Below are 57,671 nucleotides of genomic sequence, written 5' to 3' on the forward strand. Positions count from 1 at the left end.
TCGGCGCCTGTGCATTGGCTGATGATATCCATGAGCTGGCGAAGCCGATGGCCCGAGCTTCGTTACGCCGGAGGCAGTGTTCTGCGGAGTATGGCGAACAAGGTTCGGCGGATAAGAGGCTGAGCGGGGAGGGGAAAAAATCAAAATACTGCCTGAAACATGGAGCGGGTAGAGGGAATCGAACCCTCAACTAAAGCTTGGGAAGCTTTCGTTTTACCACTAAACTATACCCGCATGACGCGTTGTTTCCGTGCCGCTGGCAGTTCATTGCGAACTCGATTGCCAGCTTGGCGACCTCGGTGCACTGCGTCTTTCGACACCTGCTCCGGGCGGCTGACTTTGTACCAGAAGCGCCTGGCAATTTGAAGCGCTAATTTTCGTTTCTCTGCTCGACTCCCCTCAAACCAGACCGATCTCCTCTGCGCTCAAGCTGCGGTACTGGCCGGGTTGCAGGCTGTCATCGAGTACCAGCGCGCCCATGCGCTCTCGGTGCAGCGTGAGCACCTTGTTCTGGAAGTAGCCGAACATCCGCTTCACCTGGTGGTAACGCCCTTCGACGATGCTCAGGCGCGCCAGGCGCGGGCCGAGGATGTCGAGGTGGGCGGGCAGGGTGGTGAGGTCTTCGAAAGCGAAGTAGATGCCCTTGGCGAACGTCTCGACGTAATGGGGTTCGATGACCTGCTCGGTCTCGACCAGGTACACCTTGGGCAGCTTGGTTGCCGGTTGGGTCAGGCGGCGTGACCATTGCCCATCGTTGGTCAGGATCATCAGCCCGGTGGTGTTGAAATCCAGTCGCCCGGCGATGTGCAACTGGTGCTTGTCGGGCACCTCGAGCAGGTCAAGAACGGTCCGATGCTGCGGATCCTGCGTGGCGCTGACGCAACCAGGTGGTTTGTGCAGCATCAGGTAGCGAGCAGGATAGCCGGCCTGCAACAACGTCTGGTCAAGCCGTACTTCGCTGAACTCAGAGACAGCATGCAGCGGGTCGCGGACCACGCTGCCATCCACCTGGACCCGTCCTGCGATCAAGGCCAGGCGCACCTGCTGCCGGTTGAAGCGTTCGAAATTGGAAAGAAATCTGTCCAGACGCATTGCTGCGCTATGCCTCCGACTCAGGCAGTTGCTCATTCACTCGCGCGCAGCGCGGACACAAGCAGGCGGCGTTGCGCAAATGCTCGGGCAAAGCTCGCAGCACAGCGGGGTCGATGCTGACCGTGTAGCACCAGCACGGCTGTGCAGCCGTCTTGGCATCGGCCAATGTGCAGTCGTTGCGGCCGCCGCAGGCTGGGCAAAGGCGGCTGTCGGTCAGCGCGAGCGTGGTCATGAGCGATCCGTGAAGGTATGAACGTGGCATTCTACTTCAGCGCCCTGCAGGTCGGCGAAAAGCGTCAATGCAGAACGCTTTGTATCAATTTATTGCCGTGTGAAATGCAGTATCTTTTCCGCTGTCTGAGTTATGCCCAGAACCATCGTTCCGGGTAACGACCAGTCGTGCTGGTTCGATCCCTCTCGCGGTCCAGGAGGCCGCTTATGTCCCCTAGAGCTCTTTTGATCGTGGTATTGGGCTTGTTGACAAGTGCCTGTGTGCCCTATGGAGGGGGAGGTTACTACCGCACCGAAGTCTATTCCGTGGACAGTTCGCCCAGAGGCGGCTACTACCCCTACAGCCAGCCCTACGGCAGTGGTTACTACGTGACGCCGGCACCGCGCTACTACGAGGGGCCGCGCTACTTTTCTTCGCCTCGGTATTACGCGGTGCCGCCGCCGCGCTACTACGGTCCGCCTGCTCCGCACTACCGGCCGGGGTTCAGGCCAGGGCGCGGCCCCGATCCACGCTGGCGCGACGGGCCGGCGCGGCATTACGGCCAGGATTGGAACCGGGGCCGAGGCTCCGACCGTGGCCCGGGCCGCGGCGGTCGACACTAGCCAGCAACGGCGCCCTCAGGGGCGCCGTTTTCGTTTTTCACCTGCCATTCAGTAATCACAAAGATCCGCCAGCGGATGACGGCCTTCCCAGGCCTTGCCGAAATGCGCCTCGACCACTGCCTGCGGTACATGGTCGACATCGGGCCAGTGCCAGTGCGGCTGGTTGTCCTTGTCGATCAGGCGCGCACGCACGCCTTCGCTGAATTCGGGATGACGGCAGCAGTTCAGGCTCAAGCTGTATTCCATCTGGAACACCTGGGCCAGCGACAAGTGGCGGGCACGGGCCAATTGCGCCCAGATCAAATGCGCGGTCAGCGGGCAGCCCTTGGCGAGGTTGCTGGCGGCCTTGGCCAGCAAGGGGTCCTCGTGTCGTTGCCATTGCACCAGTGCATGCCAGGCGCCCGGCGCATCGCTGACGTCCAGCTGGGCGTCGATGGCGGCCCGGCGCGGCAGCCACTGCGCCGCTGGGGCACTGTCGCGCGCATCGTGTTCGAGGGCCTTGAGCAGGCTGTTCAGCTGCATGGCTGTCTGCTCCTGCCAGTTCAGCTGCAGCAGGCCGTCGAGCAGATCTTCGTATTGATCGTCGCGCAGGCAACGGTCGGCCAGGCCCAGGTCAAGGGCGTCACGGGCGTTGATCTGCGCGCCGGTCAGGCCCAGGAACAGACCGAGCTTGCCGGGCATGCGCGAGAGGAATCCGCTGGCGCCGACATCCGGGTACAGGCCGATGGTGATCTCGGGCATGGCCAGGCGGCTGCTCGGCGTGACGATGCGAATGCTCGACGCCTGCAGCAAGCCCATGCCACCGCCCAGTACGTAGCCGTGGCCCCAGCAGATCACCGGCTTGGGGTAGGTGTGCAGGCGGTAGTCGAAGCGGTATTCGGCAGCGAAGAAACGCGCTGCCAGCGGCGGCACTTCGCCGGGGTGGGCGCGGCAGGCCTGAACCAGGCTGCGCACATCGCCCCCGGCGCAGAAGGCTTTTTCGCCTTCGCCGCGCAAGACGACGCAGACCACACGTTCATCCTGCGCCCACTCATCGAATTTTCCGGCGAGCGCTTCGAGCATCGGCAAGGTCAAAGCGTTTAGACTTTTCTCTGCAGCAAGCGAGACGATACCGATACGTGCGCCATTGCCGGCACTGAGTTCTTCGAAATTCAAATCCATCGTGACCTCGCATCAAAGGGGCGGTAGCCGCGGAACAGCCATAGCGAATGGCCGGCGTAGGGTGGCAGCGATCCTGTCTGCATTTGACTTTCCGTGTCCGCTTTCCTACCGTCCGCCCACTGATTTCCGGTGCCTTCTGTTTTTTGGTGCCTGCTTCTTTTTGGTGAACATATGAGCACAGACGACCGCATCAAACTCGAGCCTAGCTGGAAAGCTGCACTGCGTGAGGAATTCGACCAGCCCTACATGGCCCAGTTGCGCGAATTCCTGCGCCAGGAGCATGCGTTGGGGAAAGAAATCTATCCGCCCGGGCCGATGATCTTCAACGCGCTCAATACCACGCCGCTGGAACAGGTAAAAGTCGTGATTCTTGGCCAGGATCCCTACCACGGTCCGGGCCAGGCGCATGGTCTGTGTTTTTCGGTGCAGCCAGGCATCCCCACGCCGCCCTCGCTGGTGAACATCTACAAGGAGCTCAAGCGCGATCTGAACATCGACATTCCCAAGCATGGCTATCTGCAAAGCTGGGCGGAGCAGGGGGTGTTGCTGCTGAATACCACCATGACGGTGGAAAGGGCGAATGCCGCCGCCCACGCCAAGAAAGGCTGGCAGCCGTTCACCGACCGCATCATCGAAGTGGTCAGCGAGCAGCAGTCCAGCGTGGTGTTCATGCTCTGGGGCGCCCATGCGCAGAGCAAGCAGAAGCTGATCGACAACAGCAAGCACCTGGTGCTGACCTCTGTGCACCCCTCGCCGTTGTCGGCGCACAAGGGCTTCATCGGCAACGGCCACTTCAGCCGCGCCAACAAGTTCCTCGAACAGAACGGGCTGACCGCCATCGACTGGCGCCTGCCCTAAGGCACCGGTCGGCGCTTCTGCCACTGGCGAAACAGCGGCTCGGCCAGAAACAGCACGAACAGCAGGCGCATCACCTGCATCGCGGTCACCAGCGGTACCGACAGCTGCAGCACCTCGGCGGTCAGGCTCATCTCGGCAATGCCCCCGGGCATCATGCCCAGGGTCAGCGAGCGCAGGTCGAGGTTGGTCAGGGCGCTCAGGGCCAGCGCGCAGCCGCCGGCAATGGCCATGGTCAGGGCGGTGCTGACCAGCGTGCGAGCGAGAAACGACGGTGCGCGGCGAAAGAACGCGCGATTGAAGTGACAGCCCAGGCCGCTGCCGATCAGCCACTGGCCGATCTGGCTGCCACCGTCCGGCAGGCCGATGTGCAGATCGAAGCTTACGCTCATGGCAGCGCTGACCAGCAAGGGGCCGAACAGCCAGGGGTTGGGCTGGTCCAGTCGCTGCCAGATCCAGGCCGCCACCCCGGCGAGGGGGAAGATCAACGCCAGCCAGGCCCAGTCGACGCCGCCTTCATGGCTGATGGGTGTGCCGTCGCCCATCAGGAATTTGAACAGCGCCGGCACACACAGCACCACCGCCAGCACCCGCAGGCTCTGCCCTGCGGCGACGCGGCTGAGGTCGGCGCCGTTGCGCGCGCCCAGGTTGACCATTTCGCCGGAACCGCCCGGCATGCTGGAAAAAAAAGCCGTGGCCCGGTCTTCACCGGTGCGCAGCATCAGCCACACGCCCACGGCACTGGAAACGCTGGTGATCAGCGCTCCGAAAAAAATCAGACCGAAATGGCCGCCCACCTGCTCCATCACCAAGGGGGTGAAGTGCAGGCCGATGCCTATGCCGACGATCCACTGGCCCAGCTTGCGGCCATTGGGTATTTCCGCCAATTGCCAAGGTGTCAGGCAGCGCACCAGGATGATCGCCAGCAACGAGCCGATCATCCAGGGCAGCGGCCAGCCGATCAGGCTGGCGACATAGCCGCCAGCCAGACCTACGAACGGTGTACCCCACCAGTTGTGCAGGAACCGATCAAACATCGGCAGCGGCACGACGCATGGCAGCGCGCTTGCGCCAGATACGAACCACCGGCAGCAGCAGCATCAGAATGGTCAGGATCCAGACACCTGCGGTGATCGGGCTGCCCCAGAGGATCTGCAGTTCGCCGTTGGAAATCGACAGCGCGCGACGCAGGTTCTGCTCCATCAGGCCGCCCAGGATGAAACCGAGCAGGACAGGCGACAGCGGGAAATCCAGCTTCCGCAGGATGTAGCCGAAGATGCCGATACCGATCATCAGGAAAAGGTCGAAGGTGGTCGCGTGGACCGCGTAGACGCCGATGCCGGTGATGATGGCGATGACCGGTACCAGTGCCCAGTTCGGCACGGCGAGGATCTTGGTGAAGATGCGGATCATCGGGATGTTCAGGATCACCAGCATGATGTTGGCGATGAACAGCGAGGCGATCAGGCCCCAGACGATGTCCGGTTGCTGTTGGAACAGCAGCGGGCCTGGAGTGATGTTGTACAGCGACAGGGCGCCGATCATCACTGCGGTGGTGCCCGAACCCGGTACGCCCAGGGTCAGCATCGGCACCAGGGCGCCGCAGGCAGTGGCGCCGATGGCGGTTTCCGGTGCGGCCAGGCCACGCTTGTCACCTTGGCCGAACTTGCCACTGGCACCTGCCAGGCGCTTCTCGGTGGTGTAGGCCACCGCGCTGGCCAGGGTGGCGCCGGCGCCGGGCAGTACGCCCATGATGAAGCCCAGCACGCCGCAGCGAATGTTCACCCAGAACACCGAAGCGGCTTCCTTGAGGTTGAACATCATGCGCCCGGTGGCCGTGACGGCCACGCTGCCGTGGTGAGTCTTTTCCAGCAGCAAGAGGATTTCACTGATCGAGAACAGGCCCAGCACCAGCACGACGAACTGGATGCCGTCGGCCAGGTGGATGTTGTCGCCAGTGAAACGGTACACGCCGCTGTTGGCGTCGATGCCGACACTGGACAGGAACAGACCGATCAGCGCCGCGATGAACGTCTTCAACGGCCTGTCGCCGGCCATGCCGCCCAGGCAGACGATGGCGAACACCATCAACACGAAGTATTCCGCAGGGCCGAAGGCAATCGCCCATTTGGCCAGGATCGGGGCAAACATGACCATGCCGCAGGTGGCGATGAATGCACCGATGAACGAGCTCCACGCGGACAACGACAGCGCAACGCCGGCCAGACCCTGGCGGGCCATCGGATAGCCGTCCAGAGTGGTCATCACGGTCGATGCTTCGCCAGGGATGTTGAGCAGGATCGAGCTGATCCGACCGCCGTATTCGCAGCCCAGGTACACCGCCGCCAGCAGGATCAGTGCCGACTCCGGCGGCAGGCCCAGAGCGAAGGCGATCGGGATGAGCAGTGCCACGCCATTGATCGGCCCCAGGCCCGGCAGCAGGCCGACCACGGTGCCGATCAGGGTGCCCGACAGGGCGGTGATCAGGTTGTAAGGGGTCAGTGCAACGCCGAAGCCCTGACCCAGGTAGCCAAGAGTATCCATGTCAGTTCTCCAGAACGCTGAGCAGGCCCAAGGGCAGCGGCACGTCCATGACTTTATCGAAGAGCACGTACAGGCCGATGCTCATCAAGGTGATGATGATCACGCTGGGCACTGCGCGGCCGCCGTACAGCAGGGCCATCGGAATGCCGATCAGGATGCTGCTGAGAATGAAGCCCAGGGGTTCGAACAGCCCGGCGAACACCAGCAGCAAACCGATGCATATGGCGATCTTCTTCAGGGTCGGACGGTCCAGCGGCGGCTCTTCCTCGCTGTGCACGATCGGAGTGGGACGAAACACCAGGTACAGCAGGGCCAGGCTCATCAGGCCCAGCATCAGCAACGGGTAGGCGCGCGGGCCTACCGGCTCATAGGAAAAGGGTGCCTGGTAAGGCCAGGCCATCAGTGCCAGACCGGCACAGACAAGCAGCAACAGCAGGGCGAAAAGCCGTTGAACGATCATGATCATGGTCATGTTCCTTCGTGAAGGAGGACGATGGTGGTGTCGGCAGGGAAGCCTTCGGGGGCAGAGATCCGCTCTCACAGTGGACGTGTATATCCAACCCTGTGGGAGCGGGTCTCTGCCCGCGAATGGCTCCCCGCGGACCCAGGCCGATTACTGAACCAGGCCGAATTCCTTGGCCAGGGTCTTGTACTCGGCGACCTGTTTCTTCACGTAGGTGTCCAGCTCCTGCCCGGTCATGGCGAACGGGAACAGCTCGCGCTGGTCACGCAGCTTGGCGAATTCTTCGGATGCCAGCAGCTTGTCGAACGCCGCTTTCCACCAGTCGTATTCGGCGTCGGTCACCTTCGGCCCCAGGTAGAAGCCGCGCACCACAGGCCAGACGATGTCGTAGCCCTGCTCCTTGGCAGTGGGGATGTCCTTCATTTCCGGCTCGTCCAGACGCTTGTCGGAGAACACCGCGAGCAGACGCATGTCACCGCTGAGGATGTGCGGCATGGAGTCGGAGATGTCGGTGCTGCCGACCTGGATGTGGCCGCCGAGCAGGGCCGTGGCGATTTCACCGCCACCTTCCAGGGCAACGTAGCGCAAGTCGCGCGGGTTGATCCCGGCAGCCTTGGCGATCAGTGCGGTCTGCATCCAGTCCTGGCTGCCGACGGTGCCGCCGGAGCCGATCACGACTTTGCTCGGGTCGGCCTTGAGCGCCTTGACCAGGTCATCCAGTGTCTTGTAGGGCGAATCGCTCTTGACCGCGATGGCGCCATAGCTGGTGCCTACCGCAGCCAACCAGCGTACGGCGTTCTCGTCGAAACGGCCGAACTTGCCTTGCGCCAGGTTGAGCAGCGAGCCGCTGGACCAAGCCACCAACGTGCCTGCGTCGGCCGGGCGCTGGGCGACCACCGCGTTGTAGGCCACCGCGCCGACGCCGCCGGGCATGTAGGTGACGCGCATGGGTTTGGACAGCAGTTTCTCGTTGACCAGTGCGCTTTGGGCAAGTTTGCAGGTCAGGTCGAAGCCGCCGCCAGGCGAGGCTGGGGCAATGCATTCAGGACGTTTGGGTTCTTCCTGGGCAAGCAGCGGGGCACTGATGAACAGGCAGCTGACAGCCAGGGCAAGCGGACGCATGGCGCGAATCATGGGTATTTCTCCATTGTTGTTCTTGTTATCGAAAACGTATCGTGACGTTTGCGTGGCAGGTCTCTACGGACTCGCCTTGCTGAAACCTTATGTTGCGAACCTTTCACCAAGCTTTCAGTGGCGGTCAATCTGCCAAGACTGCTTCACAGTCCGGCACGGGCCTGTAAACTCGGGCACATAAAGCGGTTGATGAGCCTTCGCGGCTGGCTCTGGCAGCAGCGAATACCGTACTACGGCAACATCATTCCGATATAGAAAAGATTGGCCGTGAGGAATACCGATGCGTGTCCTGCTTGTAGAAGATCACCTGCAGTTGGCCGAAAGTGTCGCCCAGGCGCTGAAGGCCACCGGCTTGACCGTCGATGTGCTCCACGACGGCGTCGCGGCAGACCTGGCCCTGGCCAGCGAGGAGTACGCCGCCGCGATACTCGACGTCGGCCTGCCCAGGCTCGACGGTTTTGAAGTGCTGGCGCGCCTGCGGGCGCGGGGCAAGAATTTGCCGGTGCTGATGCTCACGGCGCGCAGCGACGTCAAGGACCGCGTCCATGGCCTGAACCTGGGCGCCGACGACTACCTGGCCAAGCCGTTCGAGCTCACCGAGCTGGAAGCCCGGGTCAAGGCCCTGCTGCGGCGCACCGTGCTTGGTGGTGAGCGCCAGCAGCGCTGCGGTCCGCTGGCCTATGACCTGGATACGCGGCGCTTCACCCTGGGCAAGGAGCTGCTGACCCTGACCTCCCGTGAGCAGGCCGTGCTCGAGGCGCTGATCGCCCGGCCAGGACGGGTGATGAGCAAGGAGCAATTGGCGGCCCAGGTGTTCGGGCTGGACGAAGAGGCCAGCGCCGACGCCATCGAGATCTATGTGCACCGCCTGCGCAAGAAGCTCGACAAGCAACCGATCGCCATCGTCACCTTCCGCGGTCTGGGCTACCTGCTGGAAAGCCGCGATGCGTGAAGTCAGCAGCCTGCGTTGGCGGCTGCTGTGGAACCTCGCCATGCTGCTGGTCTTCCTGATGCTGGCCAGCGGTCTGAGTGCCTACTGGAATGGCCGCGAAGCGGCCGACACGGCTTATGACCGGACCCTGCTGGCCTCGGCGCGCACCATTGCCGCCGGGCTGTCCCAGCGCGACGGCACGCTCAGTGCCGACGTGCCCTACGTGGCCCTGGATACTTTCGCCTACGACAGCGCCGGGCGCATCTACTACCAGGTCAACGACATCGACCACAAGCTGATCTCCGGCTACGAAAACCTGCCGGCGCCGCCGCGCGGCACTCCGCGCACGGACGACTACCCGGCCCTGGCCACGTTCTACAGCGGCCGTTATCTGGGGCAGGACGTACGTGTGGTGAGCCTGCTGAAGGCCGTCAGCGAACCGAACATGATCGGCATGGCAGAAATTCGCGTGGCCGAGACCGAAGAAGCGCGCGTGTCGATGGCCCGTAGCCTGATGGCCGACACCCTGCTGCGCCTGGGCATGCTCGGCGGCGGCGCCTTGTTGTTGGTGTGGGTCACGGTCAGCGCCGCCCTGCGCCCACTGGAGCGTTTGCGCGACGAAGTCGAAGACCGTCAGCCGGATGACCTGCGCCCCCTGCCGCTGGTCGAGGTCCAGCGGGAACTGTGGCCGCTGGTGCAGGCCCTCAACCATTTCACCGAACGCCTGCGCGTCCAGTTCGAGCGTCAGGCGCAGTTCATTGCCGATGCTGCCCACGAGTTGCGCACGCCGCTGGCTGCGCTCAAGGCGAGGGTGGAGCTGGGCCTGCGCGCCGAACATCCGGAAGTCTGGCGCACCACCCTGCAGCAGGCAGTGGAAGGCACCGACAAACTTACCCACCTGGCCAATCAGCTACTGTCGCTGGCCAGGGTCGAGAACGGCGCACGGGCCATTGCCGAAGGCGGCGCCCAGCGCCTGGACCTGAGCCAATTGGCCCGCGAACTGGGCATGGCCATGGCGCCCCTGGCCCACGGCCGAGGCGTGGCGCTGGCGCTGGAGGCCGACGAGCCCATCTGGCTGCGCGGCGAGCCGACGTTGCTCAACGAGCTGCTCAGCAACCTGGTGGACAACGCCCTGGCGCATACCCCGGCCGGCGGTAACGTCATTCTGCGCGTGCTGACCCCCGGCATCCTCGAAGTCGAGGACGACGGGCCAGGCATTCCGGCGGACGAACGCGATCGCGTGTTCGAGCGCTTCTACCGGCGCAACGCGCAGAGCAGCGGAACCGGACTGGGCCTGGCCATCGTCGGGGAAATCTGCCGCGCACACATGGCGCGCATCAGCCTGCACGATGGCGCCAGGGGCGGTTTGAAGGTGCGTGTCGACTTCGCGCTCTAGTTCAGCAGCGACTGTGCCTGCAGCAGATCGCTGGCCAGCAGCACCGGGCTTTGCTTGATCTCCAGGCGCTGGTAAGCCGGATGCTCGACCAGGATCGGCAGGCCCGTGTTGTGCGGCAAGCGCAACAGCGTGGCGATCATCACCAGATCGCCATAATCGGTTTCGGTGTTGTGCCGGTTCAGGTCCAGGAACTGGCCTGGCACCTGCGCGAGCATGGCCGGAAAGTCCCACTTGTGCAGGATGTGGTCGCCTATCCGCGGATGGATATGCTCGATCACATGGGTGAGGCTCACCGGGTCGGCCAGCAGTTCGTTGTGCTCCTGGGCGTAGGTCAGGATCGGCAATACGCCGATCTGGTGCACCAGGCCGGCAAGAGCGGCGCGGTCGGGCTTGAGCGTGGTGAATCGCCGCGCCAGCTCGGTGCACATGCCGGCCACCTCCAGGCTGGTCCGCCAGGCCTCGCGCATGCGGCTCTGCACAGCAGGCGCGCGGGCGTGGAAGATCTGTTCGATGACCAGGCCGATGGCCAGGTTGCTGCTGTAATTGACGCCCAGCCGATTGATCGCCGTACGCACGTCGGTGACCTCGAAACTGGCGCGCAGCAGTGGGCTGTTGACCACCTTGAGCAGACGCGCCGACAGCGCTGCGTCCTGAGCGATGACCTGACTCAGACGATTGACGCTGACGTTGTCGTCCTCGGCCGCTTCACGAATTTTCAGGGCGACTTCCGGCATGGTCGGCAAGACCAGTTCGTCACGGTCGATGGCGGCCAGCAAATCCCTTTGTACTGTATCGGCCAGCTGGTTCATTCGACGCCTCGGCATAGCGGGAGAGAGGTGCGCAGGCCCTGCTACGGGCCGTGTCAGCGCTGTATTTCACGGTCTCGATCAAGTGTATAGGGCAAGGTGAGAAGCGCCAGCGCAGGACCTTCGAGACTGCCCAGATGAATGCGACCATCCTCGACCGCGTTGTCCTGCAGTACGGCCAGGGCCTCGAAACCCTGCGCGGTCGGTGCGGCCAGGGCAATCTCGCCAATGGCGCTGCCATGCACCGGCGAGAACAGCGCAGCACCCGGTTCCGGACGCGTCGGGCCGGTCAACTGGACGTGGTAGAGGCGTCGCTTGACTTTGCCCAGGTACTGCATGCGCGCCACGATTTCCTGGCCGGTGTAGCAACCTTTCTTGAAACTCACGCCGCCCACTGCCTGCAGGTTCAGCATCTGCGGGATGAACAGTTCGCGAGTCGGCTCCAGCACCTGGCCGATACCGGCGCGGATCTGCCCCAGCATCCAGTCGTCGAGCGAGCCCTGGGCCAGCTGTTCGGCCAGCCGGGCGGCCAGGTTCTCGGCCTGCTCGGCAGGCGCCCACAGCTCGGCCCGCGCCGGCGAGACGCGCACTGCGATCAGCGCGCCGTGACGTACCACAGCATCGGTGTCCAGGGGCAGGTCCAGGCCCAGCGCGTTCAGCGCGCCATCGCCATGCTGCACGCCGAAGCGCACCCAGGCGTCGCTCTCGTCGGTGAGCTTGGACTTGGAGAACACCGCGTACTTCTTCAGGTCCGCCAATTGTGCTTCGAGCAGGCCGCGGGCCATGGCCAGAACACAGCCATCGCCCTGCAAAAGAATGCGAAAGCTGGACTGCATGCGGCCTTTCTGCGTGCAGCGCGCGCCGAGACTGGCCGTGTGCTCGTCCAGGTAGTTGAGGTTGCAGGTGAGCTGGCCCTGCAGGAACTTGCCGGCGTCCGAGCCGCGAACGGCGAGGACGCCCTCGTGGGTCAGGGTGCAGAACATAGCGCTATCGGACATGGGTCATCGCTGAGTTGAAAAGACTGGACGTCATCATAGAGCCCCGCGCCGGGGGAATGCTATCCCCGCCGCCCTGACACCCCACCGACGCCTCTGTATACTGCGCGCCTATTCAAGGAGCCCCCCATGGTCGAAAACGTTGAACTCAACCGGCTTTACTGGCACAGCCGCCGCGGCATGCTGGAGCTGGACGTGTTGCTGGTGCCTTTCGTCAAGGAAGTCTATCCCCACTTGAATCAGGTGGATCGCGATGTCTACGTACGCCTGCTCGAATGTGAAGATCAGGACATGTTCGGCTGGTTCATGGAGCGTAACGAGTCCGATGACCCCGAGTTGCAGCGCATGGTTCGGATGATCCTGGATCGTGTCCAGCCCAAGTAACCGCTTCGAGTGCCACTGGCAGCCCTCGCGGCGGCTGCTGGCCTTCTACGTGCTGGCGCAAGCCTCGGCGTGGCTGGCAAACGTGCTGATGGATGCGCCCGTGCTCGTGCACCTGGCCGCAGCGGCGCTATGCATCGCGCACGCACTGTACGTATTGCCGCGGCAAGTGTTGCTCGGCAGCCCCCACGCCGTGACCGGCCTGCGCCGTGATCGGAGCGGCTGGTCCGTGTGGACCGAGGCTGGTAGCTGGCAAGCGGTGCAGCTGCGCCCCGACAGCATGGCGCTGCCCCATGTGGTTGTGCTGCGCTTCCGCCTGGCCGGTCAGCGACAGGTGCGCAGCGCTTGTGTCCTGCCTGACTGCCTGGATGCAGACACTCATCGACGCCTGCGCCTGCGGCTCAAGTTCAGTCGGCAAAGGTGGGCGGTTCCAGGATAGTGTCGTGCGCCTTGTGCCCCTGACGGATGGAGCTTATGGGTTCAGTCTTCAGGCTTTCCTTGAGTTCGCCCAATCGACCAATTCTCGTATGTTCGATCTCAGTTCTGGACGATTCTCTGAGGTTCTCAACAGGGGGCTGAGGAGCGTACTGGGCGTGAAGGCTGACCGGAAGCAGACGTTCCACTCGCTGAGACACTCAATGGCGGGTGCATTAAAGGCCGCTGCTGTGGATGTTGGTATTGCTGAGGAAATCATGGGACATTCGTCGGGGTCCATCAGCTATGACCTTTATGGGGCCGGAAGCGCCGTAGAGGTGCGTCGGCTGGCTGAGGCTTTGAGGAAGGCGCTTGTGCTGTCCTGATGCAGGCGGCACGTTCAGGGGGCCAGTCCGTGCGCTACATTACTGATGTCCTTGATACAGGCCGCAGGAACCTTGCAGGCAACCATTTCGTAGCGTTGCCTGCTGCCGCTTTGTTTCAGACGATTGAATCAATATCAAGCGTATGTGGTGCGCCAATTGGACGACCTAATATTGACGCGAATACTTCACGGTCACTTGTTACTGCGGTTGGCGCCATGGCCAGTTGTTCCGCTACCCTGTTTTCTGGGTGCGCCTGCCAGCGAAGCAAGCTGTCTGCCAGTGCTTCAGCGTGTTGTGAAAGCAAACCGTAGACCTTCGCTTCGTCAACCTTCTCGATACGCAAAGTTGCCAAGCGTGCACGGGTTTCTTTCACTTTATCGACCTCTCTACTGAACGCATCAATGGCTGGTTCGTGAGTTTCGCGATATTTGTCGGGACGGGCCTGCAAGGCACGGCGTTTGTTGCGCAATTGGTCGGTAATGCGTACCAGAGCACTGTCTATGAAATCGAACTCACGCTTGGTGACCAGCGAACTCTTGAGCTTCAGCGATTCCTGAGAGCGCTTAAATGCGGCCCAGCAGTTGGGGATGTAGCCGCCCACCATTGAATGGTTACCACCGTGCTTAATACCTTGAGCAATCAATCCGGGACGGTTGGGCAGGCCATCGATTTGCTGGATGGCTAACGTGCAGGCAGCGTGCTGGGTAAGGGTGTCGCAACCGGGCTCCCAGAGGATCGAAGACATCTCCTTTCCTCCAAGCTCCACCGGAAAGAAGTGACGTAACTTGCCGTGGTGCTCATAATGTTCACCGGTCAGGTTGGTGATGCCCGTAGCAAACACCGAGAGGCCAAAAGGGACGTTTACGAAGGTTAAGGCTGCCCCTGTCGCATAAACGGATGCCTTGGTATTCATCCACGTTCCGGGCACGCTGGGCACCGGGTCGTTGTGGTTGACCATTCGGTAATGCACTAAGTCAGCAGCCCCTTTTACAAAGGTAGCGTCAGCAGCTCTTGGGGAGCCGTAGGTGTACAGCACGATGTTGTAATCATAGCCAGCCCGACGACGCAGCATCTCCGAGAGCAGCAAGGTGATTGCCCCGCCCAAGCTGTGACCGCAAATGATCAGCTTCTGTCCGGTGTAGAACTTTTCAAGATAGTTGATCGTGAGGTCGTAGACCTTCAGTGCGGCGTCATAGAATCCTCGGTGAACCTTGGCCTTATCATTTCCCACACCTTGTGTGAATGGAACCTGAAGCGCATCGGCATCCCGAAGTCCGTCAGCTAACTTTTCATTGGTGCCACGTACTGAAATCAGGATCAGCTCATCGTTGTGCGTGATAAACGCTTGGGTGTCGGTGTCGTCGCTTTGGCCTCGGTCATCAAGAAAATGAATTTTGGCCGGGGTTTCTTGATCTTCTTCTAAGTCCGGACTGTTTGAAGGGTACAGATCAGGATCAAACGGGACGATTTCCAGACGCTTGGAGTAGGGTACATCTTCGTATAACGGGTAGTACGCCTTGGCTTGTCCTGGGTCCACTTTCCAGATTTCATTGAACTTGGCCAGAGCATCACCAAACCAATTACCCATACTCGGTTTCTGGGGGAAACTGACTTCCTTCTCGCTGATCGGCGTCTTATCAGGCTCCTGGCCAAACGGGTTGTAGCTCAAGGTGGCCATGATGGCGAGTTGATATAGGTTCAGCGCGCAGAACTGCGAATCGGTGGACAGCATTGGACGCAGGGCGCGTAAAGGGCGAACTTCCAGCACGTTGTGCTTGTTTGAAAGCAGACAGACACCGCGCTCACCATACTCGCACATCAGCTTGGCCCATCCCAGACGGCGTGGGTAGCGACACTCGACCTCAGGTGGTAAATGCGCGAAATGCTCGACCAAATGACGAACTTCGACTTGGCAGAAGAAATCCGCACAGGCTTGCGCTGGGTTGCTTTGGGTCCGTGAGCCGTCTTTATGACAATGGCGAGTTTGCTCGGCGCGGACTTGAAGCTCGGTTATCGGGAGCGGGTAGTGTAGTCGCTTTTGTAAGTCTTCATAGGGGCGGGCTGTGCCACTGTATTCTTGGTCAAGAACTAATGCTATCGGCCCCGCAAAATGGTTCTCAACTTTGCCTTTCCCCGCTGCGTCAAGCTTACCTTTGTATATATGACCTTCTGAATCGATAACGTTATAAGGCAGCCCAGCGAAAGGTTGCCCTTCACCAAGTTCATCCACTAACTGAAAGCTGGTCCATTTGTCTTGAACAGGGCAGGTAAATATTCGGTTGTTTAGCGGGTGCTTCAGCGTTTCATCCAAAGTGGTCATTGAGTGATTTCCTTATTCGGTACAGCCGGGATAAATTGTACAGTCGCGGCCATCTGGCATTTTGAAGCTGCTGAAGTCTGTATAGTTGCCACGGCAATAAGCACGCTGATCCTCAAAACCTTCTCCCATACAGCGCTTCCAGCCACCGGGGACCTTGACCCAAGTGTCTCCCCAGCCGGGTCTTTCCTCCTCAGCCAGCTTGATCTTCAGCTTCACGGTTTTACCCGGCAGTTGATCCAAGGTGTAAGCCCCAACAGGACGCCCCTTCGTGACCACGCCTTGAGCGTCAACTTTTTTACAAACGAGCCCCTTCGAAAGACGACGCTTTGGCCCTTGGGTGCGAAACAACCATTGGCACTGACCATTTATGGCGTTTTCTCCAGCAGCATCAAAAGTTCGTTTGTATTGTTCTTCCAGTTGCTCCCTAAAGACCACGGCCGTTGTATCGCCGCCAAAGTCACCACGATCTTTTCCGTAAGTAGCGTTAATTTCAAAATCGACTTTATAGATAGCCAATCGGCAGCCTTTGACGGTGCGGTAAATTGGAATTTCAGACTCTGGCTTGTATTCGGTACGCCACTCTCTGTTAAAGCCAAGATAAGGATTGTCATCAAGGGTGACCGTGCAAGTTTCTCCCTTGGCGGGCGCATACTTGGCTACGGCGTAATAAGCGAAGTTGGGAGGCAGGTCGGCCGTAAAGGTAAAACTCTCCGGCTTCCCACTCCCGGTAGCACATCCTGCTGTCAGGACCATGCAGGCGCCCAAGAGCAGGCCGTTAAGTGTTTGTGTCATAGCGGGGCGTCTCCTTGCCAAAATTGCGTTGCCTGATAAACCCGCTGGAAATGAGCTGTCGGAGTTTCATCAGGGTGCGCCTGCCAGCGCTCTGCAAGTGTACCGTCTGTTTCCTTTAAACTCTGGATCAACAAAAACTCCAGTTGCTCCGGTGATTGCCAGCCCCAAGCGTCAGCCAAGGCCAACTGAGTGCTGAGCCATAGGTCGGGATCTTGTCGCTCGGCAATTTGGGCATAGGCGTCAAGATGTTCGGCCAGCAGGTAGCGACGGGCATTGACCTCACCAATGTGTGCGGACTGATCGCCCTCAACGGGAACCTCGCACCACGCAGGGCTTTCAGGAACTGGATGGTTACCCGGTGTGGGATTGCTGAGAATGTTCCAGTGCTGACCTTGCCAGTAGCAGACGCTGACAATGGGCCCCAAGTACCCCGCAATTGCCCCGGTGGTTAAGTGCTTCAGTGCGCGGGTCAACACTCGGTTGTCATGGAAGCGATAAAGGGCCTGATACGGTCGCGTCCCGACAATCAGACGCTCACGCCAATGTCTGACCAGCTCGTGTAACCCTGCCTCAGGTGGAAGACTGGCAAGCCAGCCCCAGTTCCTTTCAGGGGCCTTAAGCAGCTCGTTCAAGCGTCCATCTTCAGCGTTGTCGATAAGGAACAGGAAAGGCCCCGCATCCGCCAGATCGGCAACCGATGTCTCGCTGTACACGCTGCAATACTGGTCAGCACCTTGAGAGTCCTGCAGAGTCTGACGGGTGTGGCGTTCGTCTTCAGAGTCCAGAATCAGGCACAAGGAATGCCCGAGGCGGCGCTGTTCGATCATCCATTGCTGAGGTGTCATGCTGGTCATGCTGAGGCTCCTTCAGTCAGGCAAACACCATTTTTGCAGGCCCCGCAGATCGGGCAGAAATCAGGGTTTTTAACTTTAGAGATGGCCATCAGCGCGTTCTGGGACGGGGCAATCATCGGCGGGAGCGCTGGAGGGGTCATTAGCGCAGTCAATGCCCCCGGCAATATTGGATTGGCCACTGTTCCTCCTACAGGGGCACCGCCGAGCTGAATATCGGAACTGCTGAAGATTCCACCGGGGCCAATCACGATGTGCTGACCACCAGCTTTCAAGGTCTGGTCGTCACCAAATACCAGTGTGTGGCCTTGCTGCGAGTGTTGAAAGTGGTAGTGGATACGTTCTTCCCAGCACAGTCGCTGTACATAGTGCAGGTCGGATACGTTGTACTGGACGCAGTAATCCCGTGCTGGATAGATCGAACCCAACTGAAACCGGTAAGCGTTACTTTGAATGCCGTGCTCTTCAAGAATCTGCGCGATGATCTGTGGAACGGTTTGTTGTTGGAAAATTCGTTGGTTGATACGGTGCGCCAGATAGGCCAACTGCGGGACCAGCGTAAGACTGTAGCGGGTCAGGCGTTTACCGGAGTCACCTTGTGCAATGCGGTCAATCTGCCCATGAATTCCAGCTCCACTGTCGTTGAATGCCAGAAAGGCTTGGTTGTGCAATAGACTTTCGATGTCCAAATCAGGATGTTCGCTGACCAGTTCCAGATCAAAAGAAAAGGGAGCGCTAATCGATTCTTGGCCGGTGAGCGAGAGGACCTGAAGGTCGTGCTTGAAGTCGCTGATGGTCAGGCTGAAATGCGTTTGAGGACTTGCATTGAACATCCAATGTTCCTTTCCAGTCATGTAGCGTGGACCCACATACACGAAGCTGTCGAACGAGATGCCTGTGAATTTGCGGGAAGATAAAACGAATCAAGCTAACAAGCATGAAAAAGGAAATATGTAGGAAAAGTCCCAAATTCGGCCTGAAATGTCAGACATGCAGAGTGGCGCTTGTGACGGCGTCGCTATGTGAATTCGGTTACGTCTGCAAGGGCTTGGCCTTGGAGATGTCAAGCAGAAACGCCACTAAGCAGCGGCGGATTTAAAAACCCTCACTAATAGGGAAGAAAGGGCATTCCGTCCGACTTACTTACTAATGAGGAGCAACACCATGCTGACACCTGCCAAACTGAACCACCAGTGCATTACCCACGCCAAGCTGACCACGATCTTATCGCGGGAGCCTTGGACCCTGCCTGACCCAAACTGCAAGCCTCCAGCGCCACGAGCAACCGAGCTGTCCAAAACCATGAGCCAACGCGCTGCCGCTGCTGAGTTAGGAGTTTCTTGCCGCCAACTTGCCAAGATGCTCGAAGCTGAAGCTCAAGCCGTTGAGGATGACAACCCGTTCATCGTCGAGGCGTTCTTACCGTTGCCCCGCGTGTCCGCCATTGACCTTATCGCTGAGAAAGCTTGTCGCCCTCACGGAGCCAAATGGAACGATTACTGCGGAATCCTTGCGGGCCTCTATGGCTTCACTGAGGATGGGGGAACGGTCTTGCGAGCATGATTCCCTTAATAACAAAAGGGCGGCTCTCAGCCCCGACTACCTGCACTGGGTCTTCGTACAAGCAATCTACTCGCCCTACTCGCTCCGTTCAGTTTGGACATCGTGGCGCATCTCAGAGATGAGACCGGTGCGAGTCCCTTGCCTCAGGGCGAAAGCTTGGTGGTTACTCGACGGAGGCAAACAGCACATCAAGCAGGGGCCTCACGGCATGACTGGGAGTCTTCGTGACCGAGCAAGGGTATCTGGCCACATTTGATATTCATTTAAAAACACCCACTATAAGCAGAGGGGGGCTTAAAGTTACCCAGATAGCTCTGTCTCTCTAAGGCATCTCACCGGCTTTCCTCTCAGGTGATGAGTATCAATGACCAATACTGTTGTTGCTGGGCAATGGGCAGACTTGTTTGTCACCTGTCCGTGCGCTGGCTTGAGCATGAAGACTCAGGCGTCTCTCGGTGTCTGTACAGGCATCTGTGGTCCACTTGGTTTGACCATGAAGAGGATACCCACCGCGATGCCATGCGTTCGAGCCAGCATTGAAGCTGTTGGTGGTCGATGAGGCGCCTTGGGGTTTCCGTCAAGAGCAATCAGCAACTGTCCTGGATGGAAAGGCCGGGTGAAAAACTGAAAGAAATTTGGGAATGACCACCTCAATACGCCTACGTGCGCAGGTTCTCCCCGTAGGCCTTCGCACCTGAGCCTTAACGCGCCCACGCAGGCCTCTGGAGGTGGTGTTGTGCGGTGTCTGCGGATGCCTCTAAGCTTTCGGTGGTATGGGACAAAAGCGCTACAACGCTGTTTCAAACGGTGCTACGCTCTCGCCCCTAACGTGCCTCACTTGGTCGGGGTAAGGATCGTATCCTTTGCCTCTGACAGCAGCTCTGGATAGTCGAGCGTGTAGTGCAGGCCTCGGCTTTCCTTGCGCTGCATGGCCGACGCAATCATCAGCTCGGCCACTTGCGCCAGGTTGCGCAGTTCGATCAGGTCGCGGCTGACCTTATAGTTGCTGTAGAACTCGTCGATCTCGTCGAGCAGCAGGCGCACTCGGTGCTGCGCGCGCTGCAGACGTTTGGTGGTGCGCACGATGCCCACGTAGTCCCACATGAAGCGCCGCAACTCGTCCCAGTTGTGGGCAATGATCACGTCTTCGTCCGAATCGGTCACCTGGCTGGCGTCCCACTGCGGCAACGGTCCGGGCGGTGCGACTTCGGCCAGGCAGGAAACGATGTGCTCGGCGGCGGAGCGGGCGTAGACGATGCATTCGAGCAGGGAATTGCTGGCCATGCGGTTGGCGCCGTGCAGGCCGGTGCAACTGGTTTCGCCAATGGCATACAAATGGGGGACGTCGGTGCGTCCGTGCCGGTCCACCTGCACGCCGCCACAGGTGTAGTGGGCGGCTGGCACCACGGGAATGGGCTGGCGGGTGATGTCGATGCCGAACGTCAGGCAGCGTTGGTACACCGTCGGGAAATGGCTGCGGATGAAGTCTGCCGGTTTGTGGCTGATGTCCAGGTACACACACTCGGCGCCCAGGCGCTTCATTTCGTGGTCGATGGCGCGGGCCACGATATCGCGCGGGGCAAGCTCGGCACGCGAGTCGAAGCGAGGCATGAAACGCTCGCCGTTGGCCAGCTTGAGCAGGGCGCCCTCGCCACGCAGCGCTTCGGTGATGAGAAAACTCTTGGCCTGGGGGTGATACAGGCAGGTCGGGTGGAACTGGTTGAATTCCAGATTGGCGACCCGGCAGCCCGCGCGCCACGCCATGGCAATGCCATCGCCGCAGGCACCGTCGGGGTTGCTGGTGTACAGGTAGACCTTGGCGGCGCCACCGGTTGCCAGCACGGTGAAGCGCGCCGCGTGAGTGTTCACCGCGCCGCTGCGATGATCCAGCACGTAGGCGCCGAGACAGCGGTCCTCAGCGCGGCCCAGGCGCCGTTCGGTAATCAGGTCGATGGCCGCGCACTGCTCCATGAGTTCGATGTTGGGCCGCAGGCGCGCCGCTGCCAACAGCGTGTCGAACATCGCCGCGCCGGTGGCATCCGCCGCATGAATGATGCGGCGCTGGCTGTGGCCGCCTTCACGGGTCAGGTGAAAGGGGAAGCCGGTGTGCGCGGGATCCGATTCGTGTTCACGGGTAAACGGCACGCCCAACTCGACCAGCCACTGAATCGCCGCCCGGCTGTGCTCTACGGTGAAGCGCACGGCCTCTTCATCGCACAGGCCGGCGCCCGCTTCGAGCGTGTCCTGAACATGAGCCTCGACGGTATCGGTATCGGCCAGTACGGCCGCCACGCCGCCCTGTGCCCAGGGCGTCGAGCCATCGCCCAGCCCACCTTTGCTGATGACCGCGATGCGCAGCGTGTCGGGTAACGCCAGCGCAAGGCTCAAGCCTGCGGCTCCGCTACCGATCACCAGAACATCGTGTTGCAGTTGCTTGCCCATTCGAAGGTCATCCGCAGGTCGAAAGTAAGGTTGCGTGAAGCGCCATCCAGCGTGCCGTTCGCGCCTGTTGTGCACGTCCCGCTGGTATATCCAAGGGGGTAGCGGCACAATAGCGGCACCTTCGACGCACGGAGTCCAGGGTTTCCCGCTGGCGTGGCGCGGCATTTATAGCAGCCGCATCGACGCTTGCGCTACGCGAACAGGCGCTCGACCTGGGCTGCGCGAGCTGAATCACTTCAGTTATAGGAACGGTTGTAGGACCGAGCAAGCCGTGCGTATAGGCCTAAACCTTCGTTTTTGTGGGAACTTTCCAAGAAAGCCTGCAATCAATAGAAGGTTGCCTATAGGAAGGAAACAGCGTCGAACAGTGGTTGCATTGGCAATGCCAGGTTGCAGCGCTCGACGGAAAGATTATCGGCGCAGCCCGGCACGTTCGAGCTGCGCTTTCCGTGCAGGCTTGATCCAGGCCTGCGGGAAACTTGCCTGGAGGGGAGAACTTTTGCGAATAGCCCGAGTCTATGGTTGCAAGCCTGAACGATGGCCTGAGCAGCGCTCCTTCCGGACCCATGAGGAGTGTTCATGCTAACCCAGGAAGAGGATCAGCAGCTGGTCGAGCGTGTACAACGCGGTGATCGGCGAGCGTTTGATCTGTTGGTGCTGAAATACCAGCACAAGATTCTCGGGTTGATCGTGCGGTTCGTGCACGACACCCATGAAGCCCAGGACGTGGCGCAGGAAGCTTTCATCAAGGCTTACCGCGCGTTGGGCAATTTTCGCGGAGACAGCGCGTTCTACACGTGGCTGTACCGTATCGCCATCAACACGGCGAAAAACTATCTGGTGTCCCGCGGACGCAGGCCACCGGACAGTGACGTAAGTTCCGAGGACGCGGAGTTCTATGACGGCGATCATGGCCTCAAGGATCTCGAGTCACCGGAACGTTCACTGCTGCGCGATGAGATCGAGGGCACCGTCCATCGAACCATTCAGCAGCTGCCTGAAGACCTGCGCACGGCATTGACCCTGCGCGAGTTCGACGGTTTGAGTTACGAAGACATTGCCAGTGTCATGCAGTGTCCGGTGGGGACCGTGCGGTCGCGGATTTTCCGTGCCCGGGAAGCCATCGACAAAGCCCTGCAGCCGTTGTTGCAGGAATCCTGAGACAGCGGCGATAGCCAAGAGAGGAACGCCATGAGTCGTGAAGCCCTGCAGGAATCGCTGTCCGCAGTGATGGATAACGAAGCGGACGAATTGGAACTGCGTCGGGTACTGACCGCGCTGGACGATGCCGAAACCCGTGCCACATGGGCACGTTTTCAGGTCGCTCGTGCTGTCATGCACAAGGACCTTCTGGATCCGCGCCTGGACTTGTCGGCTGCAGTGTCGGCAGCCATTGCCGAAGACGTTGCGCCGGCAGCGGCTGCTCGCGGCCCATGGCGCAGCCTCGGTCGTCTGGCCGTGGCTGCTTCGGTGACCGTCGCCGTGCTGGCAGGCGTGCGCCTGTACAACCAGGACGACATTACCGGCGCCGAGCTGGCGCAACAGCAGCCCGCGCAGCAAGCGCCGTCGACGCCGATGGTGCAAGGTCCGGCCGTTCTGGCGGGCTACACGCCCGACAGCTCCGACGCACCAGGGCCGATGGCCAACGGTGTGCTTAAAGGTGAGGAAGGGTTGAACGACCAGCGCCTGCCGGGTTATCTGCGTCAACATTCGCAGGAAGCTGCCGCCAAAGGTTCGGAAAGCGCTCTGCCTTATGCCCGTTCCGCGAGCATGGAAAACCGTTAATCCCGATCATGCGTGCGGCTCTGCTCCTGCCATTTCTCCTTGGCCTGGCCGCACCGGCCGCTGCTGCACCCGATGCAGCTCAGTGGCTCGAAAGCATGACGCGCGCCGAGCGCACGCAGAGTTTCGAAGGCACGTTCGTCTACGAACGTGACGGTGATTTCTCCACTTATCAGGTTTGGCACCGTGCTGGCGACGGCGGGGTGCGTGAGCGTGTGCTCAAATTGGATGGTATCGCGTCCGAGCGTGTCCAGGCCGGTGGCCGTACGGCCTGCGCAACGGGCAACCCAGTGCTCGGCGTGGTGCAAGGTCCTGTTGGCTCCGATGGCGTTGTCGATCCGCTCAAGCTGATGTCGTGGTACGACCTGCGCGTTGCCGGAGCTTCCAGGGTCGCCGGCCGCGAGGCGGTGGTGGTGACTCTGGTTCCCAGGGATCGCGACCGCTATGCCTTCGAAATGCATCTGGACACACGTACCGGCCTGTTGCTCAAGTCTTTGTTGATCGACGGGCAAGGGCGACTGCTCGAACGCTTGCAGTACACGCGTCTGGCAGTGGGAACCCCTGCGTCTGCTGACTTGAAGGCGACACCAAATTGTAAGCCTGTATTGCACGCACTCGCTGCCACCGCGCCGCGCGATGTCTCCACGTGGCGCTCCAAATGGATCCCGGCTGGCTTCGAACTGGCCCAGACAGGCCTGCGCAAATCTTCCGCCAGCAATGCCAGTGTGACCAGTCTGCTGTACGCCGATGGGCTTGCGCATTTTTCTGTATTTGTTGAACCGCTCAATGGTGCATCTGCGCGCGATACCCGCGTCCAGCTTGGCCCGACGGCGGCAGTGTCGCGACAGTTGAAGACCTCGGAAGGTGAAATGATGATCACGGTAGTGGGTGAAATCCCGCTGGGCACCGCTGAGCGAATAGCCCTGTCGATGCAACGCCAGGATGTTCAGGCTCGGCGTTGAACTGTACGCGCCCAAAGGCGCCGTCCATGCTTCGCGACAGGCCTTCATGCTGGTTTAATCATCGCGACGTAACGTGAAAGCTGTTTCATGCAGGTTGCAAACCGCCGGTTTTTTTCTTATAGGTCTGTGCTTCGGGGGCGAACCGTTATGCAGTTGCTGGTTCGCTGCCGTGCGCCGCGCCGGAACACGGGATTGCCAGAGGGCCGAATCCCGGTTTTGCCGACCGCACAACCCTATTGCTCAACCATGCTCGTTACGAACGGGAGCCGTATGTCGATAACACGTTTCAACCCCTTTCTTTCACTGTTCGCGGCAGTGCTGATGCTGGGCAGCGTTGCCAGCGTGCAGGCTGAAGCGTTGCCTGATTTCACCACGCTGGTCGAACAGGCTTCGCCCGCCGTGGTGAACATCAGTACCACGCAGAAGCTGCCGGATCGCGGGGTGGCTGCCAGCCAGATGCCAGATCTGGAAGGCCTGCCGCCGATGTTTCGCGAGTTCTTCGAGCGCAACATGCCGCGCGGTGGGCCGCGTTCCCCGCAGCGCGGCGATCGTCAGCGCGAAGCGCAGTCGTTGGGTTCGGGTTTCATCGTGTCGGCTGACGGCTATGTACTCACCAACAACCACGTGATCGCCGACGCCGACGAGATCATCGTGCGCCTGTCCGATCGCAGTGAGCTGAAGGCCAAGCTGGTCGGCACCGATCCGCGCACCGACGTGGCGCTGTTGAAAATCGACGGCAAGAACCTGCCTACGGTCAAGCTGGGCGATTCGGCCAAGTTGAAAGTAGGCGAGTGGGTATTGGCCATCGGCTCGCCGTTCGGCTTCGACCATTCGGTCACCAAGGGCATCGTCAGCGCCAAGGGCCGTACACTGCCCAATGACGCCTACGTGCCGTTCATCCAGACTGACGTGGCGATCAATCCGGGCAACTCGGGTGGCCCGCTGTTCAACATGAACGGTGAAGTGGTGGGTATCAACTCGCAGATCTTCACCCGTTCCGGCGGCTTCATGGGCTTGTCCTTCGCCATTCCGATCGACGTGGCCCTAGACGTTTCGGACCAGCTCAAGAAGGACGGCAAGGTCAGCCGCGGCTGGCTGGGCGTGGTCATTCAAGAGGTCAACAAGGACCTGGCCGAGTCGTTCGGCCTGGACAAGCCGGCCGGTGCACTGGTTGCCCAGGTGCTCGAAGAAGGGCCGGCAGCCAAGGGCGGTCTGCAAGTGGGTGATGTGATCCTGAGCATGAATGGCCAGCCGATCGATATGTCGGCCGACCTGCCGCACCTGGTCGGAGGGCTCAAGGCCGGTGCCAAGGCCAGCCTGGAAGTGATCCGGGAAGGCAAGCGCCGCACGATCGACGTAACCGTTGGTGCGATGCCGGATGACGATCAGGACCTGGATACAGGCGCCAAGGCCCAGACCGAGCGCAGCAGCAATCGTTTGGGTGTGTCGGTGGCAGAGCTGACCACTGAACAGAAAAAGGCACTCGAGCTCAAAGGCGGCGTGGTCATCAAGGAGGTGCAGGACGGTCCGGCTGCGCTGATCGGCCTGCAGCCCGGCGACGTCATCACGCACCTGAACAACCAGGCCATCGAGTCGTCGAAGCAGTTCGCCGATATCGCCAAGGGCCTGCCGAAGAATCGTTCGGTGTCCATGCGTGTGCTGCGTCAGGGCAGGGCGAGCTTCATCACCTTCAAGCTGGCTGAGTAAGCAGGTTGGGTGTATGAACGAAAGGCGACCTTCGGGTCGCCTTTTTTGTGAGCGGTGGTGTGGCCTTCGCGGGCCCTGTGCCCGCGAAGACGTCCGTACAACCACCCCTCGACCCACCGCTCCCACACCCGAACGTTATTCAGGTACAATTCCCGGCTATTTTTCGTTGGGCGTTCGGCCCGCAGCCTTTTTGAGTGTTGACCCGTGAGTGATTTGAGTCATATCCGCAATTTCTCCATCATCGCCCACATCGATCACGGCAAGTCGACCCTCGCCGATCGGTTCATCCAGATGTGCGGCGGCCTGGCCGACCGCGAAATGGAGGCCCAGGTCCTGGACTCCATGGACCTGGAGCGTGAGCGCGGGATCACCATCAAGGCGCACAGCGTCACCCTGCACTACAAGGCGCAAGACGGCAAAACCTACCAGCTGAATTTCATCGATACCCCAGGGCACGTCGACTTCACCTACGAAGTCAGCCGCTCGCTGGCGGCCTGCGAAGGCGCGCTGCTGGTGGTGGATGCGGGGCAGGGCGTCGAAGCCCAGTCCGTGGCCAACTGCTACACGGCCATCGAGCAAGGCCTGGAAGTGATGCCGGTGCTGAACAAGATGGACCTGCCCCAGGCCGACCCGGACAAGGTCAAGGACGAGATCGAGAAGATCATCGGCATCGACGCCACCGACGCCGTGGCCTGCAGCGCCAAGAGCGGCATGGGCGTGATCGACGTGCTCGAGCGCCTGGTGCAGACCATTCCGGCCCCTACCGGCGATATCGAAGCACCGTTGCAGGCGTTGATCATCGACTCCTGGTTCGACAACTACCTGGGCGTTGTCTCGCTGGTGCGCGTGCGCCATGGCCGGGTGAAGAAGGGCGACAAGATTCTGGTCAAGTCCACCGGCAAGGTGCACCTGGTCGACAGCGTCGGCGTCTTCACGCCCAAGCACACCGCCACGGCCGACCTCAAGGCGGGCGAGGTGGGCTTCATCATCGGCAGCATCAAGGACATTCACGGCGCGCCGGTCGGCGACACCCTGACCTTGAGCAGCACGCCCGATGTTGCCGTGCTGCCCGGCTTCAAGCGCATTCAGCCGCAGGTCTACGCCGGGCTGTTCCCGGTCAGCTCGGAAGACTTCGAAGATTTCCGCGACGCGTTGCAGAAACTGACCCTCAACGATTCCTCGCTGCAGTACCTGCCGGAAAGCTCCGATGCCCTGGGCTTCGGTTTCCGCTGCGGGTTCCTGGGCATGCTGCACATGGAGATCATCCAGGAGCGCCTGGAGCGCGAGTACGACCTGGACCTGATCACCACGGCGCCAAGCGTGATCTTCGAAGTGGTCATGAAGACCGGTGAAACCATTTATGTGGACAACCCGTCGAAGCTTCCGGACGCCTCGTCCGTCGAGGACTTCCGCGAGCCGATCGTGTCGGCAACGATTCTTGTGCCTCAAGAGCACCTGGGCAACGTCATTACCCTGTGCATCGAGAAGCGCGGCGTGCAGCGCGACATGCAATTCCTCGGCAGCCAGGTTCAGGTTCGCTACGACCTGCCGATGAATGAAGTGGTGCTGGACTTCTTCGACCGCCTGAAATCCACCAGCCGTGGCTATGCCTCGCTGGACTACCATTTCGAGCGTTACCAGTCGGCCAACCTGGTCAAGCTGGATGTGTTGATCAACGGCGACAAGGTCGATGCCCTGGCGCTGATCGTGCACCGCGACAATGCGGCCTACAAGGGCCGTGCGTTGACCGAGAAAATGAAGGAGCTGATCCCTCGGCAGATGTTCGATGTGGCAATCCAGGCCGCCATTGGCGGACAGGTCATTGCCCGGACCACTGTCAAGGCGCTCAGAAAGAACGTACTGGCCAAGTGTTACGGTGGCGACGTGAGCCGTAAGCGTAAGCTGTTGGAGAAACAGAAGGCCGGTAAGAAACGCATGAAGCAGGTCGGCAACGTGGAAATTCCACAGGAAGCCTTCCTTGCTGTGCTCAGGTTGGAATAGTCGAGTCCTATGTCACTAAATTTCCCGCTGTTGCTGGTCATCGCCGTAGCCGTTTGTGGTCTGCTGGCCTTGCTTGATCTGGTCGTCCTGGCACCACGACGACGGGCTGCGATCGCCACCTACGAGGGCAGCGTCAGCCAGCCCGAGCCGGCGGTGGTCGAGCGCCTGGACAAGGAACCGCTGCTGGTCGAGTACGGCAAGTCGTTCTTCCCGGTGCTGTTCATCGTGCTGGTGCTGCGCTCGTTTCTGGTCGAGCCGTTCCAGATTCCTTCGGGCTCGATGATCCCGACCCTGGAAGTGGGTGATTTCATCCTCGTGAACAAGTTCTCCTACGGCATTCGCCTGCCGGTGGTGGACAAGAAGATCATCGAGGTCAACGATCCCAAGCGCGGCGACGTCATGGTGTTCCGCTACCCCAGCGACCCCAACGTCAACTACATCAAGCGCGTGATCGGCTTGCCGGGCGACCAGATTCGCTACACCTCGGACAAGCAGCTGTACGTCAACGGCGAATTGATCGCGCGGCAACTGGTCGGCAGCGAGCCGGGCAGCCTGGGCAGCGCCGAGTTGTACAAGGAAAAGCTGGGCGAAGTCGAGCACGTCATCCGCCAGGAAATGTCGCGCTATCGCGCGCCGCCCGACAGCCAGTGGACGGTGCCTGCCGGGCACTACTTCATGATGGGCGACAACCGCGACAACTCGAACGACAGCCGCTACTGGGACGATCCGTCGATTCCCAAGGAACTGCTGGGCATGGTCCCCGACCAGAATATCGTCGGCAAGGCCTTTGCCATCTGGATGAGCTGGCCCGAGCCCAAGCTCAGCCACTTGCCCAACTTCTCGCGAGTCGGGCTGATCAAGTAGCGCCGCCGGCGCCGTCCACGGACGGCGCCGAATGTTTTCAGAGGTGTCCAGCATGAACGCAGTGAAGTCCCAGCAAGGCATGTCCATCGTTGGCTGGTTGCTCACCCTGGCGGTGATCGCGTTCGTGGCCAGTACGGCTTTCAAGCTGGTGCCGCACTACATGGACTACCGGACGCTGACCCAGGCCATCGAGTCGGCGGGTGCCGACAAGTCCACCCGGGTCGATACGGTGGGTGAATTCTATGGCCACGTCAGCCGGGCCATGCAGGTCAACAATATTCAGGATCTGGATTTGAACAAGGTTTTAAGCATCACCGAGGCGGGTAACACGTTCAAGGCCCACCTCAAGTACGAAAAGCGTGAGCCACTGATCCAGAATCTGGATGTGGTGGTGAAGTTCGATCGTGAGTTCAGCGTGGTCAAGCCGTGACCGCTTCCCTGGGCCGCCTCGAACGCCAGCTGGGCTACACTTTCAAGGACCAGGACCTGATGGTGCTGGCACTGACCCATCGCAGCTTCGCCGGGCGCAACAACGAGCGCCTCGAGTTTCTCGGCGATGCCATCCTCAATTTCGTCGCTGGCGAAGCGCTTTTCGAGCGCTTTCCGCAAGCCCGCGAAGGCCAGCTTTCGCGCCTGCGCGCGCGTCTGGTCAAGGGTGAAACCTTGGCCATACTGGCCCGCGGCTTCGATCTGGGCGATTACCTGCGCCTGGGCTCGGGCGAATTGAAGAGTGGTGGCTTTCGCCGCGAATCGATCCTGGCCGATGCCCTCGAAGCACTGATCGGGGCCATCTACCTGGACACCGGTATGGATGCAGCGCGTGATCGCGTGCTGGCCTGGCTGGAAGGGCAGTTCGAAGGACTGACGCTGGTCGACACCAACAAAGATCCCAAGACCCGCCTGCAGGAGTTCCTGCAGTCGCGCGGTGCTGAACTGCCGCGCTATGAAGTGGTGGATATCCAGGGCGACCCGCACTGCCGACAGTTCTTCGTCGAGTGTGAAGTCGTCCTTCTGAATGAGAAAAGCCGGGGCCAGGGCGTCAGCCGTCGCATCGCCGAACAGGTGGCCGCCGCGTCTGCCCTGATCGCCCTGGGCGTGGAGAATGGCAATGACTGATGCACCCGTTACCCGTTGTGGCTATGTAGCCATCGTCGGCCGTCCGAATGTCGGCAAGTCGACGTTGCTCAACCACATTCTGGGGCAGAAGCTGGCGATCACGTCGCGCAAGCCGCAGACCACCCGCCACAACATGCTGGGCATCAAGACCGAGGGCGAGATCCAGGCCGTCTATGTCGACACCCCGGGCATGCACAAGGGCAATGAAAAGGCCCTGAACCGCTACATGAACAAGACCGCCTCGGCAGCGTTGAAAGACGTCGACGTGGTGATCTTCGTGGTCGACCGCACCAAGTGGACGGACGAAGACCAACTGGTTCTGGAGCGGGTGCAGTACGTGCAGGGGCCGGTGATCCTGGCGATCAACAAGACCGATCGCATCGAGGACAAGGCTGATCTGATGCCGCACCTGGCCTGGCTGCAGGAACAGCTGCCGAACGCCGAGATCGTGCCGATTTCCGCGCAGCACGGGCATAACCTCGAAGCGCTGGAAAAAGTGATTGCCGGGCATCTGCCGGAGAACGAGCATTTCTTCCCGGAAGACCAGATCACCGACCGCAGCAGCCGGTTTCTCGCTGCCGAACTGGTGCGCGAGAAGATCATGCGCCAGCTTGGCGCCGAGCTGCCGTACCAGATCACCGTCGAGATCGAGGAATTCAAGCAGCAGGGCAAGACGCTGCACATCCATGCCTTGATTCTCGTCGAGCGTGATGGTCAGAAGAAAATCATCATTGGTGACAAGGGCGAGCGTATCAAGCGCATCGGCATGGAAGCGCGCAAGGACATGGAGGTGCTGTTCGACTCCAAGGTCATGCTCAATCTGTGGGTGAAGGTGAAGGGCGGTTGGTCCGACGACGAGCGTGCGTTGCGTTCGCTGGGTTACAACGACCAGTAATTTCACATCGCGGACGACACCCTGTAGCAGCGGCGCAAGCCGCGTCACAGGGTGCAGCAGATCTTCTGTTCGTTCGCGTGGGTTCGTGACGCGGCTTGCGCCGCTGCTACAGGTTTGCGTAAGTCATGTCCAATGCCCCGACCCCACAACCTGCCTACGTCCTGCACTCGCGTGCCTATCGCGAAACCAGTGCCCTCGTCGATTTCCTCACCCCCCAGGGCCGCCTGCGCGCCGTGCTGCGCAATGCGCGCGGCAAGGCGGGCACCCTGGCGCGTCCGTTCGTACCGCTCGAGGTCGAGTTTCGCGGCAAGGGCGAACTCAAGAACGTTTCACGTATGGAGTCCGCCGGGGTGGCGGTGTGGATGCTCGGCGACGCGCTGTTCAGCGGCCTGTACCTCAACGAGCTGCTCATTCGCCTGTTGCCCAGTGAAGACCCCCACCCCCAGCTGTTCGAGCATTATGCCGCCACCCTTCAGGCACTTGGCGCAGGGCGTGCGCTGGAACCTTTGCTGCGCTCTTTCGAGTGGCGCCTGTTGGACCAGCTCGGTTATGGCTTCGCCTTGGACGTCGACGTCAATGGTGAACCTGTAGCGACCGACGGCTTGTACCGCTTGCTGGTGGATGCTGGCCTGGAACGGGTCGAGCTGTTGCAGCCAGGGTTGTTCCAGGGCGCCGAGTTGCTGGCCATGGCCCAGGCCAGCTGGGAAACGCCAGGTGCACTGGCCGCGGCCAAGCGCCTCATGCGCCAGGCCCTGGCGGTGCACCTGGGCGGTCGGCCGCTGGTCAGTCGCGAGCTGTTTCGCAAGCCCTGACCAACACGTATGCTGTGGCTTGGATTTTTCGGAGAGTTCTCGTGAATACCTGTAACCGCATTCTGCTGGGCGTCAACATCGACCACGTGGCGACGCTGCGCCAGGCCCGTGGCACGCGCTACCCCGATCCGGTCAAGGCCGCGCTCGACGCCGAGGAAGCCGGAGCCGATGGCATCACCGTGCATCTGCGTGAAGACCGTCGGCACATCCAGCCGCGCGACGTGCTGCTGCTCAAGGACGTGTTGCAGACGCGAATGAATTTCGAAATGGGCGTTACCGAGGCCATGCTGACCTTTGCCGAGCAGATTCGCCCGGCTCACGTCTGCCTGGTGCCTGAAACCCGTGAAGAACTGACCACCGAGGGCGGTCTGGACGTCGCCGGTCAGGAGGCCAAGATCAAGGCCGCCGTCGAGCGTCTGGGCAAGCTGGGGTGCGAGGTGTCGCTGTTCATCGATGCCGACGAGCGCCAGATCGAAGCCTCGAAGCGGGTGGGCGCGCCGGCTATCGAACTGCACACCGGTCGCTACGCCGACGCCCAGACCCCGACCGATGTCGCCGATGAGCTGCAACGAATAGTCGACGGCGTAGGTTTCGGTCTGGGCCACGGGCTGATCGTCAACGCCGGCCATGGTCTGCACTATCACAACGTCGAGCCGGTGGCCGCGATTCGTGGGGTCAACGAGCTGAACATCGGTCATGCGCTGGTGGCCCATGCGTTGTTCGTAGGCTTCAAGGCCGCGGTGGCCGAGATGAAGGCGTTGATTCAGGCGGCAAGCAAACGCTAGTCGCCCAGTGGTTGCAGATAGTCTTCCACCAGCCGCGCCCAGCACGCAGCGCCCAAGGGAATCACGGCGTCGTTGAAGTCATAGTGGTCGTTGTGCACCGAGCAGCCATTGAACGACCCAGTGCCGTTCCCCAAGACGAAATAGCAGCCTGGACGCTCGTTCAGCATCCAGGCAAAGTCCTCGCTGCCCATCAAGCGTACCGGCATCTGCTGCAATACATTGTCCGCACCCAACACCGCGCAGGCAGCGGCATGCATACGTGCGGTTTCTTCGGGCGCATTGACCAGCACGGGTGCCAGCAACCGGTATTCGATGGCTGCGGTGACGCCGAAGCTGGCTGCCTGCCCCTGCACGATTTCGCGGATCCGTTGCTCCACCTTTTCGCGTACGGCAGGCGTTGCGGTACGCACACCGAGCATCAGGGTGGCGCTCTCTGGAATGATGTTGTAGACGGTACCGGCGCGGACCTTGCCCACACTCACCACCGCAGCGTCGCTGGTCGAGAGGTTGCGCGAAACCACCGTTTGCAACGCAGTGATGATGCCTGCCAGGGCTGGTATAGGATCAATGGCGCGTTCCGGCATGGCGCCATGGCCACCTCGGCCTGTCAGGGTAATCTGCACTTCTTCCGAAGACGCCATGAAGGCGCCGGACTGAACCACGGCCACCCCGACCGGCAAGCCGGGCATGTTGTGGAAGGCATAGACCGCGTCGCAGGGAAACCTGGCGAACAGGTCGGCTTGCAGCATCGAGCGCGCCCCCGTCAAACCTTCCTCGTCCGGCTGGAAAATCAAATTCAAGGTGCCGTCGAATCGAGCGTCTGCCGCCAGATGCTCCGCCGCCGCCAACAAGGTTGCAGTATGCCCATCGTGGCCACAGGCATGCATGCAGCCTGGACGCTCGCTTGCCCAGGGCAGCCCGTTGCGCTCCAGGATGGGCAATGCATCCATGTCCGCTCGGATGCCCAGCGTACGTGTGGATTGCCCGCGCCTGAGTACGCCCACAACGCCTTTGCCCAAGTCGGCATGGACTTCATAACCCCATGCAGCGAGCCGTTCGGCCACGATTGCCGCGGTGCGACAGGTGTCGATCCCCAGTTCGGGGTGGCGGTGAATGTCTTGGCGCAGTGTCGCAAATCGTGTTGCAGTGCTGAGCAGGTGCGGGTGAACCATGGGCTCGCTCATGGGCATCTTCCTCTGTGTTGCAGTGTATTGAACGATCAGTCGCGGCCGGGATGCTCTGGCAGCAGGCGCAGGGCACACAGACTGAGCGCCACGGTGGCCACCAGGTACAGCGCCGGGGTCAATGGGTTGCCGGTGACGTTGATCAGCCATGTCACCAGCAGCGGTGAGAATCCACCGAACAGCGTCACACTGACGCTGTAGATGATCGACATGCCGGTCACCCGCTGTTCCCGGGGGAATGCTTCGAGCAGCATGGCCATGCTCGGCGCCAGTCCGATCGCCATCGGTAGAATCAGCAGGATGATGGCCACGATGCACAGCAGAACGTTCTCGTGGCTCAAGAGCATGAATGCCGGGTAGACCGTCAGCAGCGCCAACCCGGTAACTCCATAGAGCAACGGCTTGCGGCGAATGAAACCGTCCGCATAACGGCCGGCGATGGGCGTAATGACGACGAGCAGGGCGCTGGCCAGGCCGACCAGGGCAAACCCCAGGCTCTGCGGGCGGCCAAGTGTCTGGGTCAGGTAGGTGGGCATGTAATAGACCACCATGTACATGGTCACGGTGGTCGCCGACATCCAGGCGATGCCTAGCACCAGGGTGCGGCTTTGCGTATTGAGCAACTGTCCCAGCGAGGGTGCAGTGGCGGTGGCCGTATGCGTTTCATCCAGATGCTGGCGGATGAACCAGCCGACCGGGCCGATCAGCAGGCCGATCACGAAGGGCACCCGCCATCCCCACTCCAGCAACGATGCCTCGCTGAGACTGCTGGTCAGCAGCAAGCCCGTGCCCGCACCCAGCAATGCGGCAGCGCCTTGACTGGCGCCCTGCCAGCTGACCACGAAGCAACGGTTGTCGGTGCGGCCCGACTCCATCATGAACGCCGACGCGCAACCCACTTCGCCACCGACCGAAAGCCCTTGCAGCAGCCGGGCGATCACCAGCAGGACACTGGCACTGATGCCGATACTGGCGTAGGTGGGTGTGAAGGCGATGATTCCGGTACCCACCGTCATCAGGGCAATGGTCAGCGACAGTGCAGCCTTGCGCCCTCGGCGGTCGGCGACTCGACCGATGAGCAACGCACCCAAGGGCCGCATGACGAAGCCGACGGCAAATGTCGCCAGAGACATGAGCAGCGAGGCCATGGGTGAGGACCCGGGAAAGAACAACTGACCGATGATGACTGCGAAAAAGCTGTACACGGTGAAGTCGTAGATCTCCAGGCCGTTGCCCAGGGAAGAAGCGATGATGACCCGACGCATCTTGTTGGGCTGCGGTGCGGGCGGTGCATCGGCGACAGGAAGAGGTGAATCGCTGGCAAGAGTGCTTTTCATAGGTAAGGCCTGTACCCGGAATCGTGGTGCGGGCCAGTGTCGGGGATGGGTTCAGTCACTGCACATCACATTTAATCAAGCGCTTGTGGCTTGGTTTCGATGGAGGCGTCGACTGATACCGATGGCGCTGCTGGCGGGGAATGAGCGACCCAAAACCATCCAGACGAGTAGCGGAAAATGGGAAGGTTGGTAACCGTGGGAGGCGTTGCCTGCTGAGCTGAAGCCGTTTCATTCACTGACCGTAGGCTCTAGCCTGGGGGGTCGGCGATGTTGAGCGTCTGAAATTGCGGTCCGTGCAAGAGCTTGAGTATTGCTCAACTAGGAATGTCTGAATCCGCTGTTTTGAAGGGGTCTCCGTCAGGGCGTTGGTCCAGTTGGCCGTTTACGCAAAGCTGGCCTGCAGTTGACCGAACAACAGGCTCGCGGTCCGGGTCAGGTAGGCCTGGTTCACGCACACCACATTGACCGAAAAATCGGGAACCGCCTCTTGCAACCCAAGCGTATGCAGGTAGTTGGCCATATCGGTCATGCCCGCCCAGCAGGGCCCGAGGGCACTCTCACTGACCACCATCACGGCATCGCTCTCGATCAGCATCTTCAGCGCCAGATTCATTGCGGTGCATTCGAACACCTTGGACGGGCGGCCAAGCGCGCTGCCGGCGAACAGTTGATTGAACTGGGATTGGCTGTCTGCAACAGGATCGACGCTGATCCACTGGGCGTGCTGCAGTAACCGCAGCGATCTCACGTGGCGCAGCGGATGATCCTTGCGCACCGCCACGCTGCCGGGAATGCGGCACAGCGGCTGCCAGTCCAGGCCTACGGCATGGCTTGGCACTTGCGACGTCAGGGCAAAGTCCAGCAGGCCATCGCGCAGATGCTGCAGCAACTGGGCAGGGCGCATCTCCAGTACCTTCAGCGCGGCGTTTGGGTAGGTCTGCTGGAAACGCAGAAGGGTCTGTTGCAGTGGCGGCAGCAGCGCGGTGACGGGCGTCACTCCCAGGGTGACCTCGCTCACGGTCAGCCCCTTCATGTCTTCGATTTCCTGACGCGCTCGCCGCACGCTTTCCAGCGCCTGGCGAGCGTGGGTCAGCATGCGCTGGCCATGCTCGGTCAGGCTCATGCCTTTGTTGGAACGAACCAGAAGGGTAACCCCCAGTTCGTTTTCCAGTTCCTTCATCGCCCGGCTCAATGCCGACTGCGTCAGGTGCAGCACGTGCGAGGCGTCTTGCAGGCTCCCGGTTTCATGAATACAGACAAGTGCGCGCAGTTGATGCAATTTCATTGTGGGTTGATCTCCCTGACCTGTTCAGATGATCAACCGCACATCGAAGGGAAATCAAGGCGAAAACGGCAACACACGTTTGTGATGCGTCTGGTCGTACGCCTTCACGATAATCCCATAGGCTTCGTCGCCCACCGGCTCACCGTGGAGGAACGCGTCGATCTGCTGGTAGCTCACGCCATGGGCGTCTTCGTCCGGCTTGCCGGGCCGCAGTTCTTCGAGGTCGGCCGTTGGCACTTTCATCACCAGATTGTCCGGTGCCCCCAGCCGGCGGGCGATGGCACGAACCTGGTTTTTCACCAGCCCGCTGAGCGGCGCCAGGTCGCACGCCCCATCACCGAACTTGGTGAAGAACCCCATGACGGCCTCGGCGGCATGGTCCGTGCCGATCACCAGGCCATTGTTGGCATTGGCGATGGTGTACTGCGCGACCATGCGGATCCGTGCCTTGACGTTGCCCATGACGAAGTCGCGACGGGCATCGCTCAGACCGTGCAGTTGTGCTGTCTGCTGGGCAAGGCCTTGCACGGCATCGGCGATGTTCACCGTTTCTTCGACATCCGCCTTGATGAAGCGCAACGAGGCGGCAGCGTCGTCCTCGTCGTGCTGGACGTTGTAGGGCAGGCGCACTGCGATGAATCGGTAGTCAGGGTCGCCGCTGCTCTCGCGCAGTTCCTCGATGGCCACCTGTGCCAGGCGCCCGGCCGTGAGCGAGTCGACGCCGCCGCTGATGCCCAGTACCAGAACCTTCAAGCCGGCCGTGGTCAGACACTGCTTGATGAACGCCTTGCGGCGTTCCATTTCCTGGTCGATGGCGTGGTCATCGGCGAACGGCGGGATCACGGCCAGGGCGGCTGCGATTTCGCTTTGGCGGTTGCTCATGGGCGGACTCCTTGAAGTGGGGGGCGAGCGCGATAGGGCGAAAGCTTACATCACTTCTGATGCTTCTTGACCCACGTCTCCATCTGATCGATTTCCGCCTGCTGGGCTTTGATGATGTCCTCGGCCAGCTTGCGCATCTCAGCGTCCTTGCCGTATTTCAACTCGATCCTGGCCATGTCCAGTGCGGCCTTGTGGTGGGCCAGCATGCCTTTGGCGAAAGCGACGTCGGCGTCGGTTTCCATGCCGCCTTCGTGCATGGATTTCTGCATGGTCTCCATGCTCATCATGTACTCGTGCTGCATTGGGGTCATGTCGCTGTTGCTGTGCGACATTTCGGCGGCAAAGGCTGGGGCGGCCATACAGGCCAGGAGCAGGGCAGCGGTGGTTTTCATGGTAGTGACCAATCCGAGAGTGGGTTCGAGGGGTTGACGGGTAACCGTGGGGAAGGTTCCACGTGCGGTGTTTCGGGATGTGCGAGAACAGCGTCCGCGCGCCGAGCACAAAAAAGCCCGCTTCACGTTACCGTGAGGCGGGCTTCAGGGTCTAGCCGCCGCTTACTGGCAAGCTTCGCAATCCGGCTCGTCGATTGCACAGGCCTTTGGCACAGGAGCCGGGCCGGCTGGCGCGGCCTGCATCGGGGCGCTGTTGCCGCCACTCGACACTGCATTGAGGTTGCTGGTGCTGATGGTCGACTTCTCGGTGCTGGTCGCGGCCAGGGCACGGAGGTAGTAGGTGGTCTTCAGGCCACGGTACCAGGCCATGCGGTAGGTCACGTCGAGCTTCTTGCCCGAAGCGCCGGCGATGTACAGGTTCAGCGACTGGGCCTGGTCGATCCACTTCTGGCGACGGCTGGCTGCGTCGACGATCCACTTGGTGTCCACTTCGAACGCGGTCGCATAGAGGTCTTTCAATTCCTGCGGGATGCGTTCGATCTGCTGTACCGAGCCGTCGTAGTACTTCAGGTCGTTGATCATGACCGAGTCCCACAGGCCGCGCTCTTTCAGGTCGCGAACCAGGTAGGGGTTGATCACGGTGAACTCGCCCGACAGGTTCGATTTCACGTACAGGTTCTGGTAGGTCGGCTCGATCGACTGCGACACGCCGGTGATGTTGGCGATGGTCGCGGTCGGTGCGATGGCCATGATGTTCGAGTTGCGAATGCCTTTCTGCACGCGGGCACGGACCGGCGCCCAGTCCAGCGATTCGTTGAGGTCGACATCGATGTACTTCTGGCCACGGGCCTCGATCAGGATCTGTTGCGAATCCAGCGGCAGGATGCCCTTGGACCACAGCGAGCCCTGGAACGTCTCGTAGGCGCCACGCTCGTCGGCCAGGTCGCACGACGCCTGGATGGCGTAGTAGCTGACCGCTTCCATCGACTTGTCGGCGAACTCGACGGCGGCATCGGAACCGTACGGGATGTGCTGTTTGTACAGCGCATCCTGGAAGCCCATGATGCCCAGGCCGACCGGGCGGTGCTTGAAGTTGGAGTTGCGCGCCTGCGGCACCGAGTAGTAGTTGATGTCGATCACGTTGTCGAGCATGCGCACGGCGGTGTTGATGGTGCGCTCGAGCTTGGCGGTGTCCAGCTTGCCGTCGGCAATGTGGTTCGGCAGGTTGATCGAGCCCAGGTTGCAGACCGCGATTTCATCCTTGTTGGTGTTCAGGGTGATCTCGGTGCACAGGTTCGAGCTGTGGACCACACCCACGTGCTGCTGCGGCGAGCGCAGGTTGCACGGATCCTTGAAGGTCAGCCACGGGTGGCCGGTTTCGAACAGCATCGAGAGCATCTTGCGCCACAGGTCTTTGGCCTGGACGGTCTTGAATACCTTGATCTTGTTGTACTCGGTCAGCGCTTCGTAGTACTCGTAGCGCTCCTCGAAGGCCTTGCCGGTCAGGTCGTGCAGGTCCGGTACTTCGTTGGGCGAGAACAGGGTCCACTTGCCGTCGTCGAAGACGCGCTTCATGAACAGGTCGGGGATCCAGTTGGCGGTGTTCATGTCGTGGGTACGACGACGATCATCACCGGTGTTCTTGCGCAGCTCGATGAATTCTTCGATGTCCAGGTGCCAGGTTTCCAGGTACGCGCAGACCGCGCCCTTGCGCTTGCCGCCCTGGTTCACTGCCACGGCGGTGTCGTTGACGACCTTCAGGAAAGGTACGACGCCCTGGGATTTACCGTTGGTGCCCTTGATGTACGAGCCCAGCGCGCGCACTGGCGTCCAGTCGTTGCCCAGGCCGCCGGCGAATTTGGACAGCATGGCGTTGTCGTGGATCGCGCCGTAGATGCCCGACAGGTCGTCCGGTACGGTGGTCAGGTAGCAGCTCGACAGCTGCGGACGCAAGGTGCCGGCGTTGAACAGGGTCGGGGTCGAGGCCATGTAGTCGAACGACGACAACAGGTTGTAGAACTCGATCGCACGGTCTTCCTTGTTCTTCTCTTCGATCGCCAGGCCCATGGCCACACGCATGAAGAAGATCTGCGGCAGTTCGAAACGCACGCCATCCTTGTGGATGAAGTAGCGGTCGTACAGGGTCTGCAGGCCCAGGTAGGTGAATTGCTGATCGCGCTCGTGGTTGATCGCTCGGCCCAGTTTTTCCAGGTCGAAGGTGGCCAGCACGGGGTTCAGCAATTCGAACTCGATACCCTTGGCGATGTAGGAGGGCAGCGCTTTGGCGTACAGGTCGACCATCTCGTGGTGCGTGGCGCTTTCAGCCACTTCCAGGAAGCTCAGGCCTTCGGCGCGCAAGGTGTCCATCAGCAGGCGGGCGGTGACGAACGAGTAGTTCGGCTCGCGCTCGACCAGGGTGCGCGAGGTCATCACCAGGGCGGTGTTGACGTCGGTGAGGGCCACGCCGTCGTACAGGTTCTTCAGGGTTTCTTTCTGGATCAGGCCACCGTCGACTTCGGCCAGGCCTTCGCAGGCTTCGTTGATGATGGTGTTCAGGCGGCCCATGTCCAGCGGCGCCAGGCTGCCGTCGGCCTTGGTGATGCGGATGCTGGGGTGCGCTTCGACCGGTGCATCGGCCGGAGTGCGGGTGGCGCGCTCCTTGGAGCGCTCGTTGCGGTAGATCACGTAGTCGCGCGCGACCTTCTGCTCGCCGGCGCGCATCAGGGCCAGTTCGACCTGGTCCTGGATCTCTTCGATGTGGATGGTGCCACCCGATGGCATGCGCCGCTTGAAGGTGGCGGTGACCTGTTCGGTCAGGCGCGCGACGGTGTCGTGGATGCGCGACGAGGCGGCGGCGTTGCCGCCTTCAACTGCAAGGAACGCCTTGGTGATGGCCACGGTGATCTTGTCGTCGGTGTAGCCGACCACGGTACCGTTGCGCTTGATCACGCGCAGTTGGCCTGGAGCGGTCGCGGCCAGATCCAGATTGGCATCGTTGGCCTGCGGCGCCTTGGCCGGCGAGTTCTCGCGAGTTGTGTCGGTTTGCATGGGGTGAGTATCTCCACGTTCAAAAATTTGAGCGGACGCCAATCGTTGGGTCCGTCACCGAAAAGCTGTCCGCGGAAGGCCGAGGCCTTCAGCCGGGTGTAGGAAAGAGCGGAAAATGCGGCCGTCCGCAGGTAGCGGCAGGCGGAGAATTCGTGGGCGAAAAAACTCGGGGAAAGCACGCTGCAAGGGCTTGAGTTCTTGCTTTGACTTGTGCTTGGTTTTTCAGGCGAAACCCTACATGTAGTGGTTTTGCGCGCCGGGGATACAAGATAATGCGGTCTGGGGGTCATTGCAAGGTGCCAGACTGTGGATAACATGTGGGTATTGTGTGGGTGACGGCGCTAGCCCGCGCCGTGTCTGGACTGGAGGCAAATGACCGTTTGTCCCCAGACTTTTGGTGAACCTCGCCACAGGCCCACTAGACAACTGACGCTCACCGGGCTTGGCAAGCGACGCTGTCACTTCATGGCTCGACAGGGCGGCGACATGCCGCCCTGCGAGCAGTGTCCGCCGGGCTGGCGGCGGCAGGGATCAAGCCTCGGCAGCGCGCATCGCCAGCACCTCCTCGGCCGTGTCGTTCTCGTCTTCGCTGATGCTGTACCAAGGGGTATGGCGCTGGCGGCGCAACCAGCCCGCCGCAGTCCAGGTTTCCGTCGGCCGTCCCAGGGCGTCATAGCGCTGCAGATCATGGTAGCTGTGCTCGGCATCGCGATGGCTGGCGTCATCGATATAGCGATCACTGTTGGCGAAGTACGGACGGTACACACGAATCACCTGTCCCTTGGTGTCGTACTCCACGCGCTGGCTGACCCGCCAGCGTGGATCGGCATGGGCATCCTCGGCCAGCAGCATGCCGTCACCGTCCACCTGGTGGGCCATGCCGGGCTCGACCCGCTGCTTGCTTTGCAGGTTGCGCCCGAAGCCGTCGAAGCTCTCGATGCTCATGCGTACCTGGCGCTCGGGGTCGCCGGGGTAGCGATCGGCCTGGAACGCCGCCACGCGAACCGGCTGGCGAGGATAGCTGGCCAGTGGCGCCAGAGTCTCGGCGACCGCGTCGGCCAACAGGCCTTGCTGCCATCCCTTGCGAGCGGAGGCACGCAACTGCCCACTCAGGGTCACGCGACCGGCCATTACCTGCTCGCCCAGCGCGTAGCTGTCGGTCACACCAACGGCGGGCACCTCGCCCATCCAGGCATCGCCTTCATGGATATAGGCCATGGCCCAGTCACCCAGGCCAGCGGCGTCGTCGGCAATCGCTTCGGCAATACTGCCGGCCATGGTCTGGCCCTGCAACGGTGCAAAGCCCACCGGCTCGCCCATCTCGGTGCCGAAGAAGCTGCTCAGCGACAAGCGTCCGAAGGCGTCATAGCTGGCTTGCTGGCGATTGTCGTTGGGGTCGACCACGTCCACCGGCTGCAAGTGCCGGTAGTCATACCGTGCCTGGGTAGTGCAGCCATCGGCGGCGATTACCTTCACTGGCAGCAACTGGTAGGCATCGTACTGCACGCGTGTTTCACCCATCGCGGGGCTCTGCCGGTAGGCCTGGACCTTGTAGAACGCCTGGGCGTCGCCGTAGGTGGCATACCCCTGGCGCACCGACCACAGCACGCGGTCCGGCTCTTCGGGCAGGAATGCCGGCATGGGTCGATAACCCAGTTCCACCAGCTTGGCGTCCAGCGCCTGCGGTTCCAATACCTCTTCATAGGCTTGCAGCGCTGCTTCATCCAGCTCAGCCGCCTCGGCGAAGTCGGCCAGGGCGAGGAAACTGGCGCTGCCGTCACTGCACCCTTGATAGCGTTGCATGCTCAAGGCGGTCAGGGTCCTGGGCGCGGTGTTGCCCAACAGCCCATCGTCACGCAACAGCGCTTCGTAGCCGAGCTGGTCCAGTGTCACGTCGGCCTTGGGCAACGACCAGGCGTTGCCACGTGCCCGGTAGGGCAGGTGCAAGCGCCAGTGCTGTGGGTCATCGGCCAGATGAATGGCTTGAGCGCGGCTTTCGCTGAAGTAATAGCGATGCTGGGCCGGGTCGAACGCATCTCGCCACCAGGTCTGCTCGTGTTCGTCGCTGTAGGGTGGGGTGTCGATCTCGTGCTTGCGCCGGGCATAGGCGATGCTGACTGCGTGGGTCACTGTACCGAAAGCATCGGCGCGCAATTGCACGCTGTGGCTGCATTGCGGGTCGTCGGCGATGCGCTCGTACTGGTAGCTCAGGGTTTCCAGGGTCATGGGCAGCAGGGTGGCGTAACGCTGCCGCGCGCTGCGCGGTTGCGGCAGGCGCAGGGCAGGGCGCTGTACCTGCACCGAATAAGGCACCGCCGCGCAGGCTTGACCGTCCAGGCCGAACACTTCGGTGCGCAGCACCTGACCACTGAGCGCCCGGGCCATGTCGTGGCGCAAGCCTTCGTCCTGCTCGGTGACGATGCTGTCATTGCCGGTCTGGGCATCGTGGCGCAGCAGCAGAATCGGGCCCAGTGTCCGTGCCTGCGGATCATGCTCGACGGTGCCATGCAGGACTTCATCCACTGCTCGGCCGGTGTGGTACCAGGTCTTGGTCAGCAGCACTGGCGAGGTTGGCTCGGCACTCGCCGACGGCGCTTCGGAGTCCGTGGCGATCACCAGGCCGAAGCCACGCATCTCGCGCTCGCGGCCATCGTAATGACCTCGGCGATACTGCACGCGCTGGCTCAAGGTATTGCCGGTGATCTCGTCGTGCTGGGTCTGGCCCACCACCACGTGCACCGGAAACGGCAGTTCGGCAACCGGTGTGAGCCCTGCGGCCAGCTGTTCGGCTTTTTCATCCAGCCATTCCTGAGCCGAACTGCGGTAGCAGGCCTGGGTGTCGGCGCCCATGTTGTTGTTCGACCCCACCAGCAGGTAGGGCTTGCGACCTGAATTGAAGTCCAGCTGCCAATGCTGTCCCGGCAGGTGCGGTACGCTGAGCACCAGGCTCGAACAGCCCAGCCCTTGCAGGTCGGCAACACTGACCTGCCAGCTGTTGTCGTAGCGCAGGCCCTGGGGCCAGGCCTGCAGCACCGGTTCGGCAAAGCCATTGCCGCTCTGGTTCAGGAACACCTGCGCATGCTCGCTGCTCAGGTAGATCAGGTCGGCGGCGCCGGAGCCATCCAGGTCAGCCAGGCGTACCCGCGACGCATCGAACTCACCGAAGGCAAACGGCAGGCTGGCCATCTTGAAGCTTTTGCCGAACATGCCGCGGCCCAGGTTCGGCCAGCAGCGCAGCTCGTCATGGCGGATGCGGATCAAGTGCTGCTGGCCACTGCCAAGCACGTCGCTGAACGCCACCAACTCATGCTGGCTGTTGCTGGCCAATGGCAACGCGTCGTCGGCGTGGGCAACGTCACGGGGCAGGGCAAAGCCTTTGTCGCGCGCGCTGGGGTACAGCCGCACGCTGCGGCTGCCGATCATCGCGAAATCACGCAGGCCATCGCCGACAAGGTCGGTCATTTGCCCCTCGGCGGTGAAGAACTCCAGTGGAAAGGCATCGAACGGGTGGAAACCGGACCACGCTCGATCGTTGCCCAAGGTGAAGAAACCGCTGTACCCGGGCTGGGCGACGATCCAATCCAGGCGGCCGTCGCCGGTCAGGTCGCTGAGGAACTGGCGAGCGGGCTTGCGCGCGTCCGCGACCGGTTGCCTGGGCAATTGCTGCCAAGGTGCGTAGGCCACGGCATCTGGGTCGGCCGAGTCATCGCCGCGCACCGGTTCGCGGTAGCGCCAACTGTCGTCCTGGCGGTAGAGCACGCCGGGCAGGCCCTCGCCATACAGGTCAACCAACTGATAGGTCTGGCCATCGTCGAGGCCCGGCATCGCTTCGAACCCGCGGTAACGCGCGTCTTCGAAGCGGAAATGCTCGTAGCGAAATTCCAGCGGCGGCTGTTCGACCATCTCGGTGCCTTCACAGGCCTGAGCGATGGCGGCCGTCAGCAGGCTGTAACCGTGACACTGGCGATATTCCAGCCACAAGCGGTTGACCAGCATGGGCACGCTGCCCAGTTCGTCGAACCGATGGAACATCAGCACCTGATGGCACCGCCGCAAGGTGCGCAGTTCGAAACCGTAGGCAAAGTTGGCGATGGGGTCGGGCCGCAGCGGCCAGGGCTGGCTGGCGGCGTAGGTCGGTACGCTGCCCTGCTCGATGGCGCGTTCGCCATAGTCCAGCACCAGGTCGAAATGCCAATGCTCGGGCAGGCTCGCTTCATCCCACAAATACAGCGGTGCATGGGCGGTGAAGTTGCCATAGCGCACACGGCTCAAGTAACGCTGGGCGCTGTGGTCGCGTTCATCGCCTTCAGGCAGGCCAACGCCGTCTTCGGCGCGGTACTCGTAGACGACGTGATCGCCGGTGGGCGTTACCGATTCCTCCAGCAGCCATTCGCCCACCTGCTGCGGCGCGTGGGCTGGGAAGACGCGCGCACTGGCGCGCTTGCCGTACAGGTGCAGGCCGCCATCGCTGCCATGGACCAGCCAGAACCCGGCGTCGGCATCGTCCAGCTGCCAATGCTCGATACGCGCGAAGCTGCCTTCCACTCTAGGGCAGTGGCGAGTCACTCGGTAACTGGCCCCCAGCGCCTGGCCGCGAAAGGTATGGACGGTGGTGCTGACGATGACGCCTTGGGCGTCGCGCTGTGGCAGCAGGACATCGCCGCCCGGGCCGACCATTTCGTCGTCGACGGTGTACGCCGGTACGCCTTTTTGCGTGCGCCGGGCGATGCTCTGGCGGCTCAGCCCCCAGCCCATGCCGCAGGGGCCGTTACCGGCGCCGCTGCTGTAGCTCAAGCCCAGTTGTGGGGTGGCGCCGCGGCCAGGTGAGAGTGGCAGCGCGATGCTGAACGAGGCAGCGCCGCTGGCGCCCACCGAGCCCCAGCCTTTGCCGATGCTCTGGATGGCGCCGCCGCCTTTGGGAAGTGAAGGCGTGTTGATCGCCAGTGGGGTGTCGTGGTGTGTATTCATGAGTAGGTATCACTGAAGATGGGATAGAGACCGAGCGCGTGGCCCGGTCCTTTGAATGATGAGTCGCCTTGTTTGCGAGCCTTCTGCCCGCGAAAGCGACCGCCCGAACTACGCCGACTTCGCCGTGTAGCTAACCCGCACGATCACATCGCTCAACGCCGCCAACAGCTCGGGCGTGGAGCGGGTGAAACGCAGGTTCCAGGTCGACACCGCCCCTGTGCCCTCGAACGGCAGGTAGCGCTCGTCGTCGAAGTTCAGGGTGAACATGCCGTCGTCGTCGACGCCGCTGGACAGGGCGATCTGTTGGCTGGCGCGCATGTTTTCCCAGACGTTGGCACCCACCGTGTCGGCCATTTCCACCTTGCTGTAGGTTTGCGTAAGCACGGCCGCCAGGTCCTCGTAAGGGCCCAGCACCGCTGGCAAGGTCACGCTGAAGCGCTTGATGCGGCGCAGGTACTGGCCGGGGTAGTCGTTGTCGAAGAGGCCCTGTTCCAGCTTGATTTCCAGCCCACCGGTCTTGCCCAGGTCCTCGACGATGATCGCCCACGGCTTGGCCTCGGTTTCCTGCAGACGGCGCACAGATACGGTCTTGGTGATCTCCAGCGAGCGCGCATTGCGTTGCAGATAGGCCGCTTCCATCTTCATCAGGTTGAGCTTTAGCGACTCACCGGCGGTAAGGCCGCGGTAGCTGTCCTTCCAGGCACCCGGCTGAATGAAGCGGGTCTTCAAGTCGGCGATCTCGTACTGCCAGCACGCTTCGGCCGCCAGGCACAGCGACAAGGTGGTGTCGTAGGCCTGGTAGTAAAACGTGGCGAACTGACCGTTGAGCCATTGGTACAGCTGGGCATTGGTGAAGCGTTTGTTGAGGAACTGATAGGTGGTAGCCGCTTGGTCAACCATCAGTTCGGTCTGACGCAGTTGCTCGGCGGTGACCTTGGCCTGCTCGTCGTGCACCGCCAGCTGCGCATCGATCTGCTCGATCTCGCGTTTGGCCTGGTCTTCGGCGTGCATCCATTCCTGATGGCGACGACGGTATTGCTCGGTGCGGTCCAGTGCTTCGGCTGCACCATGGAACGCGGTGGCCATGCCCTGCGCCACGGCGGTGGCAATACCGGTGACGCCTTCCAGGCGCCAGCCGCCGGTGGTGGCGCCGACGATTGCGCCACCGGCCATGCCGGCGATCACGCCGCCCACTGCACCGACCTGGTTGGGCGCTACCTTAAGGCCCTCGCCGATGGCCTGGGAGACGAAACCCACCCCTTCGGCGACTCGACCTTGCAGGTGCAAGGCGCCGGCAGATACTTCGCCGGCGCTCACGACTTCAGAAGCCAGGGTGGCGTAATGGCTCAAGCGGTTTTCAGCGATTGCACGACTGGCCAACAGCGCCTTGCGGCCTTCGGCCTCCACACCCTGAACCAGCTGCTGCAGGACGATGGCCTGCTTGGCCATGTCCCAGGCTTGCTGCTGTTGCATTTCCTGCAGTTGAGCGTTGTCCTTGCGTTCGAGCAGCGACAGCAGCGTACTGCCGAACTGGATCAGGTTTTCCACTGCAGCACTGGCACGGTTGTGCATGACGCTGAAGCGGTAGTGCGGGATTTCCTGGCCGAGCAATCGACCGCTACCGCCCCCGGCGGCTGCAGAGCCGAACGCCGACATCAGCGCGCGTGGATCCAGCGGTGCGGCGAACAGTGGCAACTGCAGCGGCTTGCCGTCCAGGGTGCGGTTATGCCGCAGGTTGCGCAGCCGCGCTTCGGCGGTGTCCCAGTTCTGCACCAGTTCGCGGTTCAGGGCCACGCGGAAATGCGGGCTGTCGAGTTCGGCCAGCGATGGGTCGACCGCGAAAGGCATGAGCGCCAGCGGCGGCTGCTGGAAGATGATGAGTGACCGACCGTCGTTCTCGGCGGCACTTTCGGCGACCAGACGCTCCTGCTCGATCAGACGTTGCTCGAACGCGCGCAGCCCGCCACTGACCGAATCCGACAGCTTTTTCAGCGTCAGCGGCTTCCAGCCACTGACCAGGCGCTTGTCCGGACGCGGGCCCAACAGGTCCAGCACGCGCACATACCAAAGCTTGGCTTCGTTCAACGCATCCGGCGTCAACTGGCGATACGCTGCATCGCCGCGGTCCAGCAGGTTGCGAACGAAGTGGCTGTACACCGCCTTGCGGTAGTGCACCGGGTTGTCGCTGGCGATGCCGTCCGGATCGATCGGCGCGCGGGTGGCACGCTCGCGGCTCAGGTCGTCCACCAGCGGGCGCACGTTCCAGTAGTCGGGACGGCCGCTGCTGTCGGCGCGTCGGCTCGGGTCGAAGATGAAGCTGAGCCAGTGCTCGGCTTCGCTGAACTGTTGCTCGGTGTTCAGGCGGTGGCTGATAAGGAACGGCAGGTGGAAGAACAGCTCCCAGAAGTACAGGCCGTTGGCGCCTTTGAAGTCCATGGGCGGCTGAGCGGCGGCGCTTCCCAATGCCGGTTCCGGAAGTAGCTGGGTTTCCCAGGACAGCAGATTTTCCAGAGCAATGTTGGCACGTTCGATCAAGTTTCGGGCGAACAAGGTGTTCAACCGGATCGGTTGGCGATCGGCATTGTTTTGGTCATTCTTGCTAATGGTCGAGCAGGAAAAATCAATGAACTCAGCCACCCCAAGTGTAGGATTGACGGAAGTCGTAATCTTCGGGGCGAGGAGTGAGTCGCCCTCTCCATTGCGAACAAGTTCGATCTCCGTCGCTTTCAGGGCATGACCAATGGCGGTCCTACTTCCATATGCATTGACGTCATCAATATAAACTCCGTGCAGAAGCGTGAATTTCTTACCTGCATCTGGCCACGTGGAATACCACCCCGGGCGTAAGGTGTCTGGGTCCACGGCGATCTGAATACGAGCCTTGTCGACACCGGGCTTTAGTTCAGCCTTAGCCACGCCATCTATTATATTCCATCGACCGTTCAGGATGTTGGTGGGCGTTGGGTCGGCAACATCTTTGGAAAATGCAAAAAATTGACGGTAGTTGAGCGTACCGGTGAACCTCCACGCTTGGATATTGGGGATTCGTAGAAATTCTGGTTCCGACCAATTATAGATATTCAAGTCGATACTCGACTCGCCGGCTTCCAGGCTGTGAATCAGTGCCACGGAAAGCCTTTTGCCGGATAAGTCTATGGCATTCATAGAGCTGTCTCGAGTTGGGAGGCTGACGTAAGGTATAAAGTCATAATCCACCAGGCAGTTATTCATGCCATTGATCTGAAAATGAAAAGACTGTTGTGCGGTTTTTTTGAACATGTCATGGGTGGTGTAAATGAATGAATCTCGCAATAGCGTTACATAATTAGCCTCGGGATCAGGGCGGTCATATAGTAGTGTTAGGCTTATTTGGTCATTTGGCCCTGCATGATTCAAGACTATTGCTCGTTGCGTTACCTCGAACGCAGTCGATATATTTGTCTCGACTGACAGCTTCATCGAGGCCTGATCAAGCGTAATTCCGTTGCTCGGCGTCACATCCGCGATACGACTTTGCCAGCCGGAGTAGTTCCATCCTGTCACCGTCTGAGTTCCGCTGTGCGGTGAATGAGAGCGTCCGACCAACCTAATCGACGCCCCTAGTACGGGGAATTGGAGCGCCCCACGGTTGTGTTGGGCGAATAGTATGCCGATACGAAGTACGTCCAGACGTTTATCGCTTGGTGTTGTTTTGCGGGTGTCTACTCGGCCCTCCGAGGGGAACAGGGATTTCGCGTTGAAGTTTTTGTCGATTTCCAGTGTTCTTAGCAATTTGTATTTATCAGATGATCCATCCGTACTTGTTGGCACATGTGTATAACCTGCATAGACCGCCAGAAAAAGTGACTCCGGGCTGGTGCTTACATCTGTGACGGCGATTGTGTTGATATCGTTCAGTGACGCCAGGTTAAGTGTCGAGAGGTCAAAATCCACATCTATATAACATTGGGGCGCACTCCAGCTATCGTCATACTTTTTGTACGTTAGGTTTAGCCGCAGTCGCTTTGTTGCTTTGGGTTTCGAGTCGGTGAAAGGTTGGTCTGGGTAAATGCCGTCGGCGTTTGACGATGGGGCTTCCAAGTCGCCACTGTTCGCAGAGTCCGTGCTGTCAGCGGCCTCTACCCACGCAACGAACAGACGGTTGTTGAAATAGACCGGGCGAATGGTTTGCTCGATGGCAGAGTCTGAAATCGGCAGGGTGGCCCGTTTCCAGTCCGACCAAGCCCCTGGGTTCGGATTGTCCACCTTCGGCCCTTGAGTACCACTGACGTAGGTACGTTCGGCCATGTTCACCGAGCGCCAGTAGTAGGCGCCCTCGGCGCGGGACTTGCCGATGAAGTAGTAGGTGGACTCCTTGAAGTCCGTGCCGGCGATGTAACCGTTGATGATGCTCAGATTGGCCACTTCCTCGAAGCTGGCCAGGTAGTTCTGCACCGCCTCCTGAGTAGTGTCCAAACTTATGCGGTTCTGATTGATGTCGTTCTCGAGCTGCTGGAAATAGCTGGATTTCTTCATCCGCAGCGACGGATCGATGTACAGCGAGGGGTACCAGGCCAACTGTTGGTTGGCCGCCCACAGTGGGTACTGACTACGCTGGTCGCGCCATTCGCCGAGCAGCGCTTCGCTGAAGCGTACGTCGTTGTAACCCGGCTCCATGCCCAGCAGCGCGCCGTTGATGTACTGCTGCAGACTGGCGATGGCACTGGCTACGGGGCTGGTTTCCACGGCCTGGGTGACCTGGGTGTCCAGCAGCAGGTATTCGTACAGGTCGTTTTCGGTTTTCAGTTTATTGGCCAGGCCAAGGTCGGCCAGAGTGGCGTCGTTGGGCACGACTTCGCCCAGGTAGTAGGCGACGAGGGCGTCGCGAAAGCTTTCGTTGAGTGTGGCTGCGATGGTCATGCAATGAGTTCCGTTATTGAGGATGTATGGATGGGTGTCAGGCCCGGCCCTCTGCCCGCGAAGGGGCCGGCCTGGACACCCAGTGAATCAGCGGTTTACAGCCGCCATGGCCGCCTGGCCCACCGCTTGCCAGTCAGCTTCGGGGCTGTTGGCATGCAGGGAACAGGCTTTGAGCAGGGTCGCGGCGTTGAGGCCGGTTTCCAGCGAAAGGGCCTGTGCGCGGCGCACCCAGTCGATATGGGCAACGGTCTTGGCGGTTTGCTGAGGCAGCAGCGCGGTGAGCACCGCCACCTCCCTTTCGCTCCAGCCCAGCAAGCTCGCCAGTGCGGCATTGCAGGTTTGCGACTGGACCGCCAGTTGGCGTTTGCCGGGGCGTCTGGATACCAATGCATTGGCTTGCTGCACGTAACCGAGCAGGCGCTCTTCCGGCTGCCCCAAGGTGTTGAACAGGCTGTCGTAGGCCTTGAGCAGGTGCAGCGTGTTCAAGGACAACGGCCACAGGCTGTCGCACCCCAGCCACGCCGGGTTGACGACGAAGGTGCGCAATGCTGCGGTGCCAACCTTGGCCCAGCTGACAGCGCGTGCGCAGGTGCCGATCTGGCGCAGGTCGGCCAGAACCGCACTCACTTTGGCGGCATCGGGCTCGGCGTTTATTGGCCAGGCCTGGAAGGTGCGTTCGAGCAGGCGGTAAGGTGAAACATCGGCGCACTGGGCGACCCACACCGCCAATTCCGGCAGGAGCGTGGTGTGTTCCTGCAGCAGGCCTTCCACGAGCCTCTGCTGCCGGCTGAGGGCGTTGGCCAGATATGTATTCAGCGTGTCTTCGGCGATCTGGACGTCATTGGCGGCCAGCCCCAGCGCGGCGACCAGGGAGCGAACCTTTTCTGCCAGCTGCTGCTGATCGGTGTCGGTCAGCGTTGGTTGAAGCGCCTTCACCAGCCCAGCCGCATCGATAATGGCTGAGGTCCCTTTGCCCAGTTCCATGTGCCAGTCGATGGCCGCGCCGGTGGCTTTGTTGGGTAGACCGAGGGCGGAAACCGTAGCGGCGTTCACGGTCGAGGCGCGGCCCTCATCGGCCATCTGCTGCAGGCGCTCGAGCAGGGCGTTGCCTGGCTCCTGTGCAGCGTCCGTGCTCAACAAGGCGAGTAGCCCGGTGACCGTGAGTTTATTGGCCTTGAGCCAGCGCACGGCCCAGTCCAGTTCCATCAGGATGTCGAGGATGTCCTTGCCAGCGGAGTCCAGCGCTTTCAAGCGACCGCTGGCAATCGACCCGCGATAGGCGCTGCCACCCAGCAAGGTCGTCAGCTCCCAGAACTCGCTGGCCGAGAGACCGAACATCTGCGCGATACGGGCTTGGCGGTAAAGCGAGGACACCACTGCCAGCGAGCGTTTCAATGGCGTCACGGCAGTCAGGGTGTCGGCGACCAAGCGTTCGAACTCTTGGCCTGGTTGAACGCCCAGGCTTGCGCAGAGTTGCGCGACGGTTTTCTGGTGCAGTGGATCAGAGGAGTTCAGGTTGAAACCACCGTCATCAATCACCAAAGGCCTATCGAAGAGCACGGGTGTATTGAATACTTTGTCCAGAAGCGGTGTTTGCCCGGTAATGGCATAGGGGCTGACGTGGTAGACGAAGGCGGCGAAGGCGTCGACGTCGATGCCGTAATGGCGATTAAAAAAGCGGAACGTGCCCAAGGTTCTGAGTGTATTGAGGTTGATCTGCTGGTCGAGGTTCGCGTCGCCTTCTGAACGGATCGCGCTGATAAGTAACGTATCCAATTGATCAAATGTCAGCCCCACGTTTCTCTGCAGGCGGACCATCCGTTGCAGACGGTCCCAGCGTTCCAGACTTGTGTTGGTAAGATGCCAGCTCCCGTTCCCTTCCATTTGGGTCAAACCGATGGTGTTATCGTGGTAGTTGTAATTCACAGTGCCTGAGTCGAGGCCACCCATGCCGTTCACATAGCACGCACCGAAATGGTTGGATCGGGGAAATGGTTTGAGGCTGCTGGAGCCATGGACCACGCGATTGGCGGTACGGTAGTTCGGAGAACCGACCGGGGCATAGCGGTTGACTGCCAACAGGTGCTCCACTTCCTTAGCCTCGAGCGAAGTGGAGTTGGTAAAGGTATTCAACGCCGTGAGCGGATTGAACGAGGTGTGGGTAAAGGACAGGCCAAAGTGTTCCTGGAAGAACAGGACCTGTTCTGGTGTTAGCGCATAATCATCTTCAGGCGTAAAGGTAACTTTCCATTGTGCAACGACTTTTGTTTGATGGCGTGAGGTTTCCAGATTCCTAACTGCTCTTCCCTCTACAATCACCGTACATTGATAACCTGCGGCGTCCTGGAGGCTGGGCGCATCACCGAGATAGCGCAACTGCAAGGCTTTGCTGTTGCTACCCGAGGTTATCACGTGATGATTCATTACTCGGAAATAGGCAGCGGGCCCATCCTGCGAGTACAGATGCAGTATCAACTGTTTATCAGGTTTGCCAGGTTGACTGAACACCAATGCGGCGATTGTGGGATCAGTGCCCTGGCTCTGAATAAGCTCAGTAGCAGGAGGCGTGACATTACTGATCCCTGACTGGTCGCGAAGCAGAAAGCCTGAGGAGCCCACAGGCAAGTGTCGAAGAGCTTCCAGCCCAGGTAGATAGAGTCTTTTGTCATCCAGCAACCGACTGAGCCCTACATACGCATGGCTAAATAAAGAAGGCGCTTGAACCATTTTCTGCAATACCGGGTTCAAGCCAGTTAGGGCGACCTGTGCCAGATTTGTCCAGGCGTTAGTGCGAGCAAGGTTGTCGTTGAGCTTATAGTTCAACTCCCCCAGCGTCGGCTTTTCACCGCTCAACGCCAAGCTCACCTGCTGATGCGCAAAGTGATAGGGAAACACGAACGGGTGTTTCTTCTCGGCCAGCAGTTGATGAATCGGCCGGGCGTCGCCTTTCTGCGTCTGGTATTTGGCAATGCCCTGGCTTAGTACATCGTTCACCAGGTCCAGCATCGGGCGGCTCTGATAGGTGCTCTGCTCGTCGATCACCAGGCTGTCCAGATCCGGCCGGCGCACCGCCAGCGGTATCCGCAGTGGCGATGTGGACGCGCCTTCGATCTTCTGCTGGGCAAAGCGGCGCAACGAGCCCAGGTAGGCCACCGGGCCGTCCATGGCTTCGATGGCGCCGACCTTGCAGAACTGGTCCCAGTTTTCCTTGAACAGGTTGGGGTAGCTCGGGCCGATGTTGACCAGTGCACGCACGCCGGTCTGTGGGGCGATCAGTGGCAGGTTGCGGCCTGAGGACACGGCGTCTTCACGATAGGAGCGGGCGATCTGAGTGGCGTAGCACAGGGCATTGTTGTAGGCCAGGTCGCCATCGGCATCGCTGAGGGTGCGTAGCTGACGGGTGAACTCGGCCTTGGGTTGGCGAATGATGTCGAACACCGAGCTCATGCCCATTTCCGGCATCGCGTCGGTGAAGCTCATTCTGCCCGGCAGGCGATTTACCGGGGTGAGCGGAACCAGGTTGTCGAACAGCGGGTTGGGTGTTGGATCCGCCAGCTCGGGCAGCTCGACCTCGGGAGGCAGGTGGTCGCCGTCGTCGAAAACTGGGTCGGGGAGTTCAGGTGTGTTCATGGTGTGCCTCGCTCAAGGGGGTAATCAGGGCCGACTTTTTAGCGGGCCTGCCGAGAGCGGGGTATCCACAGAACTGATAGGTAGGCAAAGCGTGGCCACGCGGTTAGGGTCGCCAGTCCAGCTGAATCCGGCTCATGAACGCAAAAAGCCCGGCACAGGGCCGGGCTTCTCGGTTCAGCACGAAACGCTTACTGCACTTCCACCGCCAGGCTTTCGGCGATCCTGGCTTGCCAGATGGCCGGCCCGGTGATGTGCACCGACTCACCCTTGCTGTCGACGGCGACGGTGACCGGCATGTCCTTGACGTCGAACTCGTAGATCGCTTCCATGCCCAGTTCTTCGAAGGCCACCACGCGCGACTTCTTGATCGCCTGGGCCACCAGGTAGGCGGCGCCACCCACGGCCATCAGGTACACGGCCTTGTGGTCCTTGATCGCCTCGATGGCGCTTGGGCCGCGCTCGGACTTGCCGATCATGCCCAGCAGGCCGGTCTGGTCGAGGATCTGCCGGGTGAACTTGTCCATCCGCGTGGCGGTGGTCGGGCCGGCAGGGCCTACCACTTCTTCGCGGACCGGATCGACCGGGCCGACGTAGTAGATGAAGCGGCCCTTGAGGTCGACCGGCAGGGTTTCACCCCTGTTCAGCATCTCGACCATGCGCTTGTGCGCAGCATCGCGGCCGGTGAGCATCTTGCCATTGAGCAGGACGGTCTCGCCGGGCTGCCAGCTTTGCACCTCTTCGGGCGTCAGCGTGTCGAGATTGACCCGGCGCGCCGACGGGCCGGCTTCCCAGACGATTTCCGGGTAAGCGTCCAGGTCCGGCGCTTCGAGTTCAGCCGGGCCGGAGCCGTCGAGCACGAAGTGGGCGTGGCGAGTGGCGGCGCAGTTGGGGATCATGCACACCGGCAGCGACGCAGCGTGGGTCGGGTAGTCCATGATCTTGACGTCGAGCACGGTGGTCAGGCCGCCGAGGCCCTGGGCGCCGATGCCCAGCTGGTTGACTTTCTCGAACAGCTCCAGGCGGATCTCCTCGATGCGGTTCTGTGGGCCACGTGCCTTGAGCTCATGGATGTCGATGGACTCCATCAGCACTTCCTTGGCCATCACCGCAGCCTTTTCGGCCGTGCCGCCGATACCGATGCCGAGCATGCCGGGCGGGCACCAGCCGGCGCCCATGGTTGGCACGGTCTTGAGGACCCAGTCGACGATCGAGTCGGACGGGTTGAGCATGGCCATCTTCGACTTGTTCTCGGAGCCACCGCCCTTGGCGGCCACATCCACTTCCACGGTGTTGCCGGGAACGATGGAGTAGTGGATCACGGCCGGCGTGTTGTCCTTGGTGTTGCGGCGAGCGCCAGCCGGGTCGGCCAGGATGGACGCGCGCAGCACGTTCTCCGGCAGGTTGTAGGCGCGGCGCACGCCCTCGTTGATCATGTCGTCCAGGCTCATGGTGGCGCCGTCCCAGCGCACATCCATGCCTACCCGCACGAACACGGTGACGATGCCGGTGTCCTGGCAGATCGGCCGATGGCCGGTGGCGCACATGCGCGAGTTGATCAGGATCTGGGCGATGGAGTCGCGCGCCGCCGGGGATTCTTCACGCAGGTAGGCCTGGTGCATGGCCTGAATGAAATCCACGGGGTGGTAATAGGAAATGAATTGCAGGGCGTCGGCGACGCTCTGAATCAGGTCGTCTTGTTTGATCACGGTCATGGGGCGCGCTCCTCTTGTGGGGAACATTCGTTGAAAAAGCCGGTCAGGTCTTGCCTGGCGCATGGCTTTCGAGGTGCGTCAACTTGTAGCAGGTCGGCGCGAAAAAGGCGCGGCAGTATAGCGCGGCTGGATCGAGCTGACACTCCGCAATGGCGGGTTGGCGTGGTGTCGAGGCGGATACGCCGTTGGTCCGGTAGCCAGTAGACTTCGTCGAGCAATCCAAATTTGAATAGTTATTTCACCCCTTGGCCATTACTATGGCATCACGCCTTTGCACTATTACGGTGCAATCAGGGGAGGGATTCCCATTCAGCACAGCGAGCCTGCGAGTGACCGAGTCCACCCTGCAACATCTACTGATCAAGCGTTTCTCACTGGCCGCCGGCACTTACGCTTTGGTAGTGGCGCTGGTGTGGGTGGCGGTTCTGACGCAGTATTGCCGCGTGTCTCTGGTGACGGCGGTGGGCACCACCTGCCTGGTCGCGATCAGCCAGGGCGCGCTGTATTGGGTATTTCGCAGCGGTGCCAATCAACGTTTCAGCGATCCCAGCCTCACCGAGTTTCAAGTGCTGCTGGCAGTGGCCTGGCACACCTGGTTGATCGGCAATCTGGAAGTGGCACGCGGCACTTTCATGGTGATGTATGTGTTGATCCTGCTGTTCGGCGTTTTCCACCTGCCACGTCGCGCCTTCGTACGCTGTGCGCTGGTGGTGTTCGTCGCCTTCGTCGGGGTCAATCTGTGGGAGGCCTATCGCATGGCCCTGCCTGACCCGGGCCTGGCCACCCTGCAGATCTGCGCCATGCTGGTGGTGCTGTTGTGGTTGTGCATGTATGCAAGCTATGTACAAACCTCGCGCCAACGCATGCGCCAACGCCGTTATGCCTTGCAGGCCCATCAGGATACCCTGCGGGGCATGATGCGCCAGCTTGAAGACCTGGTCGCCACCGATGAGCTGACAGGCTTGTTCAATCGTCGACACTTCCTGCGCCTGGCCTCGCGCGAGCTGGCCACGCTCAAGCCCGATGTCGAGCATGGCCTGGCGCTGATCGACCTCGATCACTTCAAACGCATCAACGATATCCACGGCCATGCGGCCGGTGACCAGGTGCTGCAAGCCTTCGCGGCCTTGACCCAGGATTGCCTGCGCGACGGCGATGTGCTGGCCCGGTACGGCGGTGAAGAATTCGTGCTGCTCATGCCCGAAGTCGACGCAGACCAGCTGGTGCGGTGCTGCGAGCGGCTGCGCAGCGCCTTTGCCGACGCCGATCCGCAAGGGCTGGGCGCAGCCAATCTGAGTCTGTCGGTGGGCATGACGATGCTCAAGCAGGGCGATGATCTGGATGATGCGCTGCAGCGTGCCGACCAGGCGCTGTATCGCGCCAAAGGTGAAGGCCGCAACCGCTGCGCGGCGGCCTGGGACATGGCCGATGCCTGAGCTGGACGTCGGTGGCAGGCGCTGGACGGTGGCGGCGGGCAGCAACCTGCTCGACGCCCTCAACCAGGCCGGCTTGCAGGTGCCCTTCAGTTGTCGCGCCGGCAGTTGCCACGCCTGCCTGGTGCGCTGTGTTGGCGGCGAGCCACAGGACCGCAAGCCCGATGCGTTGAATGCCAGCAAACGTGAACAGGGCTGGCGCCTGGCCTGTCAGTGTCAAGTCGTCGAGGATCTGCAGGTGGCAGTCTTTGATCCACAGGGCGACGGTGTGACGGCGCATGTGATCGGCTGTGACTGGCCTTCGGCAAACGTGCTGCGCCTGCGACTAGAGGCGCAGCGCCCGCTGCGCTATCAAGCCGGTCAGCACATGCTGCTGTGGACGGTTGCACCCGACGGCGTGCAAATCGCGCGGCCCTATTCCATCGCCAGCCTCGCCCAGGCCGATGACTTTCTGGAGTTTCATCTGGACTGTCGGCGCCCCGGTGCTTTCATCGACCAGGCTCGTCGCCTGAAGGTTGGCGATACTCTGCAGCTGGGCGAAGTGCGCGGTGGAGCCTTGCACTACGATCCTGAATGGCAGGCTCGGCCATTGTGGTTGTTCGCTGCCGGCACGGGTC

44 protein-coding genes, 1 tRNA gene and 1 pseudogene (1 of these 46 cut by a window edge) are annotated in these 57,671 nt (G+C 61.2%); 21 read left to right on the top strand and 25 right to left on the bottom strand.

The window, feature by feature from the left end; translation table 11 throughout:
- Positions 1-160: 160 nt before the first annotated feature.
- The 3 genes from ONG87_RS04925 to ONG87_RS04935 form a co-directional block, all read right to left on the bottom strand.
- Positions 161-234 (bottom strand) — tRNA-Gly (locus tag ONG87_RS04925).
- 165 nt (positions 235-399) lie between these two features.
- Positions 400-1,092, bottom strand: coding sequence for a pseudouridine synthase (locus ONG87_RS04930; RefSeq protein WP_264382318.1), 693 nt, complete (start codon positions 1,090-1,092; stop codon positions 400-402).
- A gap of 7 nt (positions 1,093-1,099) precedes the next feature.
- Positions 1,100-1,309: a cysteine-rich CWC family protein gene (locus tag ONG87_RS04935; protein ID WP_185794202.1), complete on the bottom strand. Its 210-nt coding sequence runs from the start codon at positions 1,307-1,309 to the stop codon at positions 1,100-1,102.
- Positions 1,310-1,530: 221 nt separating this feature from the next.
- Here ONG87_RS04935 and ONG87_RS04940 point away from each other — a divergent pair, with 221 nt between their 5' ends.
- A complete protein-coding gene (locus tag ONG87_RS04940; RefSeq protein ID WP_192050790.1) occupies positions 1,531-1,926 on the top strand; it encodes a hypothetical protein in 396 nt (131 codons plus the stop codon).
- Positions 1,927-1,974: 48 nt separating this feature from the next.
- On the opposite strand, the gene ONG87_RS04945 is transcribed toward ONG87_RS04940, so the two are convergent.
- Positions 1,975-3,087, bottom strand: coding sequence for an enoyl-CoA hydratase/isomerase family protein (locus ONG87_RS04945; RefSeq protein ID WP_192103957.1), 1,113 nt, complete (start codon positions 3,085-3,087; stop codon positions 1,975-1,977).
- Between the two features lie 171 nt (positions 3,088-3,258).
- On the opposite strand from ONG87_RS04945, the gene ung reads away from it, so the two are divergent.
- A complete protein-coding gene (gene ung, locus ONG87_RS04950; protein WP_264382319.1) occupies positions 3,259-3,945 on the top strand; it encodes a uracil-DNA glycosylase in 687 nt (228 codons plus the stop codon).
- Here ung and ONG87_RS04955 read toward each other — a convergent pair.
- From ONG87_RS04955 to ONG87_RS04970, 4 genes are all read right to left on the bottom strand, one after another.
- Positions 3,942-4,979 carry an AbrB family transcriptional regulator gene (locus tag ONG87_RS04955; RefSeq protein WP_122479724.1) on the bottom strand — a complete coding sequence of 346 codons (1,038 nt, stop codon included), beginning with the start codon at positions 4,977-4,979 and terminating at the stop codon, positions 3,942-3,944. The two genes, ung and ONG87_RS04955, sit on opposite strands and share 4 nt — an antisense overlap.
- The gene (locus tag ONG87_RS04960) at positions 4,972-6,486 is read right to left on the bottom strand and encodes a tripartite tricarboxylate transporter permease (protein WP_122479373.1); all 1,515 of its coding nucleotides are present in this window, start codon (positions 6,484-6,486) and stop codon (positions 4,972-4,974) included. Before ONG87_RS04960 ends, ONG87_RS04955 begins: the two co-directional genes overlap by 8 nt.
- 1 nt (position 6,487) lies before the next feature.
- Positions 6,488-6,946, bottom strand: a complete 459-nt coding sequence (locus ONG87_RS04965) for a tripartite tricarboxylate transporter TctB family protein (protein WP_122479723.1) — start codon at positions 6,944-6,946, stop codon at positions 6,488-6,490.
- A 153-nt stretch (positions 6,947-7,099) separates the two neighbouring features.
- A complete protein-coding gene (locus tag ONG87_RS04970; protein ID WP_163007621.1) occupies positions 7,100-8,089 on the bottom strand; it encodes a tripartite tricarboxylate transporter substrate binding protein in 990 nt (329 codons plus the stop codon).
- 274 nt (positions 8,090-8,363) lie between these two features.
- Between ONG87_RS04970 and ONG87_RS04975 the strand changes: the two genes are divergently transcribed.
- Together ONG87_RS04975 and ONG87_RS04980 are read left to right on the top strand one after the other, a co-directional pair.
- Complete coding sequence (locus ONG87_RS04975) at positions 8,364-9,035, top strand: response regulator (RefSeq protein ID WP_049860714.1); 672 nt, start codon at positions 8,364-8,366, stop codon at positions 9,033-9,035.
- The gene (locus ONG87_RS04980; protein WP_264382320.1) at positions 9,028-10,410 is read left to right on the top strand and encodes a sensor histidine kinase; all 1,383 of its coding nucleotides are present in this window, start codon (positions 9,028-9,030) and stop codon (positions 10,408-10,410) included. The genes ONG87_RS04975 and ONG87_RS04980 overlap by 8 nt, the downstream gene beginning before the upstream one ends.
- Here the strand turns inward: ONG87_RS04980 and ONG87_RS04985 are convergent.
- Positions 10,407-11,219 carry an HDOD domain-containing protein gene (locus ONG87_RS04985; protein ID WP_264382321.1) on the bottom strand — a complete coding sequence of 271 codons (813 nt, stop codon included), beginning with the start codon at positions 11,217-11,219 and terminating at the stop codon, positions 10,407-10,409. The genes ONG87_RS04980 and ONG87_RS04985 overlap by 4 nt on opposite strands.
- Before the next feature lie 53 nt (positions 11,220-11,272).
- Positions 11,273-12,214: a folate-binding protein YgfZ gene (locus tag ONG87_RS04990; protein WP_264382322.1), complete on the bottom strand. Its 942-nt coding sequence runs from the start codon at positions 12,212-12,214 to the stop codon at positions 11,273-11,275.
- Between the two features lie 126 nt (positions 12,215-12,340).
- On the opposite strand from ONG87_RS04990, the gene ONG87_RS04995 reads away from it, so the two are divergent.
- The 3 genes from ONG87_RS04995 to ONG87_RS05005 are packed head-to-tail and all read left to right on the top strand — an operon-like array spanning position 12,341 to position 13,392.
- The gene (locus ONG87_RS04995; protein ID WP_122479368.1) at positions 12,341-12,595 is read left to right on the top strand and encodes a succinate dehydrogenase assembly factor 2; all 255 of its coding nucleotides are present in this window, start codon (positions 12,341-12,343) and stop codon (positions 12,593-12,595) included.
- Positions 12,579-13,031: a protein YgfX gene (locus ONG87_RS05000; protein ID WP_264382323.1), complete on the top strand. Its 453-nt coding sequence runs from the start codon at positions 12,579-12,581 to the stop codon at positions 13,029-13,031. Before ONG87_RS04995 ends, ONG87_RS05000 begins: the two co-directional genes overlap by 17 nt.
- 4 nt (positions 13,032-13,035) lie before the next feature.
- Positions 13,036-13,392 (top strand): tyrosine-type recombinase/integrase, encoded by a 357-nt coding sequence (locus ONG87_RS05005; RefSeq protein WP_264382324.1) that lies wholly within the window; start codon positions 13,036-13,038, stop codon positions 13,390-13,392.
- 115 nt (positions 13,393-13,507) lie between these two features.
- On the opposite strand, the gene ONG87_RS05010 is transcribed toward ONG87_RS05005, so the two are convergent.
- The 4 genes and pseudogenes from ONG87_RS05010 to tssI form a co-directional block, all read right to left on the bottom strand.
- A complete protein-coding gene (locus ONG87_RS05010) occupies positions 13,508-15,712 on the bottom strand; it encodes a lipase family protein (RefSeq protein WP_264382325.1) in 2,205 nt (734 codons plus the stop codon).
- Between the two features lie 12 nt (positions 15,713-15,724).
- The gene (locus tag ONG87_RS05015; protein WP_264382326.1) at positions 15,725-16,504 is read right to left on the bottom strand and encodes a hypothetical protein; all 780 of its coding nucleotides are present in this window, start codon (positions 16,502-16,504) and stop codon (positions 15,725-15,727) included.
- Positions 16,501-17,358, bottom strand: a complete 858-nt coding sequence (locus tag ONG87_RS05020) for a DUF4123 domain-containing protein (RefSeq protein WP_264382327.1) — start codon at positions 17,356-17,358, stop codon at positions 16,501-16,503. The genes ONG87_RS05015 and ONG87_RS05020 overlap by 4 nt, the downstream gene beginning before the upstream one ends.
- A 269-nt stretch (positions 17,359-17,627) precedes the next feature.
- Positions 17,628-18,188: pseudogene (gene tssI / locus ONG87_RS05025) on the bottom strand (type VI secretion system tip protein TssI/VgrG); the annotation flags it as partial.
- A 331-nt stretch (positions 18,189-18,519) separates the two neighbouring features.
- Between tssI and ONG87_RS05030 the strand changes: the two are divergent.
- Positions 18,520-18,918: a hypothetical protein gene (locus ONG87_RS05030; protein ID WP_264382328.1), complete on the top strand. Its 399-nt coding sequence runs from the start codon at positions 18,520-18,522 to the stop codon at positions 18,916-18,918.
- 834 nt (positions 18,919-19,752) lie between these two features.
- On the opposite strand, the gene nadB is transcribed toward ONG87_RS05030, so the two are convergent.
- Positions 19,753-21,360, bottom strand: a complete 1,608-nt coding sequence (gene nadB / locus ONG87_RS05035) for an L-aspartate oxidase (RefSeq protein ID WP_264382329.1) — start codon at positions 21,358-21,360, stop codon at positions 19,753-19,755.
- Between the two features lie 579 nt (positions 21,361-21,939).
- On the opposite strand from nadB, the gene rpoE reads away from it, so the two are divergent.
- The 11 genes from rpoE to pdxJ all read left to right on the top strand — a co-directional run bounded on the left by rpoE (position 21,940) and on the right by pdxJ (position 32,284).
- Positions 21,940-22,521 (top strand): RNA polymerase sigma factor RpoE, encoded by a 582-nt coding sequence (gene rpoE / locus ONG87_RS05040; RefSeq protein ID WP_011535354.1) that lies wholly within the window; start codon positions 21,940-21,942, stop codon positions 22,519-22,521.
- Positions 22,522-22,551: 30 nt separating this feature from the next.
- On the top strand, positions 22,552-23,145 hold the full coding sequence (locus tag ONG87_RS05045; RefSeq protein ID WP_122479365.1) for a sigma-E factor negative regulatory protein: 594 nt from the start codon (positions 22,552-22,554) through the stop codon (positions 23,143-23,145).
- 8 nt (positions 23,146-23,153) lie between these two features.
- Entirely contained in the window at positions 23,154-24,104 is a 951-nt protein-coding gene (locus ONG87_RS05050) for a MucB/RseB C-terminal domain-containing protein (protein WP_264382330.1), read from the top strand.
- A gap of 321 nt (positions 24,105-24,425) precedes the next feature.
- On the top strand, positions 24,426-25,811 hold the full coding sequence (locus ONG87_RS05055; RefSeq protein ID WP_240998822.1) for a DegQ family serine endoprotease: 1,386 nt from the start codon (positions 24,426-24,428) through the stop codon (positions 25,809-25,811).
- A 204-nt stretch (positions 25,812-26,015) separates the two neighbouring features.
- Positions 26,016-27,812: a translation elongation factor 4 gene (gene lepA / locus ONG87_RS05060; protein WP_122479362.1), complete on the top strand. Its 1,797-nt coding sequence runs from the start codon at positions 26,016-26,018 to the stop codon at positions 27,810-27,812.
- A gap of 9 nt (positions 27,813-27,821) precedes the next feature.
- The gene (gene lepB / locus ONG87_RS05065) at positions 27,822-28,676 is read left to right on the top strand and encodes a signal peptidase I (protein WP_122479361.1); all 855 of its coding nucleotides are present in this window, start codon (positions 27,822-27,824) and stop codon (positions 28,674-28,676) included.
- 52 nt (positions 28,677-28,728) lie between these two features.
- On the top strand, positions 28,729-29,106 hold the full coding sequence (locus ONG87_RS05070) for a DUF4845 domain-containing protein (protein WP_122479722.1): 378 nt from the start codon (positions 28,729-28,731) through the stop codon (positions 29,104-29,106).
- On the top strand, positions 29,103-29,792 hold the full coding sequence (rnc, locus tag ONG87_RS05075; RefSeq protein ID WP_122479360.1) for a ribonuclease III: 690 nt from the start codon (positions 29,103-29,105) through the stop codon (positions 29,790-29,792). Before ONG87_RS05070 ends, rnc begins: the two co-directional genes overlap by 4 nt.
- A complete protein-coding gene (gene era / locus ONG87_RS05080) occupies positions 29,785-30,687 on the top strand; it encodes a GTPase Era (protein WP_122479359.1) in 903 nt (300 codons plus the stop codon). Before rnc ends, era begins: the two co-directional genes overlap by 8 nt.
- 125 nt (positions 30,688-30,812) lie before the next feature.
- Positions 30,813-31,499, top strand: a complete 687-nt coding sequence (recO, locus tag ONG87_RS05085) for a DNA repair protein RecO (RefSeq protein WP_122479358.1) — start codon at positions 30,813-30,815, stop codon at positions 31,497-31,499.
- A 41-nt stretch (positions 31,500-31,540) separates the two neighbouring features.
- Positions 31,541-32,284 carry a pyridoxine 5'-phosphate synthase gene (gene pdxJ, locus ONG87_RS05090; protein WP_192053694.1) on the top strand — a complete coding sequence of 248 codons (744 nt, stop codon included), beginning with the start codon at positions 31,541-31,543 and terminating at the stop codon, positions 32,282-32,284.
- Here the strand turns inward: pdxJ and ONG87_RS05095 are convergent.
- The 10 genes from ONG87_RS05095 to ONG87_RS05140 all read right to left on the bottom strand — a co-directional run bounded on the left by ONG87_RS05095 (position 32,281) and on the right by ONG87_RS05140 (position 55,621).
- A complete protein-coding gene (locus ONG87_RS05095; RefSeq protein WP_264382331.1) occupies positions 32,281-33,468 on the bottom strand; it encodes a M20 aminoacylase family protein in 1,188 nt (395 codons plus the stop codon). The genes pdxJ and ONG87_RS05095 overlap by 4 nt on opposite strands.
- A 35-nt stretch (positions 33,469-33,503) precedes the next feature.
- Positions 33,504-34,805: an MFS transporter gene (locus ONG87_RS05100; protein ID WP_122479355.1), complete on the bottom strand. Its 1,302-nt coding sequence runs from the start codon at positions 34,803-34,805 to the stop codon at positions 33,504-33,506.
- Between the two features lie 382 nt (positions 34,806-35,187).
- Entirely contained in the window at positions 35,188-36,090 is a 903-nt protein-coding gene (locus tag ONG87_RS05105) for a LysR family transcriptional regulator (protein WP_122479354.1), read from the bottom strand.
- 54 nt (positions 36,091-36,144) lie between these two features.
- Positions 36,145-36,972: an ammonia-dependent NAD(+) synthetase gene (gene nadE / locus ONG87_RS05110; protein WP_192103936.1), complete on the bottom strand. Its 828-nt coding sequence runs from the start codon at positions 36,970-36,972 to the stop codon at positions 36,145-36,147.
- 50 nt (positions 36,973-37,022) lie between these two features.
- A complete protein-coding gene (locus tag ONG87_RS05115) occupies positions 37,023-37,364 on the bottom strand; it encodes a DUF305 domain-containing protein (RefSeq protein ID WP_122479352.1) in 342 nt (113 codons plus the stop codon).
- A 162-nt stretch (positions 37,365-37,526) separates the two neighbouring features.
- Positions 37,527-40,412 (bottom strand): ribonucleoside-diphosphate reductase subunit alpha, encoded by a 2,886-nt coding sequence (locus ONG87_RS05120; RefSeq protein WP_122479351.1) that lies wholly within the window; start codon positions 40,410-40,412, stop codon positions 37,527-37,529.
- 531 nt (positions 40,413-40,943) lie between these two features.
- Positions 40,944-45,380, bottom strand: a complete 4,437-nt coding sequence (locus tag ONG87_RS05125) for a SpvB/TcaC N-terminal domain-containing protein (protein WP_264382332.1) — start codon at positions 45,378-45,380, stop codon at positions 40,944-40,946.
- A gap of 108 nt (positions 45,381-45,488) precedes the next feature.
- Positions 45,489-50,279: a neuraminidase-like domain-containing protein gene (locus tag ONG87_RS05130; RefSeq protein WP_264382333.1), complete on the bottom strand. Its 4,791-nt coding sequence runs from the start codon at positions 50,277-50,279 to the stop codon at positions 45,489-45,491.
- Positions 50,280-50,366: 87 nt separating this feature from the next.
- A complete protein-coding gene (locus ONG87_RS05135) occupies positions 50,367-53,909 on the bottom strand; it encodes a Tc toxin subunit A (protein WP_264382334.1) in 3,543 nt (1,180 codons plus the stop codon).
- Positions 53,910-54,097: 188 nt separating this feature from the next.
- Positions 54,098-55,621, bottom strand: a complete 1,524-nt coding sequence (locus tag ONG87_RS05140; RefSeq protein ID WP_264382335.1) for a fumarate hydratase — start codon at positions 55,619-55,621, stop codon at positions 54,098-54,100.
- Between the two features lie 329 nt (positions 55,622-55,950).
- Between ONG87_RS05140 and ONG87_RS05145 the strand changes: the two genes are divergently transcribed.
- Positions 55,951-57,057: a diguanylate cyclase gene (locus ONG87_RS05145; protein ID WP_122479346.1), complete on the top strand. Its 1,107-nt coding sequence runs from the start codon at positions 55,951-55,953 to the stop codon at positions 57,055-57,057.
- A protein-coding gene (locus ONG87_RS05150) for an iron-sulfur-binding ferredoxin reductase (protein ID WP_264382336.1) crosses the window boundary here: on the top strand, positions 57,050-57,671 show its 5' portion. The gene runs 308 nt beyond the window's last position; the window shows 622 of its 930 coding nt (coding positions 1-622); it begins with the start codon at positions 57,050-57,052; the stop codon falls past the right edge of the window. Before ONG87_RS05145 ends, ONG87_RS05150 begins: the two co-directional genes overlap by 8 nt.

The sequence above is a fragment of the Pseudomonas sp. MM227 genome, assembly GCF_947090715.1.
In the GTDB taxonomy this organism is placed as follows: Bacteria; Pseudomonadota; Gammaproteobacteria; order Pseudomonadales; family Pseudomonadaceae; genus Aquipseudomonas; species Aquipseudomonas baltica.

What these genes read in the sequence shown, in the direction of transcription:
- ONG87_RS05140 (WP_264382335.1), bottom strand. Translation starts at nt 55,621, where the DNA reads ATGACCGTGATCAAACAAGACGACCTGATTCAGAGCGTCGCCGACGCC.
- ONG87_RS05070 (WP_122479722.1), top strand. Translation starts at nt 28,729, where the DNA reads ATGAACGCAGTGAAGTCCCAGCAAGGCATGTCCATCGTTGGCTGGTTG.
- ONG87_RS05120 (WP_122479351.1), bottom strand. Translation starts at nt 40,412, where the DNA reads ATGCAAACCGACACAACTCGCGAGAACTCGCCGGCCAAGGCGCCGCAG.
- ONG87_RS04975 (WP_049860714.1), top strand. Translation starts at nt 8,364, where the DNA reads ATGCGTGTCCTGCTTGTAGAAGATCACCTGCAGTTGGCCGAAAGTGTC.
- ONG87_RS05030 (WP_264382328.1), top strand. Translation starts at nt 18,520, where the DNA reads ATGCTGACACCTGCCAAACTGAACCACCAGTGCATTACCCACGCCAAG.
- ONG87_RS04980 (WP_264382320.1), top strand. Translation starts at nt 9,028, where the DNA reads ATGCGTGAAGTCAGCAGCCTGCGTTGGCGGCTGCTGTGGAACCTCGCC.
- ung (WP_264382319.1), top strand. Translation starts at nt 3,259, where the DNA reads ATGAGCACAGACGACCGCATCAAACTCGAGCCTAGCTGGAAAGCTGCA.
- ONG87_RS05135 (WP_264382334.1), bottom strand. Translation starts at nt 53,909, where the DNA reads ATGAACACACCTGAACTCCCCGACCCAGTTTTCGACGACGGCGACCAC.
- ONG87_RS05055 (WP_240998822.1), top strand. Translation starts at nt 24,426, where the DNA reads ATGCTGGGCAGCGTTGCCAGCGTGCAGGCTGAAGCGTTGCCTGATTTC.
- nadB (WP_264382329.1), bottom strand. Translation starts at nt 21,360, where the DNA reads ATGGGCAAGCAACTGCAACACGATGTTCTGGTGATCGGTAGCGGAGCC.
- ONG87_RS05010 (WP_264382325.1), bottom strand. Translation starts at nt 15,712, where the DNA reads ATGACCACTTTGGATGAAACGCTGAAGCACCCGCTAAACAACCGAATA.
- ONG87_RS05100 (WP_122479355.1), bottom strand. Translation starts at nt 34,805, where the DNA reads ATGAAAAGCACTCTTGCCAGCGATTCACCTCTTCCTGTCGCCGATGCA.
- ONG87_RS04990 (WP_264382322.1), bottom strand. Translation starts at nt 12,214, where the DNA reads ATGTCCGATAGCGCTATGTTCTGCACCCTGACCCACGAGGGCGTCCTC.
- ONG87_RS04985 (WP_264382321.1), bottom strand. Translation starts at nt 11,219, where the DNA reads ATGAACCAGCTGGCCGATACAGTACAAAGGGATTTGCTGGCCGCCATC.
- ONG87_RS04955 (WP_122479724.1), bottom strand. Translation starts at nt 4,979, where the DNA reads ATGTTTGATCGGTTCCTGCACAACTGGTGGGGTACACCGTTCGTAGGT.
- recO (WP_122479358.1), top strand. Translation starts at nt 30,813, where the DNA reads ATGTCCAATGCCCCGACCCCACAACCTGCCTACGTCCTGCACTCGCGT.
- ONG87_RS05130 (WP_264382333.1), bottom strand. Translation starts at nt 50,279, where the DNA reads ATGACCATCGCAGCCACACTCAACGAAAGCTTTCGCGACGCCCTCGTC.
- ONG87_RS04995 (WP_122479368.1), top strand. Translation starts at nt 12,341, where the DNA reads ATGGTCGAAAACGTTGAACTCAACCGGCTTTACTGGCACAGCCGCCGC.
- era (WP_122479359.1), top strand. Translation starts at nt 29,785, where the DNA reads ATGACTGATGCACCCGTTACCCGTTGTGGCTATGTAGCCATCGTCGGC.
- ONG87_RS04945 (WP_192103957.1), bottom strand. Translation starts at nt 3,087, where the DNA reads ATGGATTTGAATTTCGAAGAACTCAGTGCCGGCAATGGCGCACGTATC.
- nadE (WP_192103936.1), bottom strand. Translation starts at nt 36,972, where the DNA reads ATGAGCAACCGCCAAAGCGAAATCGCAGCCGCCCTGGCCGTGATCCCG.
- ONG87_RS04965 (WP_122479723.1), bottom strand. Translation starts at nt 6,946, where the DNA reads ATGATCGTTCAACGGCTTTTCGCCCTGCTGTTGCTGCTTGTCTGTGCC.
- ONG87_RS05095 (WP_264382331.1), bottom strand. Translation starts at nt 33,468, where the DNA reads ATGAGCGAGCCCATGGTTCACCCGCACCTGCTCAGCACTGCAACACGA.
- ONG87_RS05125 (WP_264382332.1), bottom strand. Translation starts at nt 45,380, where the DNA reads ATGAATACACACCACGACACCCCACTGGCGATCAACACGCCTTCACTT.
- ONG87_RS04940 (WP_192050790.1), top strand. Translation starts at nt 1,531, where the DNA reads ATGTCCCCTAGAGCTCTTTTGATCGTGGTATTGGGCTTGTTGACAAGT.
- ONG87_RS04930 (WP_264382318.1), bottom strand. Translation starts at nt 1,092, where the DNA reads ATGCGTCTGGACAGATTTCTTTCCAATTTCGAACGCTTCAACCGGCAG.
- ONG87_RS04960 (WP_122479373.1), bottom strand. Translation starts at nt 6,486, where the DNA reads ATGGATACTCTTGGCTACCTGGGTCAGGGCTTCGGCGTTGCACTGACC.
- ONG87_RS05115 (WP_122479352.1), bottom strand. Translation starts at nt 37,364, where the DNA reads ATGAAAACCACCGCTGCCCTGCTCCTGGCCTGTATGGCCGCCCCAGCC.
- ONG87_RS05045 (WP_122479365.1), top strand. Translation starts at nt 22,552, where the DNA reads ATGAGTCGTGAAGCCCTGCAGGAATCGCTGTCCGCAGTGATGGATAAC.
- lepB (WP_122479361.1), top strand. Translation starts at nt 27,822, where the DNA reads ATGTCACTAAATTTCCCGCTGTTGCTGGTCATCGCCGTAGCCGTTTGT.
- ONG87_RS05105 (WP_122479354.1), bottom strand. Translation starts at nt 36,090, where the DNA reads ATGAAATTGCATCAACTGCGCGCACTTGTCTGTATTCATGAAACCGGG.
- rpoE (WP_011535354.1), top strand. Translation starts at nt 21,940, where the DNA reads ATGCTAACCCAGGAAGAGGATCAGCAGCTGGTCGAGCGTGTACAACGC.
- ONG87_RS05020 (WP_264382327.1), bottom strand. Translation starts at nt 17,358, where the DNA reads ATGACCAGCATGACACCTCAGCAATGGATGATCGAACAGCGCCGCCTC.
- ONG87_RS05015 (WP_264382326.1), bottom strand. Translation starts at nt 16,504, where the DNA reads ATGACACAAACACTTAACGGCCTGCTCTTGGGCGCCTGCATGGTCCTG.
- ONG87_RS05050 (WP_264382330.1), top strand. Translation starts at nt 23,154, where the DNA reads ATGCGTGCGGCTCTGCTCCTGCCATTTCTCCTTGGCCTGGCCGCACCG.